The 55,628-nt window shown below is 68.7% G+C and carries 54 protein-coding genes and 1 pseudogene (1 of these 55 running past the window's edge); 26 read left to right on the top strand and 29 right to left on the bottom strand.

The genetic code is table 11. The features are described from left to right. From C693_RS22150 to C693_RS0117845, 4 genes and pseudogenes are all read right to left on the bottom strand, one after another. A pseudogene (locus C693_RS22150) lies at positions 1–545 on the bottom strand (ATP-binding protein); the annotation flags it as partial. A 13-nt stretch (positions 546–558) separates the two neighbouring features. After that, entirely contained in the window at positions 559–1,140 is a 582-nt protein-coding gene (locus C693_RS0117835; RefSeq protein ID WP_017463643.1) for a hypothetical protein, read from the bottom strand. Continuing rightward, a complete protein-coding gene (gene pdsR, locus C693_RS0117840) occupies positions 1,128–1,817 on the bottom strand; it encodes a proteobacterial dedicated sortase system response regulator (RefSeq protein WP_017463644.1) in 690 nt (229 codons plus the stop codon). The genes C693_RS0117835 and pdsR overlap by 13 nt, the downstream gene beginning before the upstream one ends. A 129-nt stretch (positions 1,818–1,946) precedes the next feature. Next, the gene (locus tag C693_RS0117845) at positions 1,947–2,711 is read right to left on the bottom strand and encodes a hypothetical protein (RefSeq protein ID WP_017463645.1); all 765 of its coding nucleotides are present in this window, start codon (positions 2,709–2,711) and stop codon (positions 1,947–1,949) included. Between the two features lie 318 nt (positions 2,712–3,029). On the opposite strand from C693_RS0117845, the gene C693_RS24405 reads away from it, so the two are divergent. After that, positions 3,030–3,152, top strand: coding sequence for a hypothetical protein (locus C693_RS24405; RefSeq protein WP_017463647.1), 123 nt, complete (start codon positions 3,030–3,032; stop codon positions 3,150–3,152). 247 nt (positions 3,153–3,399) lie between these two features. On the opposite strand, the gene rpe is transcribed toward C693_RS24405, so the two are convergent. The 3 genes from rpe to C693_RS0117870 form a co-directional block, all read right to left on the bottom strand. Then, positions 3,400–4,068, bottom strand: a complete 669-nt coding sequence (gene rpe, locus C693_RS0117860) for a ribulose-phosphate 3-epimerase (RefSeq protein WP_017463648.1) — start codon at positions 4,066–4,068, stop codon at positions 3,400–3,402. 97 nt (positions 4,069–4,165) lie between these two features. Then, positions 4,166–4,969 carry a co-chaperone DjlA gene (djlA, locus tag C693_RS0117865; RefSeq protein ID WP_017463649.1) on the bottom strand — a complete coding sequence of 268 codons (804 nt, stop codon included), beginning with the start codon at positions 4,967–4,969 and terminating at the stop codon, positions 4,166–4,168. Then, positions 4,966–5,280, bottom strand: coding sequence for a c-type cytochrome (locus tag C693_RS0117870; protein ID WP_026107529.1), 315 nt, complete (start codon positions 5,278–5,280; stop codon positions 4,966–4,968). The genes djlA and C693_RS0117870 overlap by 4 nt, the downstream gene beginning before the upstream one ends. Positions 5,281–5,387: 107 nt before the next feature. Here C693_RS0117870 and C693_RS0117875 point away from each other — a divergent pair, with 107 nt between their 5' ends. Genes C693_RS0117875 through C693_RS0117885 form a run of 3 tightly spaced genes read left to right on the top strand, consistent with a single transcriptional unit; the run spans position 5,388 to position 7,178 of the window. Continuing rightward, entirely contained in the window at positions 5,388–6,284 is an 897-nt protein-coding gene (locus C693_RS0117875; RefSeq protein ID WP_017463651.1) for a phosphoribosylaminoimidazolesuccinocarboxamide synthase, read from the top strand. 22 nt (positions 6,285–6,306) lie between these two features. Next, positions 6,307–6,777, top strand: coding sequence for a DUF962 domain-containing protein (locus tag C693_RS0117880; protein WP_017463652.1), 471 nt, complete (start codon positions 6,307–6,309; stop codon positions 6,775–6,777). Beyond that, positions 6,774–7,178 carry a hypothetical protein gene (locus tag C693_RS0117885; RefSeq protein ID WP_017463653.1) on the top strand — a complete coding sequence of 135 codons (405 nt, stop codon included), beginning with the start codon at positions 6,774–6,776 and terminating at the stop codon, positions 7,176–7,178. Before C693_RS0117880 ends, C693_RS0117885 begins: the two co-directional genes overlap by 4 nt. 19 nt (positions 7,179–7,197) lie before the next feature. Here C693_RS0117885 and C693_RS22155 read toward each other — a convergent pair whose 3' ends face one another. Together C693_RS22155 and C693_RS0117895 are read right to left on the bottom strand one after the other, a co-directional pair. After that, positions 7,198–7,593, bottom strand: coding sequence for a hypothetical protein (locus C693_RS22155; RefSeq protein ID WP_157798660.1), 396 nt, complete (start codon positions 7,591–7,593; stop codon positions 7,198–7,200). Positions 7,594–7,711: 118 nt separating this feature from the next. Then, positions 7,712–9,049, bottom strand: a complete 1,338-nt coding sequence (locus C693_RS0117895; protein ID WP_017463655.1) for an APC family permease — start codon at positions 9,047–9,049, stop codon at positions 7,712–7,714. Positions 9,050–9,179: 130 nt separating this feature from the next. Here C693_RS0117895 and C693_RS0117900 point away from each other — a divergent pair, with 130 nt between their 5' ends. The 5 genes from C693_RS0117900 to C693_RS0117920 all read left to right on the top strand — a co-directional run bounded on the left by C693_RS0117900 (position 9,180) and on the right by C693_RS0117920 (position 12,708). Next, positions 9,180–10,157: a YbhN family protein gene (locus C693_RS0117900; protein ID WP_017463656.1), complete on the top strand. Its 978-nt coding sequence runs from the start codon at positions 9,180–9,182 to the stop codon at positions 10,155–10,157. Between the two features lie 22 nt (positions 10,158–10,179). Further along, complete coding sequence (gene dinB, locus C693_RS0117905) at positions 10,180–11,262, top strand: DNA polymerase IV (RefSeq protein WP_017463657.1); 1,083 nt, start codon at positions 10,180–10,182, stop codon at positions 11,260–11,262. Between the two features lie 58 nt (positions 11,263–11,320). Continuing rightward, on the top strand, positions 11,321–11,776 hold the full coding sequence (locus C693_RS0117910) for a MarR family winged helix-turn-helix transcriptional regulator (RefSeq protein ID WP_100243742.1): 456 nt from the start codon (positions 11,321–11,323) through the stop codon (positions 11,774–11,776). Between the two features lie 95 nt (positions 11,777–11,871). Next, positions 11,872–12,297 (top strand): organic hydroperoxide resistance protein, encoded by a 426-nt coding sequence (locus tag C693_RS0117915; protein WP_017463659.1) that lies wholly within the window; start codon positions 11,872–11,874, stop codon positions 12,295–12,297. 99 nt (positions 12,298–12,396) lie between these two features. Then, positions 12,397–12,708 (top strand): GIY-YIG nuclease family protein, encoded by a 312-nt coding sequence (locus tag C693_RS0117920; RefSeq protein ID WP_052329418.1) that lies wholly within the window; start codon positions 12,397–12,399, stop codon positions 12,706–12,708. Between the two features lie 46 nt (positions 12,709–12,754). Here the strand turns inward: C693_RS0117920 and lpdA are convergent, their stop codons facing one another. Genes lpdA through aceF form a run of 3 tightly spaced genes read right to left on the bottom strand, consistent with a single transcriptional unit; the run spans position 12,755 to position 17,330 of the window. Further along, the gene (gene lpdA / locus C693_RS0117925) at positions 12,755–14,530 is read right to left on the bottom strand and encodes a dihydrolipoyl dehydrogenase (protein WP_017463661.1); all 1,776 of its coding nucleotides are present in this window, start codon (positions 14,528–14,530) and stop codon (positions 12,755–12,757) included. Between the two features lie 27 nt (positions 14,531–14,557). Then, the gene (locus tag C693_RS22160) at positions 14,558–15,643 is read right to left on the bottom strand and encodes a mechanosensitive ion channel family protein (RefSeq protein WP_017463662.1); all 1,086 of its coding nucleotides are present in this window, start codon (positions 15,641–15,643) and stop codon (positions 14,558–14,560) included. A 13-nt stretch (positions 15,644–15,656) separates the two neighbouring features. Next, a complete protein-coding gene (gene aceF, locus C693_RS0117935) occupies positions 15,657–17,330 on the bottom strand; it encodes a dihydrolipoyllysine-residue acetyltransferase (RefSeq protein ID WP_017463663.1) in 1,674 nt (557 codons plus the stop codon). A gap of 208 nt (positions 17,331–17,538) precedes the next feature. Here aceF and C693_RS0117940 point away from each other — a divergent pair, with 208 nt between their 5' ends. Next, on the top strand, positions 17,539–18,423 hold the full coding sequence (locus C693_RS0117940; protein WP_017463664.1) for an ABC transporter ATP-binding protein: 885 nt from the start codon (positions 17,539–17,541) through the stop codon (positions 18,421–18,423). Between the two features lie 35 nt (positions 18,424–18,458). Continuing rightward, complete coding sequence (locus C693_RS0117945; RefSeq protein WP_017463665.1) at positions 18,459–22,034, top strand: M1 family aminopeptidase; 3,576 nt, start codon at positions 18,459–18,461, stop codon at positions 22,032–22,034. Positions 22,035–22,062: 28 nt separating this feature from the next. Here the strand turns inward: C693_RS0117945 and C693_RS0117950 are convergent, their stop codons facing one another. The 7 genes from C693_RS0117950 to C693_RS0117980 all read right to left on the bottom strand — a co-directional run bounded on the left by C693_RS0117950 (position 22,063) and on the right by C693_RS0117980 (position 27,486). Further along, positions 22,063–22,971: a mechanosensitive ion channel domain-containing protein gene (locus C693_RS0117950; protein WP_017463666.1), complete on the bottom strand. Its 909-nt coding sequence runs from the start codon at positions 22,969–22,971 to the stop codon at positions 22,063–22,065. Between the two features lie 131 nt (positions 22,972–23,102). Beyond that, on the bottom strand, positions 23,103–23,909 hold the full coding sequence (locus C693_RS0117955; RefSeq protein WP_017463667.1) for a DUF2884 family protein: 807 nt from the start codon (positions 23,907–23,909) through the stop codon (positions 23,103–23,105). Positions 23,910–24,035: 126 nt separating this feature from the next. Next, a complete protein-coding gene (locus C693_RS0117960) occupies positions 24,036–24,473 on the bottom strand; it encodes a DUF2383 domain-containing protein (protein WP_017463668.1) in 438 nt (145 codons plus the stop codon). 104 nt (positions 24,474–24,577) lie between these two features. Next, positions 24,578–25,348 (bottom strand): DUF2884 family protein, encoded by a 771-nt coding sequence (locus C693_RS0117965; protein WP_026107532.1) that lies wholly within the window; start codon positions 25,346–25,348, stop codon positions 24,578–24,580. A 79-nt stretch (positions 25,349–25,427) separates the two neighbouring features. Next, entirely contained in the window at positions 25,428–26,216 is a 789-nt protein-coding gene (locus C693_RS22165; protein WP_157798661.1) for an energy transducer TonB, read from the bottom strand. A gap of 144 nt (positions 26,217–26,360) precedes the next feature. Next, positions 26,361–26,873 carry a hypothetical protein gene (locus C693_RS0117975; protein WP_017463671.1) on the bottom strand — a complete coding sequence of 171 codons (513 nt, stop codon included), beginning with the start codon at positions 26,871–26,873 and terminating at the stop codon, positions 26,361–26,363. Positions 26,874–27,036: 163 nt separating this feature from the next. Beyond that, positions 27,037–27,486, bottom strand: coding sequence for a hypothetical protein (locus C693_RS0117980; RefSeq protein ID WP_017463672.1), 450 nt, complete (start codon positions 27,484–27,486; stop codon positions 27,037–27,039). 238 nt (positions 27,487–27,724) lie between these two features. Between C693_RS0117980 and C693_RS0117985 the strand changes: the two genes are divergently transcribed. The 4 genes from C693_RS0117985 (at position 27,725) to C693_RS0118000 (ending at position 30,572) form a co-directional block, all read left to right on the top strand. Next, on the top strand, positions 27,725–28,630 hold the full coding sequence (locus C693_RS0117985) for a YihY/virulence factor BrkB family protein (protein ID WP_017463673.1): 906 nt from the start codon (positions 27,725–27,727) through the stop codon (positions 28,628–28,630). 79 nt (positions 28,631–28,709) lie between these two features. After that, the gene (locus tag C693_RS0117990) at positions 28,710–29,060 is read left to right on the top strand and encodes a glycine zipper 2TM domain-containing protein (RefSeq protein WP_017463674.1); all 351 of its coding nucleotides are present in this window, start codon (positions 28,710–28,712) and stop codon (positions 29,058–29,060) included. A gap of 77 nt (positions 29,061–29,137) precedes the next feature. Next, complete coding sequence (locus C693_RS0117995; RefSeq protein WP_017463675.1) at positions 29,138–29,554, top strand: universal stress protein; 417 nt, start codon at positions 29,138–29,140, stop codon at positions 29,552–29,554. A gap of 196 nt (positions 29,555–29,750) precedes the next feature. Next, entirely contained in the window at positions 29,751–30,572 is an 822-nt protein-coding gene (locus C693_RS0118000; RefSeq protein WP_017463676.1) for a ferritin-like domain-containing protein, read from the top strand. 21 nt (positions 30,573–30,593) lie between these two features. Here C693_RS0118000 and C693_RS0118005 read toward each other — a convergent pair whose 3' ends face one another. Both C693_RS0118005 and C693_RS0118010 read right to left on the bottom strand, forming a co-directional pair. Further along, a complete protein-coding gene (locus tag C693_RS0118005) occupies positions 30,594–31,088 on the bottom strand; it encodes a DUF6491 family protein (RefSeq protein WP_017463677.1) in 495 nt (164 codons plus the stop codon). 73 nt (positions 31,089–31,161) lie between these two features. Then, positions 31,162–31,893, bottom strand: a complete 732-nt coding sequence (locus C693_RS0118010) for a hypothetical protein (RefSeq protein WP_017463678.1) — start codon at positions 31,891–31,893, stop codon at positions 31,162–31,164. A gap of 123 nt (positions 31,894–32,016) precedes the next feature. On the opposite strand from C693_RS0118010, the gene C693_RS0118015 reads away from it, so the two are divergent. From C693_RS0118015 to C693_RS0118035, 5 genes are all read left to right on the top strand, one after another. After that, positions 32,017–33,249, top strand: coding sequence for an MFS transporter (locus tag C693_RS0118015; RefSeq protein ID WP_017463679.1), 1,233 nt, complete (start codon positions 32,017–32,019; stop codon positions 33,247–33,249). A 57-nt stretch (positions 33,250–33,306) separates the two neighbouring features. After that, positions 33,307–34,938 (top strand): alpha/beta hydrolase-fold protein, encoded by a 1,632-nt coding sequence (locus C693_RS22170; protein WP_017463680.1) that lies wholly within the window; start codon positions 33,307–33,309, stop codon positions 34,936–34,938. A gap of 132 nt (positions 34,939–35,070) precedes the next feature. Continuing rightward, on the top strand, positions 35,071–36,918 hold the full coding sequence (locus C693_RS0118025; RefSeq protein WP_100243747.1) for a family 43 glycosylhydrolase: 1,848 nt from the start codon (positions 35,071–35,073) through the stop codon (positions 36,916–36,918). A gap of 55 nt (positions 36,919–36,973) precedes the next feature. Beyond that, on the top strand, positions 36,974–37,645 hold the full coding sequence (locus tag C693_RS0118030) for a glutathione S-transferase family protein (RefSeq protein ID WP_017463682.1): 672 nt from the start codon (positions 36,974–36,976) through the stop codon (positions 37,643–37,645). A 130-nt stretch (positions 37,646–37,775) separates the two neighbouring features. After that, positions 37,776–38,099 carry a hypothetical protein gene (locus tag C693_RS0118035; RefSeq protein WP_017463683.1) on the top strand — a complete coding sequence of 108 codons (324 nt, stop codon included), beginning with the start codon at positions 37,776–37,778 and terminating at the stop codon, positions 38,097–38,099. 69 nt (positions 38,100–38,168) lie between these two features. On the opposite strand, the gene aceE is transcribed toward C693_RS0118035, so the two are convergent. Then, positions 38,169–40,889: a pyruvate dehydrogenase (acetyl-transferring), homodimeric type gene (aceE, locus tag C693_RS0118040; RefSeq protein WP_017463684.1), complete on the bottom strand. Its 2,721-nt coding sequence runs from the start codon at positions 40,887–40,889 to the stop codon at positions 38,169–38,171. A 225-nt stretch (positions 40,890–41,114) separates the two neighbouring features. On the opposite strand from aceE, the gene C693_RS0118045 reads away from it, so the two are divergent. Continuing rightward, positions 41,115–42,065, top strand: a complete 951-nt coding sequence (locus C693_RS0118045) for a glycosyltransferase family 2 protein (protein ID WP_017463685.1) — start codon at positions 41,115–41,117, stop codon at positions 42,063–42,065. Further along, positions 42,062–43,684: a glycosyltransferase family 87 protein gene (locus C693_RS22760; protein WP_017463686.1), complete on the top strand. Its 1,623-nt coding sequence runs from the start codon at positions 42,062–42,064 to the stop codon at positions 43,682–43,684. The genes C693_RS0118045 and C693_RS22760 overlap by 4 nt, the downstream gene beginning before the upstream one ends. A gap of 72 nt (positions 43,685–43,756) precedes the next feature. Here the strand turns inward: C693_RS22760 and C693_RS0118055 are convergent, their stop codons facing one another. The 4 genes from C693_RS0118055 to rsgA all read right to left on the bottom strand — a co-directional run bounded on the left by C693_RS0118055 (position 43,757) and on the right by rsgA (position 48,975). After that, complete coding sequence (locus C693_RS0118055; RefSeq protein WP_017463687.1) at positions 43,757–46,051, bottom strand: NADP-dependent malic enzyme; 2,295 nt, start codon at positions 46,049–46,051, stop codon at positions 43,757–43,759. Positions 46,052–46,145: 94 nt separating this feature from the next. After that, positions 46,146–47,420, bottom strand: a complete 1,275-nt coding sequence (locus C693_RS0118060) for a flavohemoglobin expression-modulating QEGLA motif protein (RefSeq protein ID WP_017463688.1) — start codon at positions 47,418–47,420, stop codon at positions 46,146–46,148. Next, entirely contained in the window at positions 47,417–47,896 is a 480-nt protein-coding gene (locus tag C693_RS0118065) for a hypothetical protein (RefSeq protein WP_017463689.1), read from the bottom strand. Before C693_RS0118065 ends, C693_RS0118060 begins: the two co-directional genes overlap by 4 nt. Positions 47,897–47,919: 23 nt before the next feature. After that, complete coding sequence (gene rsgA, locus C693_RS0118070; protein ID WP_017463690.1) at positions 47,920–48,975, bottom strand: ribosome small subunit-dependent GTPase A; 1,056 nt, start codon at positions 48,973–48,975, stop codon at positions 47,920–47,922. A 138-nt stretch (positions 48,976–49,113) separates the two neighbouring features. Between rsgA and C693_RS0118075 the strand changes: the two genes are divergently transcribed. The 3 genes from C693_RS0118075 (at position 49,114) to C693_RS0118085 (ending at position 51,911) form a co-directional block, all read left to right on the top strand. Beyond that, the gene (locus C693_RS0118075) at positions 49,114–50,358 is read left to right on the top strand and encodes an aminotransferase class I/II-fold pyridoxal phosphate-dependent enzyme (RefSeq protein ID WP_017463691.1); all 1,245 of its coding nucleotides are present in this window, start codon (positions 49,114–49,116) and stop codon (positions 50,356–50,358) included. Positions 50,359–50,360: 2 nt separating this feature from the next. Then, the gene (locus C693_RS0118080; protein WP_017463692.1) at positions 50,361–50,963 is read left to right on the top strand and encodes an SGNH/GDSL hydrolase family protein; all 603 of its coding nucleotides are present in this window, start codon (positions 50,361–50,363) and stop codon (positions 50,961–50,963) included. A 90-nt stretch (positions 50,964–51,053) separates the two neighbouring features. Further along, a complete protein-coding gene (locus C693_RS0118085; protein WP_017463693.1) occupies positions 51,054–51,911 on the top strand; it encodes a UDP-2,3-diacylglucosamine diphosphatase in 858 nt (285 codons plus the stop codon). Here the strand turns inward: C693_RS0118085 and C693_RS0118090 are convergent, their stop codons facing one another. Then, a complete protein-coding gene (locus C693_RS0118090; protein WP_017463694.1) occupies positions 51,912–52,697 on the bottom strand; it encodes an SDR family NAD(P)-dependent oxidoreductase in 786 nt (261 codons plus the stop codon). Further along, positions 52,694–53,320, bottom strand: a complete 627-nt coding sequence (locus C693_RS0118095) for a TetR family transcriptional regulator (protein ID WP_017463695.1) — start codon at positions 53,318–53,320, stop codon at positions 52,694–52,696. Before C693_RS0118095 ends, C693_RS0118090 begins: the two co-directional genes overlap by 4 nt. Positions 53,321–53,482: 162 nt before the next feature. Here C693_RS0118095 and grxD point away from each other — a divergent pair, with 162 nt between their 5' ends. Next, positions 53,483–54,379, top strand: coding sequence for a Grx4 family monothiol glutaredoxin (gene grxD / locus C693_RS0118100; protein WP_017463696.1), 897 nt, complete (start codon positions 53,483–53,485; stop codon positions 54,377–54,379). Between the two features lie 104 nt (positions 54,380–54,483). Here the strand turns inward: grxD and C693_RS0118105 are convergent, their stop codons facing one another. Then, positions 54,484–55,628 carry the 3' portion of an aspartyl/asparaginyl beta-hydroxylase domain-containing protein gene (locus tag C693_RS0118105; RefSeq protein ID WP_017463697.1) on the bottom strand. 178 nt of this gene lie beyond the right edge of the window, so 1,145 of the gene's 1,323 nt are visible here — the last part of the coding sequence; the start codon falls outside the window, past its right edge — the gene reads right to left on this strand; the stop codon is at positions 54,484–54,486.

Consider the following 55,628-nt stretch of genomic DNA (forward strand, 5'->3'; position numbering starts at 1 on the left):
CCGTCCCCCTGCCACTGCGCGCCGAGCGAATCCGGCAGTCCCGCCACCGGCGGGTCGAGCGCTCTGGCGGTCACCGACCCGGGGCCGGAACTGGCCAGCAGGTAGCGCCGTTGCAGATCGCCGCGCGACAGCGTCAGCACCACGTGATCGGCGCGCAGCACCAGCGGATCATCCACGTCGGCGCGGGTGCGCCGGCTGTCGCGCACATCGAGCCACAGGTAGAGACCGCTCGCATCCTGCGCCAGCAGAAGCTTGCCGCGCGCGCCCACTGGCTGGCTCCAGGGAGTGAGCGGCGCCCAGTCGTCGCCGTAGCCGTCGACGGTGATCGGGGTCTGCACCGGCTGCACGTACCAGGCTCGATCACCCTCGGGCAGCCCGGCACCCGCGACCGCAAGGCTGCGCGCCACCGCGCGAGCGGAAGCGGTGAGCGCCTGCGCCTGACCATCGCGCAACAGGTTCTCCATCTGCCGCACGTACAGCCAGCCGGCCACCGGCAGCGCCAGGGTGCAGAGGGCAACCAGCAACAGCTTGCGGCGAAGCGTCATGCCTGGTGCATGATCAGTGTTTGGCCGCCGCCGGCGGCGTCGCCCCGCGCCGGTAGACGGTGCTGCGGACCACCGCCAGCAGCTCGTCCAGCAGTGCACGGCGCTGACCATCGCTGGCGGCCAGCGTCATCGACCAGCTGAAACGGATACCGGAGGCCTTTCCCGGGTCGCAGAACACGACCATGTCGTCGAGGCGGTCGCTGCCTTCGTAGACGTTCGCCGCACAGCGCATCGACGGATGCGCGATCGGCAGGGTGAGCGCCCGACCCGCCGGATCGCGGCGCAGGTAGCCGGATCGATCGGCCGCCAGTTCGTCGTCCAGCGACGCCAGCTTGGCGGGCCACGCGTTGAGCACCATCACCCGCTGCGGCTCGCCGCTCCATTCACCGCGATACACCACCGCGGCCACGCCGATGGCGCGGGCATAGGTGCAGCAGTCAGCCGTCCAACCGTCCGGGGACCGTGCCGTGAGGGTCCAGGCGGGCGTGGCGCCATCGGCCTGTCCACTGGCCACGACCGGTTCGCCGGCGAGTGCCGGGCCAGCCAGGAGCAAGGCGACCGCCAGCACGAGCCACCAGCGCCTCACGGCTTCCATCGATAGCCCACGCCATGCACGGTTTCGATCGCGTCGAACTCCGGCGCCACCGCGACGAACTTCTTGCGGATGCGCTTGATGTGCGAAGTGATGGTGGCGTCATCCACCACCAGTTCGGCCTCGCGCATGAGCTGGTCGCGGTTCTTCACGTGGCCGGGGAAGCGCACCAGCGTGTGCACCATCCAGAACTCGGTGACGGTGAGCGGAATTTCCTCGCCGTTCCAGGTGATGCGCATGCGCTCGGACTCGAGCTTCAGCGGGCCGTGCTCGATCACCGTCTCGCTCGCCGCCGGCGCCTGCAGCGAGGCGATACGGCGGAACAGCGCGGCGATGCGCGCCGCGAGCTGATGCAGGCTGGTGTCCTTGCTGAGGTAATCGTCGGCCCCCAGCCGCAGCCCGGAGATCACGTCGAAATCCGAATCACGCGCGGTGAGGAAGATGATCGGCAGCGTGTCCGACTTGGCGCGCAGCTCGCGGCACAGGTCGAAGCCACCCTCGGGCTCATCGCCCAGGCCGATGTCGATGATCACCAGCTCCGGCAGGCGCATCGCGAAGGCGCTCGATGCCTCCTGCCGCGAGCCGTAGCCGCGGGTGTCGTAGCCGAAGCGGTTCAGCGCCTCGACGTAGTTGGCGCGAATGAGCGGTTCGTCCTCGACGATGGCGACGCTGCGTCCCATGGCAGTTTCCCTGTGCAATCCGGTTCGTGGTGGCGCGCAGCGTGCATGGCGGCCTCGCCTTGCGCAAGACGCATACCCGCACCTGCCACGGCTTAGCCACAGAACGGAAACCGTTTCGCCGCTTCCGGCCTACTTGCCAGGTGCAGACACCCGCTGGGCGTCGCCGACCGTAACACGTCCGACCCACCCTTCGAGCAGGCGATCCGCATAGCGGTCGAGCCGGACGAGCACCTGATCCACCGGTTGTGCCGACGGGCAGAGCACGGTAACCGAAGGGTCCTTCAGTGGATGCAGCGGTGGGACCTTTTCACCGGTGATCCCGTCAATGCATACCTTCTCGTCGAAGCCCGCCTGGCTGGTCAGATCGGACCGCTCGTGGCGATAGTGCCTTTCGGCTCTCCGCGCCGCCGTGGCATCGCCGTAGACAGGCATCATCGCCTGCAAAAGATGCCGCGCCTGCCCCTGCTCCTGCACCGATGCCTGCTTCGCGGCCGAACGGTACACCGCGAGATAGAAGGGCGTATCCCTCTCGCTGGCCAGTTGCAGGTAGGCCAGCCCGAGCGGGCGATTGAGCTGGCCGGCATCGCCCTTGAAATAGCCCACGCCAAGCAGGAATTGCGCCCGCTTGTTGCCCCACCGGGCGGCGTCATCGAGCATCTCCCTGGCGCGCGCGAATTTCCCTGCGGCCAGATCCCTCACGCCGACGCAGTAGTAGTACTCACCCGGCACATAGCGCTCCAGACCCTGCGGGCAGTTCGCCCTGGCCACATCAGCCAGCGGCATCCGGTTGCCCGCGCCGGCTTGACCGGGCTGAACGGCGGGGGCCGCCATCGCGGCATGAAACATGACCACGGCGGACACCGCCAGCACCACGATACGGGCTCGAACATTCATCCAGAACTCCCTTTCCCTGGGTTCCGCCCGTTCTCCGGGCGCAATGCGCGGCACTGGCTGCCCGGGCGCGGCTTTCCCGTTGCCGGACATACCGGGCTCGCACCAGCCGATGCCCGCAACTTGCCATGTTTTGAGCACCGCCGCATCAGACCGGCGCGCTGAGATGCACCCAGGCGCTACCGGGATCACCGACATGAAGAAGTTCGAAGACGCACAGGAAAACAACGAGCTGCAGGGCTTCGAGCCGCTGCGCGTGGTTTTGGCCATCGGCGGGCTCGCGCTCGGGCTGTTGATGGCGCTGCACTGAGGAGATCCATCATGTCCCATTTCGACCACTGGCTCGACAGCTTTGCCACGGACGGCTCGCCACTCCCGGCCGCGCAGGGATGCGCGATGGGAGACCAGAGGCAGGAGCCCGATCCGGACTGGCACCCGCTCTGACCCGCCCTTCATGGACGTTCCTCTTGCTCCCCTCGATGAGGGGAGCTTTTTTTTGGCTGCAGAAAGATGAACGGGCAGGAACCAATGGGCGCCGCGCCGATCCAATCCGGTGGATGCGCGTCGCGCCAAGCCGTGGAACGCTTCCGCCTGGCCAACCGGCGGGCGGTAGCGCGGCGCCCATCCAGGTGATCTCCCTGAACGCGTCCCGCGACGCTTTTCCCGGTGCCCCGGCACCGGGATTTCTTTTTCAGCCGATCGCGGCGCGCATGGCCGAGATCGCGGCGGCGTAGTCGGGGGCATTGAAGATCGCCGAGCCGGCGACGAAGGTGTCCGCGCCAGCCGCGGCGATGGCCCCGATATTGTCCGCGCTGACGCCGCCGTCGACCTCCAGCCGGATCGCGCGGCCGCTGTCGTCGATGCGACGGCGCACCTCGCGCAGCTTGTCCAGCGCCGAGGGGATGAACTTCTGTCCGCCGAAGCCCGGGTTCACCGACATCAGCAGCACGAAGTCGAGCTTGTCCAGCACGTGGTCGAGCCAGTTCAGCGGCGTAGCCGGGTTGAACACCAGGCCGGCCTGGCAGCCCGCGTCCCGGATCAGGCCGATGGTGCGGTCGACGTGCTCGCTGGCTTCCGGATGGAAGCTGATCGAATCGGCGCCGGCCTTGGCGAAATCCGGCACGATGCGGTCGACCGGCTTGACCATCAGGTGCACGTCGATGTGCGCGCTGATGCCGTAGTCGCGCAGCGCCTTGAGCACCATCGGCCCCATCGTCAGGTTGGGCACGTAATGGTTGTCCATCACGTCGAAATGCACCCAGTCGCCGCCGGCGGCGAGCACCCTGGCAGTGTCCTCACCGAGCCGGGCGAAATCGGCCGAGAGGATGGAGGGGGCGATGATCGGGGACTGCTTGCTCATGGAACGGACCTCAGTAGGAGCGCACCGCGTGCGCGACCGATATTGCGACGTACCGGAAATGCATTGCTTTCGCGCGCTGGGGCGCTCCTGCACGCAATTACTTGAAACCCTTCTCCGCCTTGACCCGCTCGTAGGCCGCGTTGATCTCGCTGGCCCGCGTTTCGGCCTGCTTGCGCATGTCTTCGGGCAGGTCGCCGAGGCGGTCCGGGTGGTGCTCGGAAATCAGCTTTCGGTAGGCACGCTTGATCGCCCGCTCGTCGGCGTCGCGGGAAATGCCGAGTACGGCATAGGGGTCGGGGCCACGATTGCTACGCTGGGGGGGAACGTAGCCGCCGCCACCGTGCCCCCCGCGCGGGCCGCCACCCGTGGCGTTCCAGGCGTAACCCTTCATCGCCATCAGCGCCATCAACTCCATGTCGCTGACGCGCATGGCGAAGGCGAGCTGGCGCAGGATCGCCATTTTCTCCGGTGGCGGATTGCCTTCGGCCAGCACCGTCTCGATCACCACGTCGAGCACCGGGAAGGCGTGGTCACGGCGCAGGCCCACCCAGTCTCGCAGCTCGTGGATCGAGCGGGTCACGTCGAATTCCGGCGCCTTGCCGCGGTTGAAGCTGGCGATGGCCTCCTGGCGCTTGCCCTGCTCGAGGCCCATGCGGGTCATCAGGCGCTCGGCAATGGCGATCTCTGCCTCCGAAACGCGGCCGTCACTCTTGGCCACCGCACCGAGCAGCTCGAACAACGGACGAATGAATCCACCGGCCTCCGGCACCGCGCTGCGGCGCTGGCTGTAGCGCATGTTGTCGAGCACGAAGCCGATCAGCGCGCCGACGATCGCACCCGGCAGGCCGTGGCCCAGGAACAGGCCGACCACCGCGAGCCAGAACGTGTAGGTGTAACTCATGGACGCGGCGCCACCGGCGTCTGCGCGCTGTACCAGCGGGCGAGCTGGTCCAGTTCCTCGTCGCTGATCGGGCCGATGGCGGCCTTCATCAGCGCCACGTTGCGGCGCCCATCGCGGTACTGCCGCAGCGCCTCGCGCAGGTAGTCCAGACGCTGGCCGGCGAGGTTCGGGGCACCCGGTATCTGCGCCATGCCATGTTCGCCGTGGCAGGCAGCGCAAAGCCCGAGGCGGGCGGGTTTCGGGGGCATTTCGGCCCGGAGCGGCGCTGCGACGGCAGCCAGGCTCAGCGCCACGATCAGGACGTTTCGCATCGGCAACACATGGGGTTGGAGACGCATCAGTCTAGCAGCCGGCCGCGCGGTGCAACCCGGCGCACCCGTTACACTATGCCGCGCCCGCCTCACCCCGGAACCGAACCGTGCCCACCACCCTGTCCCAATCGAACCTGCCCGGCCTGGAACTGATCCACCGCGGCAAGGTGCGCGACGTCTACGCCCTGCCCGGCCAGCGCCTGCTGATCGTGGCCACCGACCGCCTGTCGGCGTTCGACGTGGTGCTGCCGGACCCGATTCCGGGCAAGGGCGAGATGCTCACCCAGATCTCCAACTTCTGGTTCGGCAAGACCGCCCACCTGGTGCCCAACCACCTGCTGGACGTGCCGCTGGCCGACGTGCTGCCCGCCGGCACCGACCTGGCGCTGTACGCCAAGCGTGCGGTGGTCACCCGCCGCCTGAAGCCGGTGCCGGTGGAGGCGATCGCCCGCGGTTACCTGATCGGCTCGGGCTGGAAGGATTACCAGCGCACCGGCACGGTCTGCGGCATTGCCCTGCCGCCGGGCCTGAAGCAGGCGCAGCAGCTGCCCGAGCCGATCTTCACCCCGTCGACCAAGGCCGCCGTGGGCGACCACGACGAGAATGTCAGCTTCGACGCCGTGGTCGACGCGGTCGGCCGCGAGCTGGCCGAAAAGGTGCGCGACGCGACGCTGGCGATCTACCGCTGGGCCGCCGCCTACGCGGCCGAGCGCGGCATCATCCTGGCCGACACCAAGCTGGAATTCGGCACCGACGGGGACGGCAAGCTGTACGTGATGGACGAGATGCTCACGCCCGACTCCTCGCGCTACTGGCCGGCCGACCAGTACCAGGTGGGCATCAGCCCGCCCAGCTACGACAAGCAGTTCGTCCGCGACTACCTGGAGACGCTGGACTGGAACAAGACCGCGCCGGGCCCGCACGTGCCACCGGAAGTGATCGCAGGTACCTCGGCCAAGTACGCCGAGGCACTGCAGCGACTGGCCGGAATCACCATCGACTGAAGCAACCTGGGGGAGGTACGCCATGCGCACCATGCAGGACTGGCTGGACAGTTACAGCGCCGATCACCAGAACCCGATCAACCAGCGCCTGCACTGGCTCTGCGTACCGCCGATCGTGTGGAGCGTCACGGCACTGCTATGGACGATTCCCGTGCCGGCGCGCTTCCTGCAACCCGGTGCGTGGGCCGTACTGGTCATGGTGGCGGCGTTTGCCTGGTACTGGAAGCGCTCGCATCGACTGGGGATCGCCCTGCTGTTGGCGTTCGCGGCGCTCGCCGTATTCACCGGCTTCCTGTTCGCCCGCCTGGGCCCCGCGAACTTGCGCTGGCTGGCGCTGGCCGTGTTCGTGGTGGCCTGGATCGGACAGTTCGTCGGCCACATGTACGAAGGGCGCCGCCCCAGCTTCCTCACCGACCTGTCCTATCTGCTGGTCGGACCCGCGTGGCTGATGGAAAAACTGCTGCGCCGGATCGGGTTCAGGGCTTCTCCATGACGCTGCTGACCCTGCTGAGCACCCTGGTCTGGTGGGTGCTGTACGGTTCCATCCTCGCCCTCTTCGGCGCCCTGATCGCCTGGCCCGTGTTGCGCTGGATCGAGCGCGCCAACGTAGTGTTCAACCGCGTGTACCTCGCCTGCCTGCTGTGGACGCTGGCCGGCATGGCGATGGTCGCCGGCGTGGCGTTGTACGAGGGCCACGTGCGTCCGCCCTTTGCTCCGCTGCTGGCCTCCGGCGGACTTCGCATCGCCCTGGTGGTGGACATGCTGCTCGGCGCCGCCCTGCTCTGGCGGCTGATCCCGCGCAGCGATGCACGCCGCATCCGGCCGACCAGTGCATGCCTGGCAGTTGCGGCGGTGATGGCGGTGTCCTTCGGCGTCGCCACCAGCCTGGCCTGACCCATCCTCCGGCGCGGCGTCAGCCGTGCACCGATGCCGTGATGCCGCCGAGCATCGTCACCATCGCCACGCCAAGCGCCAGCCCCGCCACGATGCACAGGCCGGTATAGACCAGCTGCACCAGGCTGGCCCTGGCGAAGCCGATGCGCAGTCCTTCGCGCCCCGGCAGCAGCAGGTTGACCATCGCCGCGCCGATCAGGAACTGCACGACCAGTCCGAGCAGACGGCCGTCGCCGGCGATCGCGCGCGCCAGGCCGAGCACCACGGCGGAGGCGCCCGCAGTCAGCAATACCGCCCCGAAGGAGCGCAGCAGCGAAGGCATGTAGCCCATCACCCAGCGGAACGACAACGCCTGCAGGAAGGCCGCGATCAGCAGGCCCAGTCCGATCACCACGAGTACGGCAAGCAGGCTCATGCCCGCGAGGACTCCGAACAAGCTGCCCATTCCACGTTCTCCAAGTGGATGCCACGTACGCCCCGGCCCTGGATCGTGGCTCGCCCAGCGTAGCGCAGAGCTCAGTGGCGACGGAACGTCAGCCGGTGGTCTGTCGCTCCAGCCAGCGCCAGCCATAGAAGGCCGGAACCCCCAGGGCGATGATCAGCAGGCTCATGCCCGCATCGCGCGGCGCATGGATCGAGGTCACCACGATCACGCCAAGCACGGTGCCGACGAACAGCAGCGGCAGCACCGGATAGAACGGCACCCGGTACGGCGACGGCTCCTGCGCCAGATGGCGGCGGTACCAGAACAGCGTGGCGATGCCGAAGGCGTGCGCCAGCCACTCGCCGACCGTGGTGTAGTCCAGCAACTGGCCGAAGCTGCCGGAGAGCGTCAGCACGATCGCCCATGCACCCAGCGTGGCCAGTGCGACCTGGGGAGCCCGGCTGGTGCGGTCGATCCGGCCGACTGCACTGAAGAACATGCCGTCCTTGCCCATGGTCTGAAGCACACGCGCGCCGCCGGCGATGGCGATCGCGCAGTAGCCGAAGGTGGAGCAGGCAATACCCACGGCCATCAGGGTCGCGCCGCTGGGTCCCATCAGGTTGCGCAGGAGGTCGGCCGCCGGCGCGGAGCTGGCGGCCAGACCGGCATGGCCAAGACCGGCCAGATAGGCGAAATTGACCAGCAGGTAGCTGCCCACCACGCCAGCCATGCCCAGGGTGAGGGCCCGCGGCAAGGTGCGCTGTGGCTCGCGCACTTCGCCGGCCAGGTCGTTGAGGTAATGGAAACCGCCGTAGGCGAACAGCACTGGCAGCAACGCGCCGAGAAAGGCTCCCGCCGAGGCCGGGTGCACCGGATCCGCCGCCAACGCGCCGCCGAGGTGGCCCCGGGCCAGGATCAGTCCCACCACCACCAGCAACGCGATCGCGGCCAGCTTGAGCACGGTGAACAGGTTCTGCACCCAGGCGCCGGCGCGGATGCCGAAGAAGTTGATGCCGACGATGAAGGCGATCGCCCCCACCGCCACCGGCTTGATGAAGCCGGCCGGAAAACCCAGCGCGGCGCAAAAATAGTCGGCGAACGTGGTAGCCACGGCAGCCACGCTGCCGGGGTAATTGATCAGTGCCATGGTCCAGCCGAACAGGAACGCCGGCAACTTGCCGAACGCTTCGCGCAGGTAGACATAGGTACCGCCGGCCTGCGGGCGCCGCGCGCCGAGCTCGGCGTAGCGCAGCACCCCGGCGAGAGTCAGCAGGCCGCCGATCCCCCACAGCAGCAGCACCTGCCAGCCTGCCGACGTGCGTTCGGCCACCGTGGCCGGATTGCGGAAGATGCCGGCGCCGATCACGCCGCCGATGACGATCGCGGCGGCATCCCAGGTACCGAGGCGGCGCAGGTAGCTGCCGGATGAGGAATCGTCTTGGGTCACGGGCGCTTCGGGTCGACGGAAGTGCTCCGTAGACTGACACGAAGCGCCGCGTTTGTGGCCTCGTCCGGGGAACGCGACCTTAGAATGGGGCTTTGCCAGCCATGATGGGTGCCATGCCTCGAACCCTGCCATGCCGCTCGCCGGCGCCGCGCCGAACCTTGCCGGCATGAGTCGCTCCTCGCCGCTGTGGGGCCGTCTCTTCTCCGCCACGCTCGCGCTGGGCGTGATCGGCCTCGCCGCGTGGCTGCTGCACCGCTACCTCCACGCGATGCGCTGGCGGGACTTCGCCGCCGCCTGGCAAGCCCTGTCGGCGCGCGCGATCGTGGCCTCGGCTGCCGCCACCTGCGTGAGCTTCGCCATGCTCGCCGCGTTCGAGATGCAGGCGGCGCGGCTGAGTGCGCATGGCCGGGTCTCGCTGCGCCGGGCGGCGTTCGCTGGCGTGGTGTGCAACGCGATCGGCAACATGCTCGGCTTCCACGCCATCACCGCCAGCGCAGTGCGCTATCGGATCTACGGCGCCGTGGGCCTCGGTGCGGGCGATACCGCGCGCATCGTCGGCCTCGCCGGCATGGGGGTGGGGTTGGGCTTCGCCGTGGTGATCACCGGCGCGCTGATCTGGCAGCCGACGATCGTCGACGGTTGGGGCCGCTGGCCGGGACTGGGCCTGGCGCTGGCGCTGGCCGGGCTGCTGGCGTGGCTGGGGCGCTCACCACGTACCTTGCGGCTGTTCGGGTGGACGCTGAAGTTTCCCGACGCGCGCGCAGCCGGGCTGCAGATGGCGATCGGCGGCGTGGAGATGTGTGGCGCCATCGCTGCCCTGCATGTACTGCTGCCGGCGGCCGTCGCGCCGTCGTTCGTCGATTTCCTGCCGGTCTATGTCGCGGCGGTACTGGCCGGACTGGTCAGCCATGCCCCTGGCGGGCTGGGCGTGTTCGAGTCGATCCTGCTGGCAGGGTTTCCCCAGGCGCAGCGGCCGGACGTGCTGGCCGCCATCCTGTGCTACCGGCTGACCTACACGGCGGGACCCTTCGTGCTGGGCAGCCTCGCGTTCGGCGCGTTCGAGTGGCGGTTGCGGCGGCGACGGCGCGCGCAGACGGTCGCTGGCTGACTGCCGCTGCCACGAGGCCACCGTGAACCCGCCGCCCCGCAAGATCCTGCACGTCGACATGGATGCGTTCTACGCCTCGGTCGAGCAGCGCGATGCGCCGGAACTGCGCGGCAAGCCGGTGGTGGTGGCCTGGCGCGGGGCACGCTCGGTGGTGTGTGCGGCCAGCTATGAGGCACGCACCTTCGGCGTGCGCTCGGCGATGCCGGCCGTGCGCGCCGAGCGGCTGTGTCCGCAGGCGATCTTCGTGCCGCCGGATTTCCCGCGTTACAAGGCGGTGTCGCGGCAGATCCGCGAGATCTTCGCCCGGCATACCGACCTGATCGAGCCGCTGTCGCTGGACGAGGCCTATCTCGACGTCACGACGACCAAGACCGGGCTGGGCTCGGCCACCGCGACCGCCGAGGCGATCCGCGCAGCGATCCGCGAGGAAACACGGCTCACGGCCTCGGCCGGCGTGGCGCCGAACAAGTTCCTGGCCAAGATCGCGTCCGACCACCGCAAGCCCGACGGCCTGTTCGTGGTGCGCCCGCACCAGGTCGATGCGTTCCTGCTCCCGCTCAAGGTCGGCCGGCTGCCCGGCGTGGGCAAGGTGATGGAGGCGCGGCTGGCCGAGCTCGGCGTGGAGACCGTGGCGCAGCTGCGCACCCTGCCGCCGGCCGAGATGGAGCAGCGCTTCGGCCGCTGGGGTCGACGCCTGCACGAGTTGTCGCTCGGCATCGACGAGCGTCCGGTGCAGCCGGAGCGGCCAAGCGTGCAGGTGTCCGCCGAGGACACCTTCGAGCAGGACCTGCCGCTCGACGCGCTGGAACCGCACATCCGGCGGCTGGCCGAGAAGACCTGGAGCGGGCACCAGCGCGAGACCGGACGGGTCGCGCGCACGGTGGTGCTCAAGCTCAAGACCGCCCAGTTCCAGACGCTGACCCGCAGCCTGACGCCAGTCGCGCGCCCGGCCTCTGCGCGGGAGCTGGCGGACATCGCCTGCGCGCTGCGTGCGCGCGTCGATCTCCCTGCAGAAACGCGCTACCGGCTGGTGGGGGTGGGGCTGTCCGGGTTCATCGATGCGGACGACGAGGCAACCCAGGCCGACCTGTTCCCCGGAGGCTGAGGGGCGGCGAGCGAAACAGCACTTGCTATTAAATAGCGCGCTATGTATATTGCGGCACATGTCCTCCCGACGCGCCATCGCCATGTCGCCGCTTCAGCTCGATCACCAGCTGTGCTTCTCGCTGTATTCGGCGCAGCTGGCGATGACCAAGGTCTATCGCAAGTTGCTGGCGGAGCTGGAACTGACCTATCCGCAGTACCTGGTGATGCTGGTGCTGTGGGAAGGCGACGGCGTAACCGTGTCGCAGATCGGCGAGCGGCTGTTCCTGGATTCGGCCACGCTCACTCCGCTGCTGAAGCGGCTGGAGGCGGCGGGACTGGTACAGCGCCAGCGCTCCACCAAGGACGAACGCCAGGTGGTGGTCAGCCTCTCCCCGGAAGGCCGTGCGCTGAAGCGCAAGGCTGGCGCAGTGCCCGAGGCCATCTTCTGCGCCACCGGCTGCGAGCTGGACGAGCTGATCGACCTGAAGACCCGGCTCGACCGCCTGCGCGGGCGTCTGGCGCAGAGCGGGTGACCGCTTGCATTTGCCATATATATCGCGCGCTATTTTATAGCTTGCTACTCAAAACCGCAGCATACGCTGCCGCACCCCAGAAAAGGAGAACCATCATGTCCATCGAAAACGTCCTCTATCGCGCCCATGCCAAGGCCACCGGTGGCCGCGACGGCCGCGCCGTGTCGTCCGACAACGTGCTCGACATCAAGCTGACCACGCCGAAGGAACTCGGCGGCGCCGGCGGCGACGGCACCAATCCCGAGCAGCTGTTCGCCGCGGGCTATTCGGCCTGCTTCATCGGCGCGCTGAAGTTCGTCGCCGGCCAGCAGAAGATCGCCCTGCCGGCCAGCACCAGCATCGAGGGCAGCGTCGGCATCGGCCCGATTCCCACCGGCTTCGGTATCGAGGTCGAGCTGAAGATCAGCATCCCGGGCCTGGACCGCGCCGTGGTCGAGGACCTAGTGCAGAAGGCGCATGTCGTCTGCCCCTACTCCAACGCCACCCGCGGCAACATCGACGTCACCCTGACGGTGGTCTGAGGGCATCAGGGACTATCGCGACGGGCACCGGCTGCGCTATGACATCAGGTCATGCGCAGCCGCACCGTCTCCAAAGCTGGACCGACAGCACCCGCCGCAATCGAAGGCTCCGCCGCGCCGACATGGCCGGCACCCGGCCAGTGGTGCCTGTACCTGATCGAGTGTGCCAACGGCGCGTGGTACGCCGGGATCACCAACCACCTGCAGCGCCGCTACGTTGCGCACGCCGCTGGCCGCGGCGCCCGCTACACGCGGGCCAACCCGCCACGGCGACTCCTCGGCTGGTGTCCCCACCCCGATCGCGCCAGCGCGTCCCGCGCCGAGGCGGCGGTCAAGCGGCTGCCGCGCGAGCGCAAGCTGGCCTACCTGCTGCAGTCCTCCACCCAGCCGACGCCGGCAGTCGACGCATGAAAAAAGGCCCGGGAAATCCCGGGCCTTTTCGCGTGCCACATGCGGCCTACTTTTTCTTCTTCGGAATGTACAGGTCGGTGATGGTGCCTTCGTAGGCCTCCGCCGCCATGCCGACCGACTCGCTCAGCGTCGGGTGCGGGTGGATGGTCATGCCGATGTCGCCCGCTTCGGCACCCATTTCGATCGCCAGCGCCACCTCGGAGATCAGGTCGCCCGCGTGCGGGCCGACGATGCCGGCGCCGACCACGCGGTGGGTCGCCTCGTCGAAGATCAGCTTGGTGAAGCCCTCGGTGCGGTCGATGCCGATGGCGCGACCCGACGCCGCCCACGGGAACTTGCCGACGCCCACGTGCAGGCCCTTCTCTTTCGCCTCGCGCTCGGTCACGCCGACCCAGGCGATTTCAGGATCGGTGTAGGCCACCGACGGGATCACCCGCGCGTCGAAGTGGCTCTTCATGCCCGCCACCACCTCGGCGGCCACGCGCGCCTCGTGGGTCGCCTTGTGCGCCAGCATCGGCTGGCCGACCAGGTCGCCGATCGCGAAGATGTGCGGCACATTGGTGCGCATCTGGGTGTCGACGTCGATGAAGCCGCGGTCGGTCACCGCCACGCCGGCCTTCTCCGCGCCGATCTTGCCGCCGTTGGGCGAACGGCCCACGGCAACCAGCACGCGGTCGAACAGCGTGGTTTCGGGGATGCTCTCGCCCTCGTAGCCGATCTCGATGCCCTTCTTGGTCGCCTTGGCCGAGACCACCTTGGTCTTCAGGTGCACGCCCTTGAGCTTCTTGCCCAGGCGCTGCGCCAGCGGCTTGATCAGGTCGGCGTCGGCGCCGGGGATGATCTGGTCCATGAACTCGACCACGGTCACTTCGCTGCCCAGCCCGGAATAGACCGTGGCCATCTCCAGGCCGATGATGCCGCCGCCGACCACCAGCAGCTTTTTCGGCACGTCCTTCAGTTCCAGCGCGCCGGTGGAATCCATGATGCGCTCGTCGTCCCAGGGGAACGCCGGCAGGCGTACCGCCTGTGAACCGGCGGCGATGATCGCGTACTCGAAGCGGATCAGCTTGCTGCCTTCGGCCGTCTGCACTTCCATCTCGTTCGGCGAGATGAAGCTGCCAGTGCCCTGCACCGTGCGCACCTTGCGCTGCTTGGCCATGCCGGCCAGGCCGCCGGTGAGCTTGCCGACCACCTTGGTCTTGAAGTCGCGCAGCTTGTCGATCTCGATGGTCGGCTTGCCGAAGCTGACGCCGTGGGCGGCCATCGCCTCGGCCTCGTCGATCACCGCGGCCGCGTGCAGCAGCGCCTTGGACGGGATGCAGCCGACGTTGAGGCAGACGCCGCCGAGGCTGGCGTAACGCTCGACCAGCACCGTATCCACGTCCAGGTCGGCGGCGCGGAAGGCGGCGGTGTAGCCGCCCGGGCCGGAGCCGAGCACGACCAGCTTGCATTCGATGTCGGGGGTGCGACCGGAGGCGCCGGCGGCGGCCGGGGCCTTTGCCGGAGCGGAAGCGGGAGCGGGGGCGGGAGCCGGAGAAGCCGCAGCCGGAGCGGGCGCCGGAGCGGGTGCGGCGGCCGCGTCGCTCGTCTCCAGCACCAGGATCGATGCTCCCTCGGACACCTCGTCGCCCACCTTGAGCTTGAGTTCCTTCACCACGCCGGCGGCGGTGGCAGGGATCTCCATCGTCGCCTTGTCCGACTCCAGCGTGATCAGGCTCTGGTCCTTGGCGACGCTGTCGCCGACGCTTACCAGCACCTCGATCACCGGCACGTTGTCGTGACCGCCGATGTCGGGGACCTTGATCTCGAGTGTGTTGGCCATGGCGTGTTTCCTTTGCGGTGCGAGGCGTCAGCGGGTGACGCCCGGGTCGGGTTCGGAGGATCGGGGCGCCGTCGCGGCGGGCGGCTTCATGTGGTCGGTGACGTCGCGCGCGGCGTCATTGCCCTTGTCGGTGGCACCGGACGGCGCGCGTTGCTCCGCCGTTGCGGCCGGCTCCGGCGCGGGACGTCGGGCCCAGCTGCGCACGTGCAGGTCGCGCTGCGGGAACGGGATCTCGATGCCGTACTTTTCCAGCGCGGTGTGCAGCGCCCAGTTGTACGCGGCGGTGATCGAACCGGTCCGGCGGGTTGCCTCCGCGTCGAGCCAGACCACCAGCTGGAAATCGAGCGACGAGTCGCCGAACCCGGTCAGCCACACCTGCGGCGCGCGCGGGCCGTCCTTTGCCAGCGTGAACGGCACCGCGGCGGCAGCCTCCAGGGCGGCCTTCTTCACCAGCTCCTTGTCGGTGCCGTAGGCCACGCCGAACGGCACCTTGAGCCGGCGCGCGGCCTCGCGCAGCGTCCAGTTCACCACCCGGCCGGTGACGAACTCGGAGTTGGGCACGAGGATGTCGATATCGTCGTTGGTGGTGATCAGCGTGGCGCGGATGCGGATCTCGCGCACGTTGCCGTGCACGCCCGAGGCCAGCTCGACGAAATCCCCCACCTTCAGGCTGCGGTCGAAAAGCAGGATCAGGCCCGACACGAAATTGTTGAAGATCGCCTGCAGGCCAAAGCCCAGGCCCACGCCCAGCGCGCCGGCGAACACGGTGAACTTGGCGATCGGGATGCCGGACGCGTTCAGCGCCATCAGCACACCGACCAGCAGCAGCACGTAATGGGTCAGCCGCTCGACCGTGTACGCCGAGGACAGATTGAGGTTGTCGTGCCGCTCCACGTAGCGCCGCAGCAGGCGGCGGACGATCGAGGACAGCAGCAGGAACAGCACCAGCACCAGCACGGCCGCCAGCAGCGAACCGACGGTGACCTTCACCCCGCTCATGTCCAGCAGCTTGACGTTCATCCACTCGTTGAACTGGCGCACGCCGTCCTCCCAGGTGTGCGGCACGGCGGCGCGCACCTGGGTCAGCGGATCGCCCGAGCGGAGGGCGGTCACCCGGCGCCCCCGGTCAGAGCAGCAGGCGGCGGATGTCGCCCAGCTGCTGTGCGAGGAAGGCGGCGAAACGCGCGGCCAGCGCGCCGTCGATCACCCGGTGGTCGTAGGACAGCGACAGCGGCAGCATCAGCCGCGGTGCGAATTCCTTGCCGTTCCACACCGCCTTCATCGCCGCCTTGGAAACGCCGAGGATCGCCACCTCCGGCGCGTTGACGATCGGCGTGAACGCCGTACCGCCGATACCGCCCAGCGAGGAGATCGAGAAGCAGCCGCCGGACATGTCGGCCGGGCCGAGCTTCTTCTCGCGCGCCTTCTTCGAGATCTCGCCCAGCTCGCGGGCCAGGTCGAGCAGGCCCTTCTTGTCGACGTCGCGGATCACCGGCACCACCAGGCCGTCGGGCGTGTCCACCGCGATGCCGATGTGGAAGTACTTCTTCAGGATCAGCTTCTCGCCGGTCTCGTCGAGCGAGGCATTGAACTGCGGGAACTGCTTCAGCGCCGCAACCACCGCCTTCATCTGGAACACCAGCGGGGTGATCTTGAGATCCTTGTTCTCCGCGCCCAGGGCCTTGCGGAAGGCCTCCAGCTCGGTGATGTCGGCATCCTCGTGCTGGGTGACGTGCGGGATCATCGCCCAGTTGCGCGCGAGGTTGGCGCCGGAAATCTTCTGGATGCGCGAGAGCGGCTTCTCCTCGATCTCGCCGAACTTGGCGAAGTCCACCTTCGGCCAGGGCAACAGATTGAGGCCGCCACCGGCTGCCACCGGTGCGCCCTGCACCGGGCGTGCGCCGGAAGCCAGCGCGTGCTTGACGTAGGCACTGACGTCCTCGCGCTGGATGCGGCCACCGCGACCGCTGCCCTTCACCTGGTGGATGTCCACGCCCAGCTCGCGCGCGAAGGCGCGGATCGCCGGGCTGGCATACGGCGCATCGCCGGGCATGACGATCTTCGCGTCGAACGGCGGCCGCGCCTGCGGCGGCAGGTCGCCGTCCGGTGCAACCCCCGGCTGCACCGAGCGACCGCCGATCGGCGCGGGCTTCTCGGCGGCCGGCGCAGGGGCGGGCGCAGCGACCGGTGCGGCGGCAGGCGCCGCCTCGGCCGATTCGATCAGCGCGATCAGGCTGCCTTCGGAAACCTCATCGCCAAGCTTGAGCTTGAGTTCCTTCACCACGCCGGCGAACGGCGCGGGCACTTCCATGGTGGCCTTGTCCGACTCCAGCGTGATCAGGCCCTGGTCCTTGGCGACGCGGTCGCCGACCTGCACCAGGATCTCGATCACCGGAACGGCATCGAAGCCGCCGATGTCCGGCACGCGGGCTTCACGCACGCCGCCACTGGCGGCGGGTGCCGACGCAGCGGCCGGAGCCGGTGCGGGGGCACTCTTCGTGGGCGCCTCGGCCTTGGCGGGAGTGGCGGCCGGTGCGGGCGCCGGTGCCGGTGCGGCAGCACCCTCGGCCTCGATCATCGCGATCACGGTGCCCTCGCCGACCTCGTCGCCGAGCTTGACCCTGATCTCCTTCACCACGCCGGCGAACGGCGCGGGCACTTCCATCGTGGCCTTGTCCGACTCCAGCGTGACCAGGCCCTGTTCCTTCTCCACCCGGTCGCCGACTTTGATCAGCACCTCGATCACAGGCACCTTGTCGCCGCCGATATCCGGAACGCGTGCTTCTTTGAGGTCGGCCATGGGGACTCCTGCAGATGGGGACGGGGCGCGGGGATGCGACCGCGGCAAGATTTCCATGATAACCAAGCCGGGCCGCGGACGGCACTGAAAACGTTGTCATAACGCCCGTTCGCCGACGTATGGGCATGACCTTGGGCGCATGCCGCCCCGGCTCTTCCACCGTAAGCTGGCCCCGCAGGCGCCGCATCCGCAGCGCAGGAGGGACCCCATGCTGGCCATTCGCGACCTGTCCAAGACCTATCCCAACGGCGTGCGCGCCCTGCGCGAGGTGTCGCTGGACATCCCGCGCGGGATGTTCGGGCTGCTGGGACCCAACGGCGCGGGCAAGTCCTCGCTGATGCGTACCATCGCCACGCTGCAGGATCCGGACAGCGGCAGCATCACCCTCGACGGCCAGGACCTGCTGGCCGACAAGCCGGCCACCCGGCGCCTGCTCGGCTACCTGCCGCAGGAGTTCGGCGTGTATCCCAAGGTCACCGCCGAGGCCATGCTCGAGCACTTCGCGGTGCTCAAGGGCATCACCGCGCGCGGGCCGCGTCAGGAGCTGGTGCAGGCGCTGCTGCGCCAGGTGAACCTGTGGGACGTGCGCAAGCGCAAGCTCGGCACCTTCTCCGGTGGCATGCGCCAGCGCTTCGGCATCGCCCAGGCGCTGATCGGCGAGCCGAAGCTGGTGATCGTGGACGAACCCACCGCCGGCCTCGATCCGGAGGAGCGCAACCGCTTTCTCAACCTGCTGGCCGAGATCGGCGAGCGCTGCGTGGTGATCCTGTCCACCCACATCGTGGAGGACGTCACCGACCTGTGCCCGCGCATGGCGATCCTCGGCCAGGGCCAGGTGCTGCTGGCCGGCGAGCCGCTGGAAGCGATCGCCAGCCTGGAGGGCCGGGTCTGGCGCCGCACCATCGACAAGGCCGAGCTGGACGGCTATCGCGCCCGCATGACCATCCTGTCCACCCGCCTGCTGGCTGGCCGCACGCAGATCCACGTGCTGGCGGACCAGTCGCCCGGTGAAGGCTTCGTCGCCGTGGCGCCCGACCTGGAAGACGTGTACTTCGGCCGCCTGCGCGCGCAGGCCACCACCCGCGCCGCCTGAGCGCGCGACGTCACGCTTCGCACAGGACACCCCACATGTTCCTCGAGATCTTCCGCTTCGAATGGCGACAACAGCTGCGCTCGCCGCTGTTCTGGCTGGTCGCCGCCGTATTCGGCGCCATGGCCTTCGCCCTGACCAGCACCGACGCGGTCGCACTGGGTGGCGCCGCCGGCAACGTCTGGCGCAACGCGCCGATGGTGACGATCAAGCTGATGTCGGTGCTGACCGTCTTCAGCATCTTCCTGGTTACGCTGTTCGTCGCTGGTGCGGCGCTGCGCGATTTCGAGGCGCGCACGGCCGAGCTGATGTTCAGCACGCCGGTCTCGCGCGGCGCCTACGTGGGCGGACGCTTCGTGGCCGGCTACCTGGCCTGTCTGGCGATCCTCGTCGTGTGCGCGCTGGGCCTGTGGCTGGGTGGATTGATGCCGTGGGTCGACGCCGCGCGGCTGGGCCCGTCGCGCTGGGCCGGCTACCTGTGGTCGCTGGGCGTGATGGTGGCGCCGGCGATGCTGTTCATCGCCGGCCTGCTGTACCTGATCGCCACAACCACCCGCTCGCTGCTCGCCGCCTACATCGGCGTAGTGGTGTACTTCGTGCTCCAGATCGTCACCGGCCTGCTCACCCGCGACGTCAACAACCACTGGCTGGCGGCCATGCTCGACCCGTTTGGCGGTCGCACGCTGGCCATCGTCACGCGCTACTGGTCGGCCGACCAGCTCAACCACGACCTGCCGGCGGTATCCGGCGTGCTGCTGTTCAACCGGCTGCTGTGGGGCGGCATCGGTGCGGCGATGTTGGTCGCGTCGCTGCTCCTGTTCCGCGCCGACCGCACCGGCTGGCAGCCCACCCTGCGCAGGCATCGCGCGGAACCACCGGTGCTGGCGCCGCCGTCGGCGACTCCCGTCCCGACCGAACAGGCCAGCGGACTGCGTGCCGCAATGGCGCAGTTGCGGGCGCAATGGGCCTTCGACACCCGCGCGGTGCTCGGCGGCGTGCCCTTCGTGGTCATGGCGGCGCTGGCCCTGGTCAACGTACTGGCGATCCTCGCCCTGTCGGGGCAGCTCTATGGCACGCCGACGTATCCGGTGACCCACCGCATGGTGGAAACGGTGGAAGGCGGGTTCCAGGTGATGCTATACATCATCATCACCTTCTATGCCGGCGAACTGGTGTGGCGCGAGCGCGGCGTCGGCGTGGCCCAGGTCAGCGACGCGTTTCCCGTACCCGATCTCGTACCGCTGCTGGCCAAGCTGCTGGCGCTGTTCGCGGTGGTGGGCTGCTTCCTCGGCCTGGGGGCACTGGTCGGCATCGGCTGGCAGCTTGCCCATGGCTACACGCACCTTGAGCCGGGCCTGTACCTGGCGACCCTCCTGCTGGACGCGGTGCCCTATCTTCTGCTGGCGGTGCTGGCGGTGTTCTTCCAGACGCTGGCGAACAACAAGTTCCTCGGCTATCTGCTGACCGTGCTGTGGCTGGTGGCCAGCCTGATCGGCTTCGGCCTGCTGCACTGGGAACATCACCTGTACAACTACGGCACCACACCGGCGCTGCCTTATTCGGATCTCAACGGCTTCGGTCACTTCCTGCCGGCAGTGCTCTGGTTCGACGGCTACTGGACCTGCCTGGCCGTGGCGCTGGCCGGCATCGCCGCCCTGTTCTGGGTGCGCGGCACACCGGATGGCTGGCGCGGTCGCTGGCGCGAGGCATGCGCGAGACTGCATGGCACGGTCCGGATGCTGATTGCGGTCGCCCTGCTGGCCTTCATCGCCACCGGCGCCTGGATCTTCTACAACACCAACGTGCTCAACACGTATCGCAACAGCGAAGAGCTCAACCAGCAGCGCGCCGACTACGAGAAGCAGTACGCCCGCTACGCCGGTGTGGCGCAGCCACGCATCACCGCGGTGAACGCCGACGTCGACATCGACCCGACGCAACGCCGCCTGCACATCGTCGCGCACATGACCCTGGTGAACCGGCACGACGCGCCGATCAGCGAGCTGCACGTCAACACCGACACCGGCTTCAAGACCACGCTCGCCTTTGCCCCGCACGAGACGGTATCGATGGACCGCCGCCTCGGCTACGCCATCTACAAGCTGAAGACGCCGCTGGCGCCAGGTGCATCGATGCCGTTCGATGCCACCCTCGACTACGACCCCAGGGGTTTTACCAACGCGCCGGAAGGCCAGTTCCTTGCCCATAACGGCACCTTCTTCAACAGCACCGTGCTGCCGCGCTTCGGCTACCAGCCGGACAACCGGCTCACCGACCGCAATACCCGTCGCAAATACGGCCTGAAGGAGGACGTACCGCGCATGCCGCCGCTGGGCGACGAGGCTGCGCGTGCCAATACCTATATCAGCAATGACTCGGACTGGATCCACTTCGAGACCACCGTCTCGACCGCCGACGGCCAGATCGCGATGGCGCCGGGCTACCTGCAGAAGGAGTGGCACGCCAACGGCCGACACTACTTCCGCTACGTGATGGACCAGCCGATGCTGGACTTCTTCTCGTGGATCTCCGGCCGCTACGCGGTGAGGAAGGAGCGCTGGCACGACGTCGCGCTGGAGGTCTACTACAACCCGGAGCACGGCTGGAACGTGGACGACATGCTGCGCGGCGCGAAGGATGCACTGAGCTACTACACCACCCACTTCTCGCCCTACCAGTTCCGCCAGCTGCGCATCCTGGAGTTCCCGAACTACGCCAGCTTCGCGCAGTCGTTCGCCAACACCATTCCGTTCTCCGAGTCGGTGGGCTTCATTGCCGACCTGCGCGACCCGGCAAAGATCGACTACCCGTACTATGTCACCGCCCACGAGGTGGCTCACCAGTGGTGGGCGCACCAGGTGATCGGTGCGGACATGCAGGGCTCGACCATGCTCAGCGAATCGCTGGCGCAGTATTCGGCGCTGATGGTGATGAAGCATCGCTACGGCGAGCACCAGATGCGCCGATTCCTCCGGTACGAGCTGGACAACTACCTCGCCAGCCGAGCCGGCGATCCGGCCCAGGAAGAGCCGCTGGCCAAGGTCGAGCAGAACCAGCTGTACATCCATTACCGCAAGGCATCGCTGGTGTTCTATGCGCTGCAGGACTACGTCGGCGAGGACACCGTGGACGCGGTGTTGAAGCAGTTCCTGCACGACAAGGCCTTCCAGAACCCGCCCTACACCACCTCGCAGGAGTTCATGGGCTACCTGGAGCGCGGTGTCGATCCGAAGTGGCACCACCTGATCGACGACCTGTTCTGGAAGATCACCTTCTTCGACAACCGCACCACCGACGCCACTGCGAGAAAACTGCCGGACGGCCGCTACGAGGTCACCATGAAGGTGCATGCCGGCAAGTCGTACGTGGACGAACACGGCAAGGAGACCCCAGCCACACCCGACATCCCGGTGGAGATCGGCGTGTTCGCCAAATCCCCCGGCAAGGGCCTCGACGGCAAGCCGCTGTACCTGGCCAAGCGCGTACTTCCGGCCGGCGACAGCACGGTGACCGTGACCGTGGACGGCGTGCCGGCCGAGGCGGGGGTCGATCCCTACAACGAGCTGATCGACCGGATCCCGTCGGACAACCGCCACGCGGTGGCCGTGCAGTAGGCTGGCGACGGAGCCCGCCGCCGCGCTCTCAGCTCTGCCTGTCGGCCGAAGCGGGCAGGCTGCCCTGCACCACGGTCAGTTCGCGCTGCGGGAACGGAATGCTGATGCCGGCGCCGTCGAAGGCTTCCTTCACCGCCTGCAGGAAGTCGGTCTGCGTCGCCCAGAAATCCGCCGTGACGGTCCAGGCGCGGATCACCAGATCCACCGAGCTCTCGTTGAGATTGGTGGTCCACACGCCGGGCGCGGGATCCTTCAGGATGCGCTCGTCGGCATCGAACAGCTTGTGGATCTCCGCCTTGGCCGCCCTGATGTCGTCCTTGTAGCCGATTCCCACGGTCAGCTCGAAGCGACGGGTGCCGCGGCGGTTGAAATTGGTGATCGCATCGCCGCCCACCTTGGCGTTCGGCACCACCGCCTCACGACCGTCAGGCAGCAGCAGCTGGGTGTACATCAGGTTGATCGACTCGACCGTGCCCATCACGCCGCCGACGGTGACGAAGTCCCCCACGCGGAACGGCCGGAACACCGCCAGCAGCACGCCCCAGGCGAGGTTGCTGAGCGAACCCTGCAGTGACAGGCCAACGGCCAGACCGCTGGCGCCGAGCGCGGCGACCAGCGGCGCGGAGGGCACGCCGGCCACCTGCAAGGCGGTGACGATCAAGAGCGTCAACAGCACGCCATAGAGCAGATTGCGCAGGAAGCTGGACAGGGTGACGTCGAAACTCGCGCGACCGAGCGCGCGCTCGACCACGTTGGCCAGCCGCCGCGCCACCCACAGGCCGACCAGCAGCACCAGCAGCGCCTCGGCCAGGTTCAGCCCCATCTGCACCGCCTGATCGGCGTACTTGTCCCAGTTCGCGACGAAATAATGCGATACGCGACCCATCGCGCTGGAGGTGGACGTCGGGTCGATGGCAAGGGCGCTGGAAAATCGCATCGGCGGGCTCTCTCTCGCTATGAAAACGCGAGGAGACTAACAGCCGGCAGATCAAGATTTTGCAGGCTTCACGAGCGCGAGCGGCGCCGATGCCGGGCATCGGCGCCGCTCGCGACCCGTGTCATGGCATGTCAGCGGGCGGCGAGCTTGTCCTTGCCCGCGTCATGCTCCTGGCCTTCGCCGATCAGCCGCAACGGCGATCCGTCCGGCAGGCGGAAGCCGAACTGGCGCTGCAGCTGGTCGAGCTCGCGCAGCTTCGGACAGAGCGTCTCGGCGCGCGCCTCGAGGCGATCGGCACGAGCATCCACCTCCTTGTCAATCGCCTTGTCGAGCGAGTCTGCACGCGCTTCCAGTGCGGCGATTTTTGCCTGGTCGCCGCTGAGCGCCGCTTTCACCGCGCCGGCGGTGACCGTACCAACCAGCTCAGAGACCGCGTCCTGGATGCCGCCCTCGAACGAATCCTCCATCGCCTGGCGCGTCCACACACCGCTGCCGATGCCCGCGTCGAGCTGGGCCATCGCGCGGGTGCGGCTGCGGTTGAGGCGATCGATCAGGCGGCTCCTCGATTCGCCATCCTCGGCGAAGGTGGTGGCGACCGTGGTCAGCGCGTCGAAACCGATGTCCAGCCCGTCGCGGGCGATCGACGCCACTTCCGGCACCAGCGCGCGCACCGAGTGCTCGTAGCTGCGCAGCCGCGCGGCATCGGCGGCATCGACCGTCACCGGCTTGCCGTCGATGCGCAGGGTCCCGTCATGCATGAACACCCGGCCCGGCGTGCCGTCGTCGCGGCTGAACGCGATGCCTGCATCGCTGATGCGCACGTCGTAGTCGGTGTTGAAGCTGCAGTGCCCCATGGAGCCGTGGAAATCGTGGGCCTGAAGCGGCGAGCCGAACGTCGACCCGGCGGCCAGCGCCAGCGTGAAGATCATCGTGCGCATGCTGCGCCTCCCCGTGACCGTCGGCGGCAATGCCGACCCTGCGCATCACGATGCTCCGCCGGCGCGACCGGGCCATGGGCCAGCCGTCATGCCGTGCCATCAGTCACTGGAGGGATGCCGACGCGCTCAGTGCGTGACGCCGGCCAGCATGCCCATGTCGAGGTGAATCGCCTGGAGGCGCGGCGCCAGCCGATGCAGGCATTGCGCGGTATCGATCGGTGCCAGCGCCATGGTCTCCTCGAAATGCCGCACCAGGACCGCCTCGCGACGCGACAGCAGACGGATCCATTGGGTGTCTTTCAGGGGCATGCCGCGCGCCCACCAGCTGGCCAGCCGCCGCTGCAGCGGGCCGCGCCATTGGCCGGTCGTGGCCGGGCGGCCGCCGCGCGCGCTCAGCTCCATCTGCAGGTCCAGCACGAACAGCTCCAGCGCCGCCGCGTTCTCCAACAGCACGACGCGCAGGCCCGGCTCCACGACCTGTTGCGCGGCGAGCTGGCACAGCCGCTGCAGGTCGATGCTGCGCCGGATCAGCGCGTTGTAGAGCGGTTGTGTTGCCAGCGCCACGGCGTCTGGCCTCCGGGGTGGGAAGGATTGCCGTCCATGGTCGACAGCCGCCGCTTAGCGACGGATTAATCCGGCCGGCGTCGCGATCCGGCCTTTAGCTGCCGTTACCGTTGCGGCTCCGGTCTGCCGGACACGTCGAGCAGGTGCAGCGGTCGTCCCTGCGCATCGCGCAGCCCCTGTTGCAGCCCGGCCAGCCGCTCGACGGACGGACACAACGCATCCACCTGCGGCTGCAGCGCCAGCAGCCGGCGCTCGAGCCGCGGCTGCAGGGTGGTGGCGAGGTCGGTCGCCTGATCACGCAGGCGCGCTGCGGTGTCGAGGTCACCACTCATTGCCGCCTGCAGCGCCTGCTGGCCGAGGTCGGCGGCCACGATCGGGGCCAGATCGGAGGCGAACTGGTTGCCGAGTTGACGGGCAGCGTCCCCCTGCCAGTCGTGCGTGCTGTGGCTGGCGTCGATGCGCCTGCGCAACGCGTCGGCATCGATCGCCAGGCGCTGGTCCAGCGCCTGGCGCGTGGCGGGCGACAGTTGCAGTGTGGACGCCTCGTCACCGATGGCCTGCACCGCCATATCCACGCCGCGCTGCGCCACCTGGCGCACCCGCGGCAACAGTGCACGCAGGTCGCGCTCGAACAGCGTCACGCGATCCTGATCCTCGGCATTCAGCGCTACCGGGGTGCCGTCGGTGGCCAGCGTACCCCGCTCCATCACCACACGCGTCGGCGCAGGACCGGTGCGATCGAACACCAGCCGGTCCGGCTGCACGGTGAGGTCGTAACTGCTGCTGGCCGGGCAGTGCAGTGCCAGGGGCGCGGCTGTCACCGCACCGCTGGCGGCAACGGCGGACATCGCGAGGAGAATGAGTCGGGTGCGCATCGAACCGTACCAAGGCCAAAGCGCCCACCGATAACCGGCCAGCGGCCAACCCACCCTGAATCGCACCGGCGCGACGGGGTCAGCTTCCGCCGAGCTTGCTGAGCAGGTGCAGGCTGCCGTCCGGGTCGGCCATGTAGACGCCCTGGCCAGGCAGCGCGTCGAGATCACCGGCAAGGCCCGGGAGCATGCGCGGTGCGTCGAACCAGGGCACCGTCTTCACGGGACCCGGCATGTAGCTGACCCAGTGCCCGGGTCCATCCGAGGGCATGCCCGGGACGCCGAACACGTGGATGTCGAAGACCACCGGCACCATGGCATAACGCGCGACCGCTGCCTGCCCGGCCCGCAGCGGCTCGAACAACCAGCCGTGCGCCGCGCGTTCGGCGGCCCGGCCGAGCAGTTTGCGGTAGCGCTCCATCTGCCAGTTGTTGCCGAGATAGCGCAGATCGACCTGCTCGGTCGCCACGTCCTGCACCCGCCCCTGCGCATCGATACGCAACGCCAGGTAGACCGTGCCGGCCACGTGCGCGGCCATGGCCTGGGGCGGATATTCCGGGTCGATATTGCGGACGAGCCCGCCACGGCCGTTCGTGCTGTCACCGAAGTGCACACCGCGGATCGACAGCACATAATCGTGCTGGCCCGAGGGCTGCGCCACCACCCTCAGGCTCATCTGCGAGCGCGCCGTCACTGCATGTCCGTCACGTACCACCGGCTGGAATTGCCAGCGCGCCATATTGCGGTCGATCACATCGACTACCGGGGCGGGCAGCTGCGCCACATCGTCCAGCGTGTGGCCAACCACCCGACCATCGCTGCCAACGGTGAGCGAACCCAGCACGAGCATGCTCGCTTCGGGCCGTTGCACCTTTGTCGTCCGTGCCACGGACGGGGGAGCAAGGAGCAGGCCAGCCCATGTCAGGCCTGCAACGATGCCGATCGCCAGAATCCGACGCATGCTCACACCTCCCTGTGGATGTCACTGCAGTCTATGCCTGCGCGGGCGGCGCCGTCACCGCCGCCGGAACTGCGCCCGCACCTGCGACCTGCCCAGCTGCCAGATCAGCCAGACCAACAGCACGATGGCCACCGCGTCAAACCCCAGTGACAGGTGCACCGTGCGTGCCTGCTGGACGAGCAACGCCGGCGCGTCGGGCACGTCGTGCGGTGTGCTGCTCCAGGCACGCCAGCGGTGCAACAGCGTCGCACCACTGGCGAAGAGGCCCAGGGCGAGCAAGCCCAGCGCGACGCGCAGCACGGGACGCGACCAACCCTGGCGCAGGATGCCGGCGGCACAGAACACCACCAGCGCAGCGGCCGCGACGAAATAGCCGAGATCCCATGCCAGCATGCCGTGCAACATGGTCCGGGCCTCGTCCGCCAGCGCGGGCTGGGTCAGCACGCGCCAGACCCGGCGGGCATGCACGCCGTATTGCAGCGCACCGAACGCCGACAGCATCAGCACCAGCCACAGGCCTATACGCCAGAACGCAAAGCCCTGTCCCGGATTGCGCATGTGGTCCATCAGGCGCGCCCCTTCGAAGCGGGACGGACGGGCGAAGCGGACGACATGCGCATGGATGGATTCCTCCGGAACAGACCGCGCAGTGTATCGCCCACAACGCACAAGGGCGCCACGAAGGCGCCCTTGGCAAAGCCGGCGGCCAGAACGGCCGCACTGCGACGGCTTACTCCCGGGTGATGGTGAACTTGCCCACCGAGATGCCGAGGTTGACGCCCTCGCCTGTGCCGGCCAGCGCCAGCGAGGTGGTGCCCTTGGTCAGCACCTGGGCCGTACCGCTCTTGACCACGCCGGCCTCGGCGCCCGCCTGGGCGTAGGAACCGAACACCTCGTCGATGCTGTGTACCTTGCTGATTTCGCCCTTGCCGTTGTCGACGTGGTACTTGCCGGCGGTCAGGCCACCGCCGACCACCGTGATCTTCACGCGGGCCGACTGCCCGTTGTCGCAGGTGACCATGCCCGAACCCTCCGCATGCTTGTAGAGGATCGACCAGCCGGAGAGGCTGTAGGTGAGGTCACACTTGACGCTGGCTTCGGCGGCCTGGGCGCCGGTGGCGCCCATCGCGCCAGCCGTGGCCAGCAGAAGGGCGGCGAGAGCGTGATTGCGCTTGATCATGGTGATCTCCTGTCTGTGTCTGGAAGAACGCCCCGTCGGGGCCCCCGGCCGCGGCGGGCCTTGCTCAGCTCGTCGCCGGACCGCGGTGGGATGGCAGGATCGGGACGCCGGCGTGATGGAGGCGTGCAGTCGGAGCGAGCGTTCAGTGATCCGCCGATGCGACCATGGATGCAGCTACGCTGTCGTTCATGTTCCGGGCGACGCCCCACCCGGTCACGAGAGAACACGGAGCTGCGTCATGCCGTCCCGTATCGAGCCCACCGCTTCGCCGCGACCGCGCCTCGCGCAGGGCCGCGAGATCCTGCGACGCACGGTCCACGGCTTCGCCCACGACGAACTCGGCACGCGGGCCGCGGCGCTGGCGTTCTATTCGGCGCTGTCGTTCGCACCACTGCTGGTATTGCTGCTGTGGATCGCCGCATCGCTGCGACCGGAATGGCAGCAGCAGCTGACCGCCTCGCTGCAGCAGCTGGTCGGCCCACGCGCCTCCGACGCGGTGACCCTGGTGCTGGCCAATGCCCGCGAGCGGCCCACGGTAGGCAGTTGGGCCGGGCTGATCGGCCTGGGGGTGACGCTGGCCGGTGCATCGGCCGTGTTCGCCCAGCTGCAGGGCGCGATCAACCGGGTCTGGAACCTGGCTCCACGCCCCGGTGGAGCGATCAAGGACTGGTTGCGCGCGCGCATGATGGCCCTGGGGCTGCTGCTTTCGCTGGCATTCCTGATGGTGGTGTCGTTCGCCGCCAGCGCGCTGATCGCCGTGTTCGTCCGCGGCGACTCGCTGGCCTGGCAGGCACTGGAGACGCTGATTTCCCTCAGCCTGTTCAGCGCACTGTTCGCAGCGATCTTCAAGGTACTGCCGGACGCGCAGATCGCCTGGTCCGACGCCCTGGTGGGGGCAGCGCTGACCGCGGTGCTGTTCGCGGTAGGCAAGCTCGGTATCGGCGTCTATCTGTCCCGCAGCGACGTCGGCGGTGCCTACGGACCAGCCGGCGGCGTCGTGGTGTTGCTGGTATGGGTCTACTACTCGGCGCTGATCCTGCTGCTGGGGGCCGAGCTCACCCAGGCCGTCGCGGAGGTGCGCGGTCACCCGATCGTGCCGCGGGCCCATGCGGCATGGCGCCATCGACGTTCGGAGACTCCTTGAGCACACCCGCTGCACCGACTGCTCACGGCGCGACCGCAAGACTGCGCCTTCGGTTTCGGTCATGCATGAGGAGTTCGCCATGCCACGTATTCATCGCCTGCTGGTTCCGTTGCTCGCCGGCAGCCTGCTGGCCGGACTTTCGCCCGTCCATGCGCAGGACCATCACCACGAAGGGCGCCACGAGGTCTGCGAGAACGTCCGCGTGAAGAACACGCCGAAAGACCGGCATCAGATCGCCGGCACCGCGATCGGCGCAGTGGCCGGCGGCCTGCTCGGCCATCAGGTCGGGGGCGGCAAGGGCAAGACCCTGGCCACGATCGGTGGCGCGGTGGCCGGCGGCTATGCCGGCAAGAAGGTGCAGGAGCACCACCAGGACGAGCATGCCGGCACGCACATCGAACGGCGCTGCCACTGGGTCGACCACCGCTGAGCCATCCGGATCTCTCCCGCGCGGCGACCGTGGCATGATCGGGCCGTTGTCCACGGCAAGTCGCGGAGGTGCCCCGGATGTTCAAGTATTCCCTGGTCGGTTACGACGGCTCTGACACTTCCAAGCGCGCATTCGATCTGGCCATGTCGGTGGCGCGCGCCTTCCACGGACGCGTTCGCGTGGTGTCGGTACTGCAGGTCACCGAGGCCGGGGCCGACGCCTGCGCGCTGATGATGGCCGACTCGGGCACGGCACGGGCGCGCGAGCTGCTGGACGAGCTGAAGACACTGCAACCCGACGCCGGGGCACTGGTCGACCTGGAGCTTGCCCATGGCAGCCCGGGCGACGTGCTGATCGGCCAGCTGGAACAGCACGGTTGCGATCACATCGTGATCGGACACACGGAGCGGGGTGCACTCGCCCGCTGGCTGCTCGGCTCGGTCTCGGGTGACGTGCTGGCGCGCGCCCACGTGCCGGTCACGGTGGTGCGCTAGGCATCACCCGTCCAGCCGCCGCGGGGATTCCCGCAGGGCGGCCGCACCTGCCTAGGGGGAGCGCGTGCCGGAGCCACGCGGACCCGGGGTCGGCAGGGGTTAATTCCTTCGCCCGTTCCAGGCCGTATGCTTGGCGTCATCGATCTGTCACGCGACGCGGCGCCGCCGCCCGCCGCCCCCGGCAAGGAATCCACCGTTGAGCTACACCCAATCGCTTCCCTGGACGCTGGAGAGCATCGACTTCAGCCGCATCGACAAGGCCCGCGTCCGCCATGACGAAGACCTGTTCTTCCTGCTGTGCAGTGCTTCGTTCGTCGAGAGCGGCTCGGACCTGTACACCCACAACCTGGTCGACCATTTCGCCGGCGACCAGGAACTGCAGACCTGGCTCAGTCAGCACTGGGAGCACGAGGAGCTGCAGCATGGCCGCGCGCTGGCCGCGTACGTGCGGGCCGTGTGGCCGGAGTTCGACTGGGACGCCGGCTTCAAGGCGTTCTGGGACGAGTACGGCGCGATGTGCACCAGCGAGCAGCTCGAATCCTCGCGCGGACTGGAGCTGGCGGCCCGCTGCGTGGTCGAGACCGGCACCGCCAGCCTCTACCGGGCACTCAACGACCTGACCGACGAGCCGGTGCTCAAGCAGCTCACCAGCCACATCAAGAGTGACGAAGTGCGTCATTACAAGCACTTCTACCAGCACTACCGGCAATACCGCGAACGCGAGGGTTTCGGCCGCTACAAGGTGTTCCGCGCCATCCTGCGCCGGGTCAACGAGATCAAGAGCGAGGATGGCGACGTGGCGATGCGCCACGTGTTCAACCGCTGCTATCCCCAGCACGCAGGCGACGACGCGGAGTTCCGCCGCGTCAACACCCGTGCGCAGGCCCGCCTGAAGCGCAACATCCCGGCCGAGATGACCGTGAAGATGCTGCTCAAGCCACTGGATTTTCCGGCGCGCCTGCAGAGCGCGCTGGAGAAGCCCCTGGCCAAGCTGGCCGAGAAGCTTTTCCTGCACTGAGGTCGACGCGCCGGGCGACGATCAGGGCTTGGACGGTGGAACGGTCGCGCTGTCGCGCGGCTTCTCCTCCACGGGGCGACGCTCCACCTCGGCTTGCTTCAGCTTGGCCACGTCCACCGGGCGAATGCGGGTGATGGTGCAGGGGATGCCGCTGCGCCCAGCTTGCACTCTGTCGATGCCGAAGCCGCCGCGCCCGGTCAGCACCTTGTCGAACCCGACGCTGACCCGGTGCAGGTTGGAGGTCAAGCCGATCGTATTGGTGAACGGCAGGTCGATGCAGCCGGGCACGTCGAGCAGCCAGGCCTGCTTGGGACGGGCGTAGACCACCACCCGGTCGGTACCCAGCGGCTCCCACGACCACAGCGAGTTGTAGAAGAGAAAACTGTTCTGCGCCGGACCGGCCGCTGCCTCGTAGTCGGCCCGCCGCTGCTGGTCGCTGGGGCGACCGGACAGGCTCGCGCATGCGCCCAGAGTCATTGGCAACGCGAGCCAGGCAAGGATTCGCAGGTGTTTCATCGCCGTTCTCCTCTCTCGTCCATGATGCTTCTGCCGAAGTCACGCGTTGCTAACGCACCAGCGGCTTCGGAGTTTACTTTCTCTTCTTCTCCAGCGGCAGCCACTTGGCCGGATCGAAGCCGCCGACCTCGTACACCAGCTCTTCGCTGCGATCGTCGTCCTTGCGGGTGACCTTGAGAGTGATCTTCTTCGCCTTCTTCAGCATGGCGATGAAGGCGCTGTCGTCCTTGATCATCAGCGCCGGCTCGCCCGAGGGCGGGGCGAACGCCTTGATGCCGACCGGCTTGCCGTCGAAGGTGGCCGGCAGCGTGCAGGTGCCCTTGCAGACGAAGCCCTTGCCGCTGCCGAACAGGAACGCGCTCTGCCCCCACTCGGTATGCCGGCGCAGCACCATGCGCACCTTGTCGCCCGCCGCCGGCTCGCTGTTGTAGATCACCGCGGTGGACTGCGTGCCGCCGGCCATCGGTGCGACCTGGTACAGCCACAGGCCGGCCAGGCGGTTCTTCTCCGCATTCTCGTGGTAGCGCTTGGCGATCTCCGGCAGGGTCTGCTGCACCTCCTTTGCCGCGGCGCTGCCGGGGTAGTCGTGCACGATCTGCTCGCCGAAGGTGGTGGCCATCTCGTCGTTGTGGATGCGCACCAGCTGGCGGTAGGTGTCCAGGTCCCGCTGCGCCGCCTGGTCGATGGCCGGCGCCTTGTTCGCCGCCGGCGCCGCGGCGTTGCCACCGCCCTGCTGCGAGCAGCCCGCGGCCAGCAGGGCCAGGCCGAGGATGGAAAGCGAAGGGCGCAGGAAACCGGCAGTCATGGAATGCATCCGCGTGGCAGGACAGATCCCTAGAGTGGAACGAGCCACGCCGCGCGCGCAACCGCGGCGGCTTGGCCGCGGCCGCGGGCGCCCCGATAATCGCCGCTCCCGCCAGGATTCCCCATGTCCGACTCCCCTGCTCCCGCCGGCGACGCGCTGTTCCGGCACCGCGCTTTCGTTGCGTTCTGGTTCGCCCGCATCGCCTCGGGCTTCGGTTTCCAGATGCTCTCGGTGGCCGTCGGCTGGCAGATCTACGCGATCACCGGACGCGCGCTGGACCTGGGCCTGATCGGCCTGGCGCAGTTCATTCCCTCGGTGCTGCTGGCGCTGCCGGCCGGCCACGTCGCCGACCAGTTCGAGCGCCGCCGCATCGTACTGCTCGGGCAGCTGGTGGAGTTCGTGGCGATCGCCCTGCTGGCCGGGCTCACCCTCACCGGCGGCGTGCACGAGGCGACGATCCTGGCGCTGGTGTTCGTGATCGGCGTGGCCAAGGCGTTCGAGTTTCCGGCGATGCAGTCGATGCTGCCGGCGCTGGTGCCGGCGCCGATCCTGCCGCGTGCGATGGCAATGAGCGCCTCGGCCGGCCAGGCGGCGATGATCATGGGTCCGGCGCTGGGCGGCTTCCTCTACGTGGCGGGGCCGGGCGTGGTGTACGTGGTGGCCGGGACGCTGTACCTGGTCGCCGCCGGGCTGATGGCCTGGCTGCGCTACGAACGCACGCCGCCGCGGCGCGAACCGGCCACGCTGAAGACGGTGTTCGCCGGCGTGCACTTCATCCGCCGGCGCCCGGACGTGCTGGGCGTGATCTCGCTGGACCTGTTCGCCGTGCTGCTGGGCGGCGCCACCGCACTGCTGCCGATCTTCGCCCGGGACATCCTGCACACCGGCCCATGGGGGCTGGGCCTGCTGCGCGCGGCGCCGGCGGTGGGCGCACTGCTGATGTCGCTGTGGCTGGCGCGGCACACCCTGCAGCGCCGGGTCGGCATGACCATGTTCGCCTCGGTGGCCGGCTTCGGCGTGGCCACCCTGGTGTTCGCGGTATCCACCACGCTGTGGCTTTCGCTCGCCGCGCTGTTCGCGCTGGGTGCGTTCGACATGGTCAGCATGGTGATCCGCGGCGCGCTGGTGCAGCTGGACACGCCGGACGACATGCGCGGCCGGGTCAGCGCGGTGAACGCGATCTTCATCAACACCTCCAACCAGCTGGGCGAGTTCGAGTCCGGCATGCTGGCGGCCTGGGTCGGCGCCGTGCCGGCGACCCTGATCGGAGGCCTCGGCACCCTGGTCGTGGTGGCGCTGTGGATGGCCTGGTTTCCCTCGCTGCGACGCCGCGAGCAACTGCAAGAACCTGCGTAGCGCACGCCGGCCATCGGCAGTGGCGTGCACGCGGCGGGGGCGGCTAGCATCGGGGGGATGAACCGAGCCCACCTGCCCCTGACCTCGCTCGCCGCCGCCTGCCTGCTGGCCGCCGCGCCCTTCCACGTATCCGCCACCGATGCGGGAGCCGCCACGCCACGCATCGAGGTGAGCTTTGCCGCGGGCGCGCACGCGCAGCCGGTTACCGGCCGCGTCTACGTGGCGGTCAGCCGCGACGACAAGGCGCCGCCGATCGAGGAAGCCGACATCACCGGCGTACCGCTGTTCGGGCATGACGTCACCGGCCTTGAGCCCGGTCATTTCGCGACCATCGATGTAAACGATTACGGCGCTCCGCTCGCCAGCCTGCGCGACCTGCCCGCCGGCGACTACTGGATGCAGCCGTTCGTCAACGTCTACACCGAGTTCAGGCGCGCCGACGGGCACACGCTGTGGATGCACATGGACCAGTGGGAAGGCCAGGACTGGAAGCACTCGCCGGGCAACCTCTACGGCAAGCCGGTGAAGGTGCACTACGACCCCGCGGCGGCGACACCGATCCGGCTGGTCGCCGACCAGGTGATCGCGCCGATCCCGTTCCCGAAGGACAGCGAGTACGTCAGGCGCTTCCGCATACAGAGCAAGCTGCTGACGAAATTCTGGGGCCACCCGATCTACCTCGGCGCCACCGTGCTGCTGCCCAAGGGGTACGCGGAGCACCCGAACGTGCGCTACCCGGTGGTCTACGACCAGGGCCACTTCTCTACCGACGCGCCGTTCGGCTTCGAGCGCAAGGACTCGAAGATGCGTGCGTTCTGGCTGGACGACGCGAAGAAGCCGCGGGTGATCGTGGTGACGCTGCAGCATCCGTCGCCGTTCTACGACGACTCCTACGCGGTCAACTCGCCGAATGAGGGCCCGTTCGACGACGCCATCCACCAGGAGCTCTACCCGGAGATCGCCCGCCGCTTCCGCACCATCGAGCAGCCCTGGGCACGCATGCTCACCGGTGGCTCCACCGGTGGCTGGATCGCCGTGGCACAGCAGCTGTTCCACCCACGCTTCTACGGCGGCACCTATGCGATGTGCCCCGATCCGCTGGATTTCCGCCACCACGAGGTAGTGAACATCTACGACGACGCCAACGCGTATTACGTGGACAAGGGCTGGATGAAGGTCGAGCGCGTGGACACCCGCCAGCCCGACGGCAACGTCGACGCGATGATGAAGGACGAGAACCACTACGAACTGGCGGTCGGCGACCACTCGCGCTCCGGCGGCCAGTGGGACATCTGGGAGGCGGCCTGGGGGCCGATCGGTGCCGACGGCTATCCGCAACGGCTCTGGAACAAGCGCACCGGCGTGATCGACCACCAGGTGGCCGAGTACTGGAAGCAGCACTTCGACCTGCGTTACCTGCTGCAGACCCACTGGGCCACGCTGGGCCCGCTGGTCACCGGCAAGCTGCACCTCTACGTAGGCGATGCGGACACCTTCAACCTCAACATGGGCGTGCGTGCGATGGACGCGTTCCTCAAGACCGCAACGAACCCGCGCTTCGCCGGTTCCATCACCTACCAGCCGATGGCACCGCATTGCTGGGGGCCGAGCGGCGAGGCGTTGTACGACCTGATGACCGGCTACATGCGCCAGCACGCGCCGAAGACTTCCACCGACTGGATCTACTGATTCCCTGCGACCGGGCGACCCGCGTGGGCACCCGGCGATGCCGCGGCGGCAGCCTGGTCGCCGCGCCTGCACGAGCCGCCGCAGCGGGCAAGGAGACCCCGTACCGGCCGCCCTCCCGGATCCATGGCCCGCATGACGACACTGCTCCGCTCCCGCCTCACTTGCGCCCTGCCGCTTGCACTGGCCTCGATCGCCCCCGCCGCCGGTGCCGCGGTCAATCCGCACGGCCGTACCTGGGCCAATCCGATGGACGTGGACTACCGCTACAACTTCGAGCAGATGAACCAGGGCATCTCCTACCGCACCGGCGCCGACCCCGCGGTGGTGCGCTACGGCGATGCGTACTACCTGTTCCAGACCCTGGCCGACGGCTACTGGCACTCCACCGACCTGGTGCACTGGGATTTCGTCACACCCGACAAGTGGCCGTTCGACAGCGAGGTGGCGCCGGCCACCCTGGTCGCCGACGGCAAGCTGTTCCTGATGCGCTCGACCACCGACCCGGAACCGCTGCTCTACTCCACCGACCCGGCGCATGGGCACTGGAAGTTCTGGACCCGGCTGATGCCGCCGCTGCCGAACGCGGTGAGCTCTTCCACCGAATACAGGATCAAGCCCGGCCAGCTGCCGCCCGGACCATGGGATCCGGGCCTGTTCCAGGACAACGACGGCAAGGTCTACCTGTACTGGGGTTCGTCCAACGTCTATCCGATGTACGGGCAGCAGATCGACCTCAAGCTCGGCGACGAGACCGAAGGCGAAGGCAAGCGGCTGGCCTGGCTCGGCGCGGCGAAATCGCTGCTGCGGCTGCACCCGGAGCAGCACGGCTGGGAACGCTTCGGTCGCGACCACACCGACGAGACCACCAAGCCCTACATCGAAGGCGCCTGGATGAACCGCCACGGCAACCGCTACTACCTGCAGTATGCCGCACCCGGCACCGAGTACAACGCCTACGCCACCGGCGTTTACACCAGCGATCACCCGCTGGGTCCGTTCACCTACGCGCCGTACAACCCGGTCGGCTACAAGCCGGGCGGCTTCGTCGAGGGGGCCGGCCATGGTTCCACCTTCGAGGACGCCTACGGCAACGTGTGGAACACCGGCACCAACTGGATCGGCCTGAACTGGAATTTCGAGCGGCGCATCGACCTCTATCCAGCCGGCTTCCATGACGACGGCCAGATGTGGGTGGACACCCGCTTCGGCGACTTCCCGCAGCACATGCCCGACCACAAGCTCAGGCCCGGCGAGAGCACCTTCACCGGCTGGATGCTGCTGTCCTGGCACAAGCACGCCACCGCTTCATCCGAGATGCCCGGACACGGCCCGGACCAGGTCACCGACGAGAACCCGCGCACCTTCTGGCTGGCGACCTCCAACACCCCCGGCCAGACCCTGACGCTCGACCTCGGCGGCACGCGCACGGTGGACGCGATCCAGGTGAACTATGCCGATTACCAGTCCGACCGCTACGGCGACGCGCCCGACCTCGTGACCCAGTTCGTGCTGGAAGGCTCGGGCGACGGCAACCACTGGCAGACCCTGGCCGACCTTTCGCACGAGACGCGCGACCACGCCAACGCCTACGTCGAACTCGATACCCCCGCCCACATCCGCTACGTACGCTATGTGCATCGGCACGTCGGTGCGAAGCACCTGGCCATCTCCGACCTGCGCGTGTTCGGCCATGCAGACGGTCCGCCGCCGCCGGCGCCGGTACTGGTCTCGGCCACCCGCGACAAGGACACCCGTGACGCCACCATCACCTGGAAGCCGGTGCCGGGCGCGGTGGGTTACAACGTGCGCTGGGGCCTCACCGCCGATCGCCTGCACGAGACCTACCAGCGCTTCGCCGACCAGCCGACCACCCTGCAGCTGCGCGCGCTGAGCAAGGGCGTGCGCTACGTGGTGGCGGTGGAGGCGTTCGACGAACGAGGCGTGTCTACCCTGTCGCGCACGATCACGCTCGATCCGTAGCCGTCAGCGACGGCCGCGCTTGCGGGATCGGGGCCGATCGGCTCTGATCCCCGGGATGATCACCGTCCACCACCTCGAAAACTCGCGCTCGCAGCGCATCCTGTGGCTGCTGGAAGAACTCGGCCAGCCCTACGAGATCAAGCGCTACGCCCGCGACCGCAAGACCATGCTGGCGCCAGCCGAGCTGCGGGAGGTGCATCCGCTCGGCAAATCGCCGGTGGTGACCGACGGCGAACTCGTGCTGGCCGAGTCCGGCGCCATCGTCGAGTACCTGGCCGATCGCTACGACGACGGGCGGCTGCTGGCCGCCCCCGGCACGCCGGAGCGACGGCGCCAGACCTACTGGCTGCATTACGCCGAGGGCTCGGCGATGCCGCCGCTGCTGCTCAAGCTGGTGTTCCAGCGGATCGAAAAGGCACCGGCTCCGTTCTTCGCCCGGCCGATCGTCCGCGACGTGGCAACCAAGGCACAGCGAGGCTTCGTCGACCCGCAGGTCGCCACGCACCTGGACTACATGGAAGGCGAACTGGGCAAGGCGACCTGGTTCGGCGGCGACTCCTTCAGCGTCGCCGACATCCAGTTGAGCTTCCCGCTGGAGGCCGCCGCCGCGCGCGGCGGACTCACCGCTGCAAGCTGGCCTCGCCTGGCTGCCTTCCTCGAGCGCATCCACGCCATGCCGGCCTATCGGCGCGCCCTGGAGCGGGGCGGGGATTACCGGCTGGGCTGACATGACTGAACGGCGACCGGGCGGCGATTTGTCGCTTCGACACGCCGGTCACGCGATCGGGCGCAAAGTAGGGACTCTGCCGCTGACCGCGGCCCCGCGCTCGAGCTGCGCCCTTGAGGAGTCCATGACCATGAGCCGAACCCGCGATATCGAACGCCACCTCAGCGACGCCGGCGACCGGGTGCGCCAGTACGCCAACGGCGCCGCCGGCACCGCCCACGAACTGGTCGAGCGCGGCCGCCGCGCCACCAGCCGCCTCGGGCGCCACGGCCACGACTACGGCCGCCAGATCACCCGCGCCGCGGAGGATTTCGCCGACGAGGCGAACTACCAGTACCGCCGCCTGCGGCGGCAGGTGAAACGGCACCCGGCCGCCACCGTGGCCATCGTCGCCGGCACGGTTGGTGCGTTCCTGCTGCTGCGCAAGGCGTTCGCCAGCCGCGACGAGGACTGAGCGCCCCGTCCGCGACATCCCCAAAAAAAAGCCCGCCGGACGGCGGGCTTTTTGCTGGAGAAGAACCCGTCACTGGGTGATGGGATTCGGCTTCTCCGGGTCGAGCTTGTACTCCTTGATCGCGCGGGCCACGTCCTTGGCGTTGACCAGGCCATCCTTCGCCAGCGCGGCCAGCGCGGCATGGGCGATCCAGTAGCGGTCCACCTCGAAGAAGTCGCGCAGGTGGGCGCGGGTGTCCGAACGGCCGAAACCGTCGGTGCCCAGCACCGTGTAGCGCTTGCCCTCGGGGATGAAGGCACGGATCTGGTCGGCGAACTCGCGCACGTAGTCGGTCGCGGCCACCACCGGACCGGCGCGGTCCTGCAGCAGGCCGGTGACGTACGGCACGCGCTGCTCGGCTTCCGGATGCAGGCGGTTCCAGCGCTCGGCATCGAAACCGTCGCGACGCAGCTCGATGAAGCTGGGGCAGGACCAGATGTCGGCGTGCACGCCGAAATCCTTCTCCAGCAGCTCGGCGGCAGCGATCACCTCGCGCAGGATCGTGCCCGAGCCCAGCAGCTGCACGCACGGCGCCTTCGCCTTGCCCTTGCCCTTGCCGTTCCCGTTGGTCGACACGCCGCAGTCGCGGAACAGGTACATGCCCTTGATGATCCCTTCCTCGCAACCGGCCGGCATGTCCGGGTGCTGGTAGTTCTCGTTCATCACGGTCAGGTAGTAATAGACGTCCTCCTGCTCCTGCATCATCCGGCGCGTGCCGTCCTGCAGGATCACCGCCACCTCGTAGGAGAAGGTCGGGTCGTAGGACTTCACGTTCGGGATCGCACCGGACATCAGGTGCGAGTGGCCGTCCTCGTGCTGCAGGCCCTCGCCGTTGAGCGTGGTGCGGCCGGCGGTGCCGCCGACCAGGAAGCCGCGCGCGCGCATGTCGCCCGCCGCCCAGCACATGTCGCCGATGCGCTGGAAGCCGAACATCGAGTAGTAGATGAAGAACGGCAGCATCGCCACGTTGGAGATGCTGTAGCTGGTGGCCGCCGCCATCCAGGCGCCCATGCCGCCGGCCTCGGAGATGCCTTCCTGCAGCACTTGGCCTTTGATGTCCTCGCGGTAGTACAGCAGCTGGTCGGCATCCTGCGGGCGGTACTTCTGGCCGAACGGCGCATAGATGCCGATCTGCCGGAACATGCCCTCCATGCCGAAGGTGCGCGCCTCGTCGGCGACGATCGGCACCACGCGCTCACCCAGCTGCTTGTCGCGCAGCAGCAGGTTCATGCCGCGCACCAGCGCCATGGTGGTAGAGATCTCGCGCTCGCCCGAGCCCTTGGTGATCTGCTCGAAAGCCGACAGTTCCGGCGCCGTGATCTTCTGGTCGGCCTTGCGGCGGCGCTGCGGCAGCGATCCGCCCAGCGCCTTGCGACGCTCGAGCATGTACTGCACTTCCGGCGAATCCTTGCCCGGGTGGTAGTACGGCACGTCGGCCAGCTTGTCGTCCGGCACCGGGATGTTGAAGCGGTCGCGGAAGTGGCGCACCGCATCGGCGTCGAGCTTCTTCTGCTGGTGGGTCGGGTTCTGCGACTCGCCGGCCGCACCCATGCCGTAGCCCTTGACCGTCTTGGCCAGGATCACCGTCGGCATGCCCTTGGTGTTCACCGCCTGGTGGTAGGCCGCGTACACCTTGTGCGGGTCATGGCCGCCGCGGTTCAGGCGCCAGATGTCGTCGTCGGACAGGTTGGCGACCAGCTGCGCGGTCTCGGGGTACTTGTTGAAGAAGTGCTCGCGCGTGTACTTGCCGCCGAACGCCTTGCACGCCTGGTACTCGCCGTCGACGGTTTCCATCATCAGCTTGCGCAGCTGGCCGGAGGTGTCACGCGCCAGGAGCGGATCCCAGTAGCTGCCCCAGACCACCTTGATGGCGTTCCAGCCGGCGCCGCGGAATACGCCCTCCAGCTCCTGGATGATCTTGCCGTTGCCGCGCACCGGGCCGTCCAGGCGCTGCAGGTTGCAGTTGATCACGAAGATCAGGTTGTCCAGGCCCTCGCGGCCGGCCAGCGCGATCGCGCCCAGGCTCTCCGGCTCGTCGGTCTCGCCGTCGCCGAGGAAGCACCAGATCTTGCGATCGGACTTCGGGATCAGGCCGCGGTGCTCGAGGTACTTCCAGAACTGCGCCTGGTAGATCGCCTGGATCGGACCCAGACCCATCGATACCGTCGGCACCTGCCAGTAGTCCGGCATCAGCCACGGATGCGGGTAGGACGACAGGCCGCGGCCCTTGCCCACCACTTCCATGCGGAACAGGTCCATCTGCTCTTCGCCGATGCGGCCTTCCAGGAAGGAGCGTGCATACACACCGGGGCTGGAATGGCCCTGGTGGAACACCAGGTCGCCCGGGTGATCGGCGCTGGGCGCGCGCCAGAAATGGTTGAAGCCCACGTCGTACAGCGTGGCCGAGGAGGCGAAGCTGGCGATATGGCCGCCCAGCTCGCCTGGCTTGCGGTTGGCGCGCACCACCATCGCCATCGCGTTCCAGCGGATCAGGGTGCGGATGCGCCATTCCATGGTGGCGTCGCCCGGCGACTTGGCCTCGTTCTGCGGCGCGATGGTGTTGACGTACTCGGTGGTCGGGTCGAACGGCAGGTAGCCGCCGGCGCGCCGCGTGGAGTCGACCATCTTTTCCAGCAGGTAATGCGCGCGTTCGGTGCCGTCATGGCTGATCACCGCATTGAGCGATTCGATCCACTCGCTGGTTTCGGTGGGATCGATGTCCTGATGGAGGATGTCGTCGAGCTGATCCATGGGGATTGGGTCTCCGCAGCGTCAGGGGATACGCCGCCGTAGGGGGTATGAACGCCGCCCGGACGGGCCGATAGCCTTCCGAGTCTATCGCCAATGACGCAGCGCGCCAATGCGATACGCCGGCGGATGGCCGTCCAAACCCGCATGAAAGCAGGGGTGGCGGGTTGTTTTCGTGGATTTGCGATACTTCCCCGCTCGCCGGAACACAGCCATCAAGGGAATGACATGGGAAATCCCGTCTCGCCGACCATCGCCGTTCTCGTGCCCTGCCACAACGAGGGCGTGGCGATCGGGCGCGTCGTCGCCGACTTCCGGCAGGCCCTGCCGCAGGCCACGGTCTATGTCTACGACAACAATTCCACCGACGACACGCGGGCGAAGGCCGCCGCCGCGGGCGCGGTCGTGCGCACGGAGCGGCTGCAGGGCAAGGGGCATGTGGTGCGCCGCATGTTTGCCGACGTCGAGGCCGACATCTATGTGCTGGTGGACGGCGATGCCACCTACGACGCCGCCGCTGCACCGGCGATGATCGGGCTGCTGCGCAGCGACGGGCTGGACATGGTGGTGGGCAGCCGCCACACCGACGAGGCCACGGCCTACCGACAGGGTCACCGCTTCGGCAACCGTCTGCTGACCGGCCTTACCTCGTGGCTGTTCGGCCGCTCCTTCAGCGATATCCTGTCCGGCTACCGGGTGTTTTCACGACGCTTCGTGCGCTCCTGCCCGCCCCTGTCCGGCGGCTTCGAGGTCGAGACCGAGCTGGCCGTCCATGCGCTCGAGCTGCGACTGCCGGTGACCGAAGTCCCTACCCGCTACGGCAGCCGCATGGCCGGATCGCACAGCAAGCTCAACACGTGGAGGGACGGCTGGCGGATCCTGATGACGATCGTGCGGCTGGCCAAGAACGCCCGGCCACTGCTGTTCTTTTCCAGCCTGGCCGGGCTGGCCGTCGCGACCGCCGTGGTACTGGCCGTGCCGCTGATCACCACCTTCGTGCAGACCGGGCTGGTGCCACGCTTCCCCACCGCCATCCTGTGCGCCTCGCTGGTGGTGCTCGGCTCGGTGTTCCTGGCCTGCGGCCTGATCCTCGATACCGTGACCGTCGGGCGGCGGGAGCAAAAATGGCTGGCCTATCTGGCCTGCGACCGGCTTCCCGCGACCACCGACGCCGCATGACCGCGCCACGCCGGAAGCATCTGGACGAGCGCTGGCCCGGGGTGCTCGGCAGCTGCCTCGCCGCCGGCGCCCTGCTCGCCCTGTGCCTCGGGCAGGATGCGAGCTGGGACCTGCGCAACTATCACCTGTACAACGCCTGGGCCTGGCTGAACGGACGGGAGGCGATCGACATCGCCGCGGCGGGGCTGCAGAGCTGGTTCAATCCCGCGCTCGATCTGCCTTACTACCTGCTGGCAACCGGTCCGTTGCAGCATGCTCCGCGCTGGCTGGCGGCGCTGCAGGGGCTGTGGTTCGGCCTGCTGGCGTTTCTGGTATTCCGCATTGCCGCCACTCTCGCGCACCTGCAGCGACGACGCTTCGGCCCGGCCGACGCGGTCGCCGTGGCCATCGGCGTCACCGGCACGATGGCGGTATCGCAGACCGGCCTGACCACCAACGAGCTGCCGACCGCCTGCCTGGTACTGGCCGGCATCGCGCTGCTGCTGCACGCGCTCGGCAAACCCGACGGGCCACCCTGGCGAACCTTGTTGCTGGCCGGCCTGTGTACCGGGCTGGCTGCGGGGCTCAAGCCGACGGCGATCGTCTATCCGGTGGCCGCCGGGTTCGCCGCAGCGGCCACGTTGCGTCCATGGCGATCCGCCGGACGCAGCTTCTTCGCGCTGGCACTGGGCGGCGGCAGCGGCTTCCTGCTGGCCTACGGATGGTGGGGCTGGCATCTGTACCAGAGCATCGGCGACCCGGCGTTCCCGATGTTCAACCAATGGTTTCACTCGCCCTGGGCACCCGCCGCCAGCATGACCGATACGCGCTTCCTGCCCCGCAGTCCCGGGCAGTGGCTGGCCTATCCGTTCTACTGGCTTCACCGCAACCAGGCCCTGGTGACCGAGGTGCGGTTCGCCGACCCCCGCTATGCATTGGCCTTTCTTGCGGTGCTGGCGCTGCCAGCCCTGCGCCTGCGGAGCAGGCGCGACCCGCTGGGTGCACCTGCGCTGGGCTTTCTGGCGGCGTTCTGGGCGCTGGCCTACCTGCAATGGCTGGGACTGTTCTCGATCCTGCGCTACGCGATCCCACTGGAGTCCCTTTCCGGCGTGCTGGCGCTGGGCGTCCTGCGCCATGCCTGGCCCGATCCCGATGGGGGCTTCTCCAGAGCCGCTCGCCGCGGCATCTGGGCATGCGCATTGCTCTGCCTTGCACTGACGCACTATCCGAACTGGGGTCGCGTACCGTTCTCGCACCAGCCGGTCGAGGTGACCGCTCCCAGACTGCCGGCGCACAGCCTGGTGATGCTGGTGGGGATGCCGCTGGCTTACCTGCCACCGCTGTTGCCGCACGATCCTGACGCGCGCTACGTGGGCCTGAACTGGTTCACTGATGCGACACGCGGCTACCGCCTGTATGACGCGATCGAGCAGGCGGTGCGGACACACAAGGGGCCGCGCTACGCGCTGCTCAGCCCGGATGCCACCGTCCGGGATCAGGACATGCTCGGACGGCTCCTGCCGGGCTACCGGATGGACGACTGCCGACCCGTGACCACCAACCTCGAGCGGGACCGGCACGGCCGCCCACCGCCCCATCCGGTCGAGCTGTGCCGCATGGTACCGGCCGCCCCCGGCTGACGGTCGCATTGGAAACGAAAGGCCCCGGTCACTGTAAGGGCGACCGGGGCCGGAACAGGCAGCGCTGGGCGCTCAGCCGCGCCGATCGCCCTGCGCGGCGCGGATCTGCGCATCCACCGCGGCCACCGCGGTCATGTTGACCACGCGGCGCGCGGTGGAAGCCGGGGTGAGGATGTGCGCGGCCTTGTCCACGCCCATCAGGATCGGGCCGATCGCGACGCCGTCGGTCATCACCCGCACCATGTTGTAGACGATGTTGGCGGCATCGAGGTTGGGCAGCACGAACAGGTTGGCGCGGCCGGTCAGCGTGGTGTGCGGGAACATCCGCCGGCGCAGGACTTCGTCCCAGGCGGTGTCGGCCTGCATCTCGCCGTCCATCTCCAGCTTCGGATAGCGCTCCCTGAGGATCTGGTAGACCTTGCGCATCTTCGCCGCGCTGGCGTTCTCGTGGCTGCCGTAGTTGGAATGCGACAGCAGCGCCACCTTCGGCTCGATGCCGAACAGCTTCAGGCGGTAACTGGCCTGCAGCGTGGCCTCGGCGATCTGCTCGGCGGTCGGGTCGCACTGCACGTGGGTGTCGACGAAGAACCAGGCGCCGCGGTCGTTGATCACCGCCGACATCGCCGAGGTGCACTGCACGCCCGGGTCCAGTCCGAACACGCTGCGCAGGTAGCCGAGCTTCTTGTGGTAGCGCCCGACCAGACCGCAGATCATCGCGTCCGCCTCGCCGCGCTCGACCATCATCGCGGCGATCAGCGTGTGCCGCGAGCGCATCAGGTTCTTCGCCGCGGCGGGAGTCACGCCGCGGCGTTCGGTCAGCGTGTGGTACTGCTGCCAGTAGTCGTTGAAGCGCGGGTCGTCGTGGATGTTGGTGAGCTCGAAATCCACCCCCTGGCGCAGGCGCAGGCCGAGGCGCTGGATGCGCGCCTCGATCACGTCCGGGCGGCCGATCAGGATCGGGTGGGCCAGCTTCTCGTCGACCACGGTCTGCACCGCGCGCAGCACCACCTCTTCCTCGCCCTCGGCGTAGGCCACACGCTTGCGGTCGGCGCGGGCACGCTCGTACACCGGCTTCATGATCAGGCTGGTGCGGTAAATGAACTGGCCGAGCTTCTCGCGGTAGGCGTCCATGTCGGCGATCGGCCGGGTGGCCACGCCCGAGTCCATCGCCGCCTGCGCCACCGCCGGCGCCAGCATCACCAGCAGGCGCGGGTCGAACGGGCGCGGGATCAGGTAGTCCGGACCGAACGAGGGATTGTCCTCGCCGTAGGCGCTGCCCAGGTCCGCCGCCTCCTCGCGCGCCAGCTGCGCGATGGCGCGCACGCAGGCCAGCTTCATCGCCTCGTTGATGCCGGTGGCGCCCACGTCCAGCGCGCCGCGGAAGATGTACGGGAAGCAGAGCGCGTTGTTGACCTGGTTCGGGTAATCCGAGCGGCCGGTGGCGATGATGCAGTCCGGCCGCACCGCCTTGGCGTCGGCCGGCGAGATCTCCGGGTTCGGGTTGGCCAGCGCAAGGATCACCGGCTTGTCGGCCATGGTGGCGACCATCTCCGGCTTGAGGATGCCGCCGGCCGAGAGACCCAGGAACACGTCGGCACCGGCGACGATGTCGGCCAGCGTACGCTTGTCGGTATCGCGGGCGTAGCGTGCCTTGTCCGGATCGAGGTGGTCGCGGCCGGTGTAGAGCACGCCCTCGCGGTCGTAGGCGAGGATGTTCTCGGGCTTGAGACCCAGCGCCACCAGCATGTCCAGGCAGGCGATGCCGGCCGCACCGGCGCCGGCGGTGGCCAGCTTCACGTCCTCGATCTTCTTGCCGACCACTTCCAGCGCGTTGAGCACCGCGGCACCGACGATGATCGCGGTGCCGTGCTGGTCGTCGTGGAACACCGGGATCTTCATCCGCTCGCGCAGCTTGCGCTCGACGATGAAGCACTCCGGCGCCTTGATGTCTTCCAGGTTGATGCCGCCGAAGGTCGGCTCCATCGCCGCGATGATCTCGACCAGCTTGTCCGGGTCGCGCTCGTTGAGCTCGATGTCGAACACGTCGATGCCGGCGAACTTCTGGAACAGCACGCCCTTGCCTTCCATCACCGGCTTGCCGGCAAGCGGACCGATGTCGCCCAGGCCCAGCACCGCCGTGCCGTTGGTGATCACCGCCACCAGATTGCCGCGCGCGGTCAGCTCACTGGCCGCATTGGGGTTCTCCACGATGGCCTCGCAGGCGTAGGCCACGCCGGGCGAGTAGGCCAGCGCCAGGTCACGCTGGGTAACCATCGGCTTGGTCGCGCTGACCTTGATTTTGCCGGGCGGGCACAGCCGGTGGTATTCGAGCGCGGCGTGCTTGAGTTCCTCGGGGGGATTGGCCATGGGAGCGGGTCGGTTTACCGGGGGACGAAGAGGCGCGCATGGTAGCACCGCGATCCTTGCCGGCCGCTGTGCGGCGCCGCACCGGAGCGGCAGGTCACAGGCCCAGCGACAGTTCCTCGGCCTGCACCCGGCCCATGTGGATGCGGTTGACGAACAGCGAAAACGCCAGCTTGCCGGCGAGGCCGTGTACGTGCTGCATCCACGGCGGCAACCAGCGCGGCGCGACGATCGCGCCCGAGGTGAAATGCGGTTCGAGCGAGATCACATCGTGCAGCGCCAGCTTGCCGGCGAAAAGGTGGCGCAGCAGGTCCATCCGGCGCTGCCTCAGCGCCCAGCGGAAGAACGTGTGCACGGCGAGCAATCCGGACAGGTACACATTGTCCTTGGCGAACGCCGCGCCGCCGGTGGGCGGCACGCCGCGGAACACGCGCTGGGCCGAGTGGAAGCTGTCCGCCACGCTCTGGCCCCGCTCCAGGAAGAAGCGGTAGACCTCGACGAAATCCGCCCCGCGCAGGGCCATGTCGATCGCCAGGATGCGCAGGCTGATGCGCTTCAGGCGCGAGATGTCGATGGCGCCGGACATCAGCTCGGCGAATACCGCCAGCCCCTCCTGGGTGGCCGTGACCCGCGGCGAGGTGCGAGCCAGCGAGGCCAGCAACGGTTGCGCACGGCCGTTCAGGGCAGTCAGCGAGTGGACGTAAGCCTCGTGCGCCAGCAACTGGTGACGGTCGTAGTCGGTGAACGTGGTGCCGCCGCGCAGCCGGATGCGGGTCGCCCCGGCCGCCGCCTTGGCGGTGAGCTCCGGATCCACTTCCACCGCAATCACACCTGCGCCGAAGAACCCATCCAGGGTCTGCGCGAGGTCGCCGCGCAACTGCTCCGCCGCGATGGTCCCGGCGACCTCGTCGGCCAGCAGATCGGCACCCAGTTCGTCGGCGAGGTCGACGAAGTAGCGGGCGGCGTCGAGGTTGCTCTTGCTGCTGCCCGGGATCAGGTCGCCCGGATGGCCATACAGCACGATCGACGGCGCGGTGACCCCTGCCGTACCCGCCGCCTCGAGCATTTCGGCGGCGATTCGCCACGACTCGGCGGTGCGACAGAGGTAGTCGCCCAGCGGATCCTCATGTCCCGCCTCGCGCTCGATCGCCACCAGCTCCGCACGGGCCGCCGAGAGGTCCGGCGGTGCATAAGGCAACTGCGGCAGGGCCAGCCGGCCGGCCGCGTAGTCGCCGATCATGCGGTCCTCGAGCGACGCCGGCCAGGCGACCGTAGGCAGGATGCGGATCGGCCGCACCGCGGCCAGCAGGCGCTGGTCGAGCGCGGCGTAGCGCGCCAGCCCCTCCGGAATGCCCGGTGGCGACGGATTCACGCGGAGCGCTGCCGCAGGGCGTCGATGCGACGGATCAGGTCCATCGCCACGGGATTGGGCTTGAAGCTGCGGAAGAGGCCGCGCGGCCCGACCGGAACGAAACTCACCGAATCACCCAGCCGCGCGTCGGGCTGCCGCAGCATCAGGGTGACCCGCGGCGGATTGACCATGGTGGTCGCGTTGACATTCATTATCCGCAGCAAGGGAATGCGCGTGCGCTCGCCGCGCTGGACGACGACCACCTGGTCGCCATCGAGCCAGACCTCGTCGACCAGGTCGAACACCAGCTTGCGCATCAGCACATAGCCGAAGCCCATCATGAACAGCGGGACGACCATCACGACCGGCGGCGGCACCTTGTCGCCCCCTCCCGGCTGCAGCCAGGCAATCCCCAGGAAGACGGTCAGCAGACCGAACCAGAGCAGCGGAAACGCCCGCTTGTACCAGACGGTGCCCGCGGAGGAGAGTCGCTGCATGAAGGCGCGCCGCCGATGCGCGCTCAGTCGCGCTCGCGCTGGCCGCGATGGCCATGCGGGCGGTCGATCGGCCGGCCGCCGCGCTGGCGGCGCAGGCGTGCCTCGAGCGTGGCGGCCTGGTCTTCGCGCTCGTCGCGCAGCTTCAGGTAGTTGCGCCAGCGCTCGGCGGACAGCCCGCCGTTGTCCAGCGCCTCCTGCACCGCGCAACCCGGCTCGCTGCCGTGGCCGCAGTCCGCGAAACGGCACAGCTCGGCCAGCTCGTCGATATCGGCGAACAGGTCCAGGTTCTCGTCGCCGGTGAGCTTCAGCTCGCGCATGCCCGGCGTATCGATCAGGCAGCCACCGGTCGGCAGCTGCAGCAGGGCGCGATGGGTGGTGGTGTGACGTCCACGACTGTCATGGGCGCGCACGGCACTGGTCGCCATGCGGTCCACACCCAGCAGGGTGTTGGTGAGCGTGGACTTGCCCGCTCCGGACGAGCCGACCAGCACCGCGCTGTCTCCCGGCCGCAGATATTCCGCCAGCACGGCAATGCTGGCCGGATCCTTGCCGTTGATGGCATGCATCGGCACCTCACCGGGCAGGCGTCCACGCAACTCGGCGACGCGATCGGCCGCATCGTCGGTGAGGTCCAGCTTGCTCAGCAGCACCACCGGACGGGCACCGGAATCCTCGATCAGCGACAGGTAGCGCTCGATCCTCGATGGGTTGAAATCGCCATCCAGGCCAGTGAGCACCAGCACGTAGTCGATGTTGGTGGCGATCACCTGACGCTCGTAACGCTCGCCGGCGGCCGCCCGCGAGAGCACGGTGCGCCGCGGCAACACCTTCTGGATATGCGGCGGGGATCCCGGCTCGAACTCGACGAAATCGCCCACCGCCGGCCGCTCGGCAGGATCCAGCCCGCGCTTGAGGAAATGTCCGGCCGGCTGGGCACCGAACAGGTGCTCGCCATCGTGCAACTCGTAGCCGGCACGGTGCTGGGCCACCACGCGGGCCAGCCGCAATCCACCGGAGGGGAGGGAGTCGCCGCGCCAGCCGATATGGCGCAGTCGGTCGATTAGGGTGGCTTCGCTCATGGGGCCCGATTATGCCCGGCCCCCGATCGGGCCGATATCCGACTCTTGGCTGGCCCACACGGGCCGCCCGGTCGCTGTTAGCATGCCTGCACCGCCGGCCGCAAGCGCCGGTGCAGCAAAGCACAGGAACCTACGTCGTTGGCCCCGATCAAACCCAGCCCGCATCTTTCCAACGTGCGCTACGAGATCCGTGGCGCGCTGACCCGCCGCGCCCGCGAGATGGAGGCCGAAGGCCTGCCGATCATCAAGCTCAACATCGGCAACCCGGCCCGCTACGGCTTCCAGACGCCGCCCCACCTGCGCGAAGCCATCGCCGCCAAGCTCACCGAGAGCGAGGCGTATGGCCATGAGCAGGGTCTGGAGGAGGCGCGCGCCGCCATCGCCGACCTGCAGCGCGCCCGGGGCGCGCGCGGCGTGGACATGGACCGGGTGTTCATCGGCAACGGCGTCAGCGAGCTGATCGACATCAGTCTGCGCGCCCTGCTGCAGCCGGGTGACGAGGTACTGCTGCCCAGCCCGGACTACCCGCTGTGGAGCGCCGCGACCATCCTCAACGGCGGCAAGCCGCGCTATTACCGCTGCCTGCCGGAGAACGGCCACCAGCCGGACCCGGCGGAGATCGAGAGCCTGATCACCCCGCGCACCCGCGCGCTGGTGCTGATCAACCCGAACAATCCCACCGGCGCGGTCTACCCGCGCGAGCTGCTCGAGCAGCTGGTGGCGATCGCCGCGCGACACCGCCTGCTGCTGCTGTGCGACGAGATCTACGACGAGATCCTCTACGACGGCGCCGTGTTCCAGCCGCTGGCGGAGGTCGCCGGCGACGTGCCCTGCGTGAGCTTCGGCGGCCTGTCCAAGGTGCACCGCGCCTGCGGCTATCGGGTCGGCTGGATGAGCTTGTCCGGCGAGCCGGCACGCACGGCGGAGTACCGCGACGCGCTGCAGCTGCTCGCTGCGCTGCGCCTGTGCGCCAACGCCACGGCCCAGTGGGCGGTGGTACCGGCGCTGCAGGGCGCGCCGACCATCCAGGCGCTGACCGCGCCCGGCGGGCGGCTGCACGAAGCGCGTCGAGCGGTGATCGAAGGCGTGGCGGCCAGCGATTACCTGGAACTGGCCGCCCCCGACGGTGCGCTCTACGCGTTCCCTGGCGTGCGCGCCGACCGCCTGCCGGTGTTCGACGATGGCGCGTTCGCGCTGCGCCTGCTCGAGCAGGAGTCGGTGCTGGTGGTGCCGGGCGCGAGCTTCAACGTGCCGGCGAGCCGGCAGTTCCGCCTCACCCTGCTGCCGCAGCCGGACGAGTTGCGCGAGGTGTTCGTGCGGATCGAGCGCGTGCTCGCTGCCATGGCTGCCGAGCAGCCGGCCCGCGCGGCCGCCGTCGCCTGACGGTGGCCGCGCGATTCCTCGCCCTGGGCGACTCCTACACCATCGGCGAGGGCGTTCCGGAGGCCGGCCGCTGGCCGGTGCAGCTGGTCGCCCATCTCACCACCGCCGGGATCCCGGTGGAGGCACCGCGCATCGTCGCCGTGACCGGCTGGACCACGGATGAGCTGGCCGCCGGGATGGACGCCGCCGCGCTGCCGCCGGGCTGGGACCTGGTGACCCTGCTGGTCGGCGTGAACAACCAGTACCGCGGTCGCGGCGAGGACGAATACCGGCGGGAGTTCACCGGCCTGCTCGCGCGGGCGGTGGCGCTGGCGGACGGACAGGCGGGCCGCGTGGTGGTGGTGTCGATCCCGGACTGGGGCGTGACGCGCTTCGCGCGCGAGTCGGGACGCGACCGCGCGGCGATCGGTGCGGCGCTGGACCGGTTCAACGCCATCGCGTGCGCCGAGGCCGGCGCGGTGGGGGCAGCGTTCGTCGACATCACCGACCTCACGCGCGCCCATCCGGACGAGCTTGCCGACGACGGCCTGCACCCTGATGCCCGGCAGTACGCCCGCTGGATCGCGCGCATCGCTCCCGCCGCCCGGACCGCGCTGGCCACCTGAGGCCGCAACCGGGCTGCAACCTCGCCGCCATCGCGCGGTGATCCGCGCGACGAATACTGGCGCCCCGGGCAACCACCGGGAACCGCCGCCATGGCCACGCTCCGCTGCCGCAGCGCCTTCATCTCCGACGTGCACCTGGGCACGCCCGACTGCAAGGCGCGCTACCTGCTCGACTTCCTCCGCCAGCTCCGCTGCGACAAGCTCTACCTGGTCGGCGACATCATCGACCTGGAGGCGCTGGGCAAGCGCATGTGGTGGCATGCCGACCACGGCGCAGTGATCGCCGAGATCCTCGACCTGGCGCGGCGCGGTGTCGAGGTCACCTACATCCCCGGCAACCACGATGCCGCCCTGCGCGGGCTGGCCGGCCAGGACTTCGGCGGCGTGCGCATCGCGCTGGATGCGGTGCACGAGGGCGCCGACGGGCGCCGCTACCGGGTCAGCCACGGCGACGAGTACGACCCCGAGCACGTCGGCCGCGGCTGGATGCTGCACCTGGGCGAAGCGATGCACCGCTTCATCTGCTGGAGCAACCGGCGGGTCAACGCGTGGCGGCGCCGGATGGATCTGCCCTACCTGCCACTGTCGATCATCGTGAAGTCGCACGTTGGCAAGGCTCTGGCCTACATCCGCGCCTACGAGGAGCGCGTGGCCGGGGATGCCCGCGAGCGGGGCTTCGACGGGCACATCTGCGGCCACATCCACTTCGGCCAGGTGCGCGAGATGGACGGGCTGCTCTACCTCAACGACGGCGACTGGGTCGAGCACTGCACGGCTCTGGTCGAGGACCACACCGGCGCGATGGAGCTGATCCACTGGAGCGAGCAGCCGACCCAGCTCGGGCGCGCCAGCCGCGAGCTGGTGCTGCCGACGCCGGCCGCGGCGCTGGCGCTGGCACCCCTGGCCCGACGCCAGCGCAGCCTGGAAGAACTCCGACCCGCAGCCTGATCAGTTGCGCATCAGCTGACCTGCGACCCGCGCGGCCAGGCGGCGCGGCATGAAGCGTGTGCCCTGGGCCATCAGTGCATTGACCCAGCCGGTGATGACGCCGCTGCGCCCACGTAGCATCGCCGCGACACCCTCGCGGGCCACTGCGGGCGCCTGCATGCGCGTGAGGCGCTGGTACCAGGTGGCTTTCTGCCCGGAGACGTCGAGGAACTGCGTGGCGGTGACGCCCGGGGACACCACCGTGCAGCGGACGCCCGTACCGCGCAGCTCGGCGTCCACGGCATAGCTGAATTCGAGCACGTAGCTCTTCGCCGCCGCGTAGGCCGCGTAGTACGGCGTGGGCTGGAACGCACCAGTGGAAGCGACCTGCAGCACGCGGCCGAAGCCGCGCTCGCGCATTGCCGGCAGCAGCAGCCGGGTGAGGTGGGTCAGCGCCAGCACGTCCACCGCGAGCATGCTTTCCAGCCGTTCCCACGGCGTATCCGCGAACGCACCGAACACGCCGAACCCGGCGTTGTTCACCAGTACATCGACGGCAATGCGGTCGGCGGCCAGTCCGGTGGCCAGCGCCTCGCGGGCTGCCGCGTCCGACAGGTCGGCCGGCCGGACGTGGACGGTGCGTCCGGCCTCGCGCAGTTCCCGTGCCAGCGCCTGCATCGGCGGCTCGCTGCGGGCGACGAGGACGAGGTCGGCGCCGCGCCGCGCCAGTTCGCGCGCGAACTCGATGCCCAGTCCGCTGGAGGCGCCGGTGACCAGGGCAGTCCGGCCGTGCAGTGACGAAATCATGGTGGAGTCTCCCGGGCGGCCTCGAGGCCGCGGATCAGTGCCCGCAGCAGGGCGCGCAGTTCGGTGGAAAAGTCGATCAGGAAGCCGGCCAGTGCCGCGTCGGCGCGCAGGGCCTGGTGCAGTGCCGGCGCCGGCGCGGCCATCTGCGCCAATCCGGGCGCCACCGCCTGGAGCCAGAGCAGCAGCCGCGTACCCTGCCCCGGCGCCAACGCCAGGGTGCGGTCCAGTGTCGCGCCGGTGGCGGCGACCCGGGCCAGCAGCGAGCGCTTGAAGTCGAGCACGTCGGCCACCGGCACGTTGGCCTCCAGCACCACGTGCAGCAGTGCGGCCAGGCGCAGGAACATCGGCCGTGCCGACAGTTCGTCGGCGACCGCGTCCACCCACGATGTCGCCGTCGGCACGCCGTCCGCCAGCCGGGCGTCGAGAGCGTCGAACCAGGCCTGGTAGTGCTCGGCCAGCAGCGCCAGGAACAGGGCTTCGCGGGTCGGGAAGTACAGGTAGGTGGTGCCCTTGGCCACATCGGCGGCCGCGGCCACCGCGCCCATGGTGATCGACTCGTAGGGCCGGTGCTCGAGCAGGCGCAGCGCGGCGGCGAGCAGGTCGCGCCGGCGGCGTTCCTTCATCGCTTCGTCCACCGCCCGGCGGCCGCGGCCCAGCGGGCATGTCTTTTTACTGACCATGGGTCATTTATAAGTGACCATCGGTCAGTTTTCAAGCACGCCTTGCACCGCCGCCCGCGCGGTACCATGTACCGCTGTCTCATGTCCCCCTACGGAACCGCGTCCATGTCCCTCGATCCAGCCACCCGCGAACGCATCCAGACCCTGCTCAGCGAGCACCGCGTGGTGCTGTTCATGAAGGGCACCCGCCAGCAGCCGATGTGCGGCTTCTCGGCCGCCGCCACCAATACGCTGAACGAGCTGCTGGACGACTACCACACCGTCAACGTGCTGGAAGACCAGGCGATCCGCGAGGGCATCAAGATCTTCGGCGAATGGCCCACCATCCCGCAGCTCTACGTCGAGGGCGAGCTGGTCGGTGGCTCGGACATCATCCGCCAGATGTACACCAGCGGTGAGCTGCACAGCCTGTTCGGCGCGGCGCCGCCGGACCGCACGCCGCCGGAGATCACCATCACCGACAAGGCCGCCGAGATGATCCGCCAGGGCACCGCCGACGCGCAGGGTGTGGTCATCCACCTGGAGATCGGCCCGGACTTCAGCGCGGGCTTCCAGCTCGCCCCGGCCGGCGACTTCGACATCGTGGCCGAGTCCAACGGGCTGACCATCCATTTCGACCCGGCCAGCGCCCAGCGCGCCAAGGGCATCGTGATCGACTGGGTGTCCACCGTGCAGGGCGAGGGCCTCAGCCTGAAGTTTCCCGGCGCGCAGCAGGTACATGACATGAGCGTGCAGGAACTGCGCCAGCGGCTGGCCGACGGCAACCTCACGCTGGTCGACGTGCGCCCGGCGGCGGCCCGCGCCATGCTGCCGCCCCTGCCGGAGGCACGCATCCTCGAGGACGAGGGCTACGACGCATTTGCCGCGTTGCCCAAGGACACGCCGATCGCCTTCGTCTGCCAGCGGGGCATCTCCAGCCGGGGCGTCGCCGAGCGCTTCGCCTCGCACGGCTTCAGCCAGGTCTTCAACGTGGAAGGCGGCATGGAAGCCTGCAGCGGCTGAGCCCCGGGGCGGTCCGGATTTCCGTACCGCCCGGATCCAACCGGCCGTCGCCCTCGGGCGGCGGCTTGCTGCTCGCGGCCGGAAAGTTCCCCGGAGCTGCTTTCTCAGACGCTCGCCGGCGGCAGCTCGCAACGGGTGTTGAAGTCGCCGATCGCGGCGACCAGGTCGGTCACCGCCATCTGCTCCACCTCGGTCAGATCGGGGTTCCAGCTGTCCAGGATCAATACCACCCGGGTCACGTCGCTGTGGTTCCACGCTTCGTGCTCGAAGGTGTCGTCGAAGGTGACGCAGCTGCCCTCGCGCCAGTGGTGCTCCTGACCGCCCACGCGCAGCGCGCATTCCCGGGGAACAATCAGCGGGAGATGGGTGACCAGGCGGGTGTTGGTCACCCCCGTATGCGGCAGGATGTGGGTCCCCGGCCGCAGTACCGAGAACAGCGCCTCGGGCGCGTGGTCGCGGATGCGGACCAGCGGACAGGCATCCAGCGCGGCCATGGTCCGCGGGCACGCCCGCGCGTGGTCTTCGTAACGCTGCCCGTGGCGGTGGAAGAAATACGCGTCCCAGGCCGGCGCCTCGGCGCCCGAGGCGCGCAGCATCGTGGCAGCCTGCTCCGGGCTGTCCACGCCCAGGAACGAGTCCAGCGGCTGTTCGCCGGCCAGCACCGCGAGCAGTTCCTCGCGGATCGCGAAGGTCGCCGCTTCCAGTGCCTCGTGCCAGGGAAAGCGATGGCGTGGGTAGTAGGGCTGGCTCGGGATATCCGGAAAGTACAGGAACAGCGGCCGCTGACGCGGATCGATCGCAGGCATCGGCTCGACTCCGACATGAATCGCCAGCGCCCGCTCCACGCGGCGCAGCTCATCCGCCCCGTAGCGCTGACGCAATGGCTCCAGCGCCTGGTCGAACAGGCGGCGGCGACCGGCGTTGGCATAGCCCATTGCGTACTTCACCGTATCGCGCAACCCCGGCGCGGTGTTCGCATCGCTGAGCCAGCGTCCCTGCTCCTGCGCGGTGCGCACGGCGATGAAATAGGCCCGCAGTGCATCATCGGCCTGGCCCAGCTGCTCAAGGGCAATGCCGAGTTGCAGGCGCGCGACGAACAGGCGCGGCGCCAGGGTCAGCGCGCGCTGCAGGCTGATCGCCGCCGCCTCGACATCACCCACCGCCAGATGCGCACTGCCGATCTGGTGGGCGACGCCCGCGTGCTCCGGGTGGGCCCGCTCGGCGCGGCTGAGCAACATCATCGCAACCG

The organism is Dyella ginsengisoli LA-4 (assembly GCF_000334915.1).
GTDB lineage: Bacteria > Pseudomonadota > Gammaproteobacteria > Xanthomonadales > Rhodanobacteraceae > Dyella_A > Dyella_A ginsengisoli_A.

Bases quoted from the DNA above. Each gene is read 5' to 3' on its own strand.
- C693_RS0117835 (WP_017463643.1), bottom strand. From the start codon at position 1,140: ATGGAAGCCGTGAGGCGCTGGTGGCTCGTGCTGGCGGTCGCCTTGCTC.
- pdsR (WP_017463644.1), bottom strand. From the start codon at position 1,817: ATGGGACGCAGCGTCGCCATCGTCGAGGACGAACCGCTCATTCGCGCC.
- C693_RS0117845 (WP_017463645.1), bottom strand. From the start codon at position 2,711: ATGAATGTTCGAGCCCGTATCGTGGTGCTGGCGGTGTCCGCCGTGGTC.
- C693_RS24405 (WP_017463647.1), top strand. From the start codon at position 3,030: ATGTCCCATTTCGACCACTGGCTCGACAGCTTTGCCACGGACGGCTCG.
- rpe (WP_017463648.1), bottom strand. From the start codon at position 4,068: ATGAGCAAGCAGTCCCCGATCATCGCCCCCTCCATCCTCTCGGCCGAT.
- djlA (WP_017463649.1), bottom strand. From the start codon at position 4,969: ATGAGTTACACCTACACGTTCTGGCTCGCGGTGGTCGGCCTGTTCCTG.
- C693_RS0117870 (WP_026107529.1), bottom strand. From the start codon at position 5,280: ATGCGAAACGTCCTGATCGTGGCGCTGAGCCTGGCTGCCGTCGCAGCG.
- C693_RS0117880 (WP_017463652.1), top strand. From the start codon at position 6,307: ATGCGCACCATGCAGGACTGGCTGGACAGTTACAGCGCCGATCACCAG.
- C693_RS0117885 (WP_017463653.1), top strand. From the start codon at position 6,774: ATGACGCTGCTGACCCTGCTGAGCACCCTGGTCTGGTGGGTGCTGTAC.
- C693_RS22155 (WP_157798660.1), bottom strand. From the start codon at position 7,593: ATGAGCCTGCTTGCCGTACTCGTGGTGATCGGACTGGGCCTGCTGATC.
- C693_RS0117900 (WP_017463656.1), top strand. From the start codon at position 9,180: ATGCCGCTCGCCGGCGCCGCGCCGAACCTTGCCGGCATGAGTCGCTCC.
- C693_RS0117910 (WP_100243742.1), top strand. From the start codon at position 11,321: ATGTCCTCCCGACGCGCCATCGCCATGTCGCCGCTTCAGCTCGATCAC.
- C693_RS0117915 (WP_017463659.1), top strand. From the start codon at position 11,872: ATGTCCATCGAAAACGTCCTCTATCGCGCCCATGCCAAGGCCACCGGT.
- lpdA (WP_017463661.1), bottom strand. From the start codon at position 14,530: ATGGCCAACACACTCGAGATCAAGGTCCCCGACATCGGCGGTCACGAC.
- aceF (WP_017463663.1), bottom strand. From the start codon at position 17,330: ATGGCCGACCTCAAAGAAGCACGCGTTCCGGATATCGGCGGCGACAAG.
- C693_RS0117940 (WP_017463664.1), top strand. From the start codon at position 17,539: ATGCTGGCCATTCGCGACCTGTCCAAGACCTATCCCAACGGCGTGCGC.
- C693_RS0117945 (WP_017463665.1), top strand. From the start codon at position 18,459: ATGTTCCTCGAGATCTTCCGCTTCGAATGGCGACAACAGCTGCGCTCG.
- C693_RS0117950 (WP_017463666.1), bottom strand. From the start codon at position 22,971: ATGCGATTTTCCAGCGCCCTTGCCATCGACCCGACGTCCACCTCCAGC.
- C693_RS0117955 (WP_017463667.1), bottom strand. From the start codon at position 23,909: ATGCGCACGATGATCTTCACGCTGGCGCTGGCCGCCGGGTCGACGTTC.
- C693_RS0117965 (WP_026107532.1), bottom strand. From the start codon at position 25,348: ATGCGCACCCGACTCATTCTCCTCGCGATGTCCGCCGTTGCCGCCAGC.
- C693_RS0117975 (WP_017463671.1), bottom strand. From the start codon at position 26,873: ATGGACCACATGCGCAATCCGGGACAGGGCTTTGCGTTCTGGCGTATA.
- C693_RS0117980 (WP_017463672.1), bottom strand. From the start codon at position 27,486: ATGATCAAGCGCAATCACGCTCTCGCCGCCCTTCTGCTGGCCACGGCT.
- C693_RS0117985 (WP_017463673.1), top strand. From the start codon at position 27,725: ATGCCGTCCCGTATCGAGCCCACCGCTTCGCCGCGACCGCGCCTCGCG.
- C693_RS0117990 (WP_017463674.1), top strand. From the start codon at position 28,710: ATGCCACGTATTCATCGCCTGCTGGTTCCGTTGCTCGCCGGCAGCCTG.
- C693_RS0117995 (WP_017463675.1), top strand. From the start codon at position 29,138: ATGTTCAAGTATTCCCTGGTCGGTTACGACGGCTCTGACACTTCCAAG.
- C693_RS0118005 (WP_017463677.1), bottom strand. From the start codon at position 31,088: ATGAAACACCTGCGAATCCTTGCCTGGCTCGCGTTGCCAATGACTCTG.
- C693_RS0118010 (WP_017463678.1), bottom strand. From the start codon at position 31,893: ATGACTGCCGGTTTCCTGCGCCCTTCGCTTTCCATCCTCGGCCTGGCC.
- C693_RS0118015 (WP_017463679.1), top strand. From the start codon at position 32,017: ATGTCCGACTCCCCTGCTCCCGCCGGCGACGCGCTGTTCCGGCACCGC.
- C693_RS22170 (WP_017463680.1), top strand. From the start codon at position 33,307: ATGAACCGAGCCCACCTGCCCCTGACCTCGCTCGCCGCCGCCTGCCTG.
- C693_RS0118025 (WP_100243747.1), top strand. From the start codon at position 35,071: ATGACGACACTGCTCCGCTCCCGCCTCACTTGCGCCCTGCCGCTTGCA.
- C693_RS0118030 (WP_017463682.1), top strand. From the start codon at position 36,974: ATGATCACCGTCCACCACCTCGAAAACTCGCGCTCGCAGCGCATCCTG.
- C693_RS0118035 (WP_017463683.1), top strand. From the start codon at position 37,776: ATGAGCCGAACCCGCGATATCGAACGCCACCTCAGCGACGCCGGCGAC.
- aceE (WP_017463684.1), bottom strand. From the start codon at position 40,889: ATGGATCAGCTCGACGACATCCTCCATCAGGACATCGATCCCACCGAA.
- C693_RS0118045 (WP_017463685.1), top strand. From the start codon at position 41,115: ATGGGAAATCCCGTCTCGCCGACCATCGCCGTTCTCGTGCCCTGCCAC.
- C693_RS22760 (WP_017463686.1), top strand. From the start codon at position 42,062: ATGACCGCGCCACGCCGGAAGCATCTGGACGAGCGCTGGCCCGGGGTG.
- C693_RS0118055 (WP_017463687.1), bottom strand. From the start codon at position 46,051: ATGGCCAATCCCCCCGAGGAACTCAAGCACGCCGCGCTCGAATACCAC.
- C693_RS0118065 (WP_017463689.1), bottom strand. From the start codon at position 47,896: ATGCAGCGACTCTCCTCCGCGGGCACCGTCTGGTACAAGCGGGCGTTT.
- rsgA (WP_017463690.1), bottom strand. From the start codon at position 48,975: ATGAGCGAAGCCACCCTAATCGACCGACTGCGCCATATCGGCTGGCGC.
- C693_RS0118085 (WP_017463693.1), top strand. From the start codon at position 51,054: ATGGCCACGCTCCGCTGCCGCAGCGCCTTCATCTCCGACGTGCACCTG.
- C693_RS0118090 (WP_017463694.1), bottom strand. From the start codon at position 52,697: ATGATTTCGTCACTGCACGGCCGGACTGCCCTGGTCACCGGCGCCTCC.
- C693_RS0118095 (WP_017463695.1), bottom strand. From the start codon at position 53,320: ATGAAGGAACGCCGCCGGCGCGACCTGCTCGCCGCCGCGCTGCGCCTG.
- grxD (WP_017463696.1), top strand. From the start codon at position 53,483: ATGTCCCTCGATCCAGCCACCCGCGAACGCATCCAGACCCTGCTCAGC.